Genomic DNA, 53983 nt, shown 5'->3' on the forward strand with positions numbered 1-53983 from the left:
CACCCTGCACGAACACACAGAACCCGCCCGCCCCGAGCTCTACCTCACCGCCTGACCACCACCCACCCACAGGGAACAACGGAATGACACCACGCCACGGGACTTGACCGCCCTTGCCGCGCGGGGTGATCGGCACGCCGTGTCGCACGGCGGCGCCGACGGTCGCAGCGATCTCCTCGGCCGTCGCGGGGTACGCGACGAGCTGGGCGCGCCCCAGCGGGAGCTGCTCGGCGATGACGGGGGACAGGTGCGAGCCGTCGACGGATGCCCGGTCCAGCGCGGCAGGCTCGTCGCTGACGGCATCCGGTCCGAGCAGTTCGCGCAACTCGGCGGCCAGCGCATCGATCGCGGCCTGGTCTGCGACCTCGTGTGACATGGTCGGGTTTCCTCTCAGAGAAGCTGGTGGGGGCGGAAGGGGCTAATGCATGACCATTCCGCCGGTCACGTTCAGCGCCTGCCCCGTGACGTAGGCGCCGTCGGTGGCGAGATAGGCGACCAGGCCGGCGACGTCTTCCGGCCGCCCGAGCCTGCCGAGGGGAGACTTGGCAGTCCACTGCGCGACCTGCTCGTCGGTGCGGGTGCCCGCGCCCATCTCGGTGAGCACATAGCCGGGGCAGATCGCATTGACCGTCACGCCGTACGGCCCCCATTCGATCGCGGCGGCCCGCGTGAGCGCGATGACCGCCGACTTGGATGCCGCGTAGTGCGCCTCCATCGCGCCGCCCGCCTTGGCTGCCATGCTCGCGATGTTCACGATGCGGCCCTGCCCCTGCGTCATCATGGCCGGCGCGACCGCCTGCATGGCCGTGAGCGTCCCGCGTGCGTTGATGTCCATGACGCGGTCCCACTCGGCGGCGTCGATGTCCAGCAGCGGTACGAGTCGGAACACACCCGCGCAGTTGACCAGCACATCCACTCCATCGCGTAGCGAGACAGCCTGGGCGACGACATCGCGGGTCTGAGCGGGGTCGGACAGATCCAGCGGCAGAAAGTGCGCGCCCAGCGCGGCGGCTCGTGCGTCGGCGCTGTCGGCGAGGAGGTCGAGGATCGTCACCTCGGCCCCCTCGTCGACGAGGCGGCGTACGATTGCCGCCCCGATCCCGCCGATCCCTCCGGTGACGATGGCCTTGATGCCGTGCAGGCGGGTGGGAGATGTCGTCATCGGAGGGACCTCGGATCTTTCAGCGTGCGGCGGGGATCAGAAGGTGATGGACGGGTCGAGGAACTGGTCGGTCCAGATGTCGTCCACCGTGACGCCGTCCTTCACCGGCAGACCCTGCTCGGTGTAGATCGGAGTGACCAGGTCGAACAGGTCGGTCATGCGGGTCGCGGCGACCGTGCCCATCGTGCCGTCCTCGTCGTTGCCCGCGATGCCGTCCTTCAGCATGGTGTCCACGGAGAACTCCGCCACGCCCTGGCTGTACACCCAGCCGGTGTCATAGGCGTCGACGAGCTCGAGAATCAGGTCGATCGTCGACTGCGGGTCGGCGTAGAAGTCGACGGTGGCCTGCTGCAGCACCGGCACGAGCGCGGTGAGGCATTCGCTGTACGCGTCGATGTTCTCCGGGATGACGCTCATGACGGCCGCGTACTTCGGGTAGCCGGCGTCGTTGATCAGCTGGTAGGCCACCGGCTTCCCCCACTGCGAGACCTCGTTCTCGTAGATGTAGGGCTCAGCGGAGGCGAAGCCCTGCTGCGCGATCGCGCCCCCCTCGGACACGAACACGGCCGGCGTGCCGTCGTACGTCGAGTCGATCTGATCTGCGGACAGGATGCCCTGGCCGACGAAGGCATCGATGTACGTGCCTCCGGGGAAGACGCGGATCGTGACCCCCTCGGCGCCGAGGTCGGCGATCCCGGTGACGTTCGGGTAGGTCTCCGGGTCCCACATGAGCATCTGCGGGTCCTTCTGCAGCGGCGCGAACACCCCGACGGTGGGAAGATCGCCCGAGTGGGCGATCGCCTCGTCGGTGCCGACGTAGGCGAGGAAGATCGACGGGTCGTTGTACATCTGCGCGTTCGGCTGCGTGAAGCCGGTCGCGGGACCGCCGGACAGGATGGTGACGTCGACGCCCGTGTACTCGCCGGATGCCATGAGCGGACCGGTCACGGACTTCTCATCGGAGTCGACCGTGTAGCCGGCGCCGACGAGCTGGTACAGGTGTCCGTGCTCGGACTCGGGGTTCCAGTCGGTCTGGATCCTGATGTCCGCGGGGCAGCCGGCGGCCGCGAGGTCGACCGCGCCGATCTCGAGGTCGCCGGACGGAGTGGATGCCGCGGGCTCGGGCGACGAGGACGCGCAGCCGGCGAGCGCCAGCGCGCTCACGACGACGAGGCCGGCTGCGGCGTATCCGCTCTTGCGTGCAAATCGCATGGTTCTCCTAGTGATGTGTAGATGGTGCGGGCTGGTGCGATGACGGACGAGATCGGCGGATCAGCCGAAGTCGTACCACTTGCCGACGGCTCGCCGGGCGAGCCAGCCGAAGAACAGGAAGATGACGACGCCGAACAGCGACGCGACGAGGATCGAGGCGAACAACTCGGGGCTCTGCAGGCGCGACTGGTACTTCGCGATGAGGGCTCCGATGCCGGGCGTGCCGCGTTGGAAGAAGAAGTCGCCGACGATCGCGCCGACGATCGACAGCCCGGCCGAGATCCGCATTCCGGCGAACATGGCGGGCAACGCCGTCGGCAGCTCGAGCTTGCGCAGGACGATCCACCGGGTCGCCTTCTGGAGCTGGAAGAGCTCGCGTGCTCCGCGATCCACCGACTGCAGGCCGAACAGCGTGTTGGACACGATCGGGAATAGTGCGATCAGCACGCACACGATCGTCCGGGCGATGAAGTCGTAGCCGAACCAGAAGCCGATGAGGGGGACGACGGCGAGGATGGGGATCGACTGCAGGATGACGGCGTAGGGGAACGTGGTGCGCTCCACCCATTTCGCGAGGTTCATCGCGATCGCCCACACGACACCGATGATGATCGCGATGATGAGGCCGACCAGGGCGACCTGTGCCGTGTTCCACAGAGCGGCGAAGATCTCCGGCCCCGTCTTCGGGTCGGTGTACACGGCGAAGATGACGTGCGGCTGCGGCATGAGGTAGCCGCGGGTTCCGAGCAGCGCGTTGACGAGGTACAGAATGCCGATGATGAGCCCGAGCAGCAGAACGGGCGGGACCCAGTATCCGGGTTTGGTCCACACCGGCTTTCTGCGACGTGGCACCGTCGCCTGCTCCTCGGCGATCTCACGCGGGTCGGCGACCGGGTCCGGCAGGGGTGTGAGGCTGTCGGTGTCGGACATCAGCGGTGCCCCTCTCTGAGCGCGTGTGAGACCTGGCCGACCAGTTCGGCGAATGCGCCGGTGTAGCGCACCTCGGGGTCGCGCGGCATGTCGAACGGCACCTCGAACGTGTCCACGATGTGTCCCGGGCGCCCCGACATGACGACGACCTTCGTGGAGAGGTAGACCGCTTCGGAGACCGAGTGCGTGATGAACAGCCCCGCGAAGCGCGTCGCGACGAACAGTCGCAGCAGCTCGTCGTTGAGGTGTTCCCGCGTGATCTCGTCGAGGGCGCCGAACGGCTCGTCGAAGAGGAACAGCTCCGGGTCGAGCGTCAGCGATCGGGCCAGCGAGGTGCGCATCCGCATGCCGCCGGACAGCTGTCGGGGCAGGTGCTTCTCGAACCCGGTCAACCCGACCAGATCGATCGTCTCGGCCGCCTTCTTCGACCGCACCGCCTTGGTCTGCCAGTTCAGCTCGGCGAGCAGCTCGACGTTGGCCTGGACGTCTCGCCACGGCAGCAGCGTCGCGTCCTGGAACACGTAGCCGATGCGCGACGTGTGCACCTCGGCGCTGCCGTGGCTGGCCGTCTCCAGCCCCGACGCGATGCGCAGCAGGGTGGACTTGCCGCAGCCCGACGGGCCGACGACGGTGACGAACTCGCCACGGTCGACCGAGAGATCGACGCCGCTCAGCGCCACGGTCCCGTCGGGGAAGGTCATCTCGACATCTCGGAAGTCGAGGAGGGTCTCCGTCACGCGGACACCTGCCTTTCGTTGATCCGTGACCAGGAGGCGGTGGTCACGGTGGCCGCGGTGGAGGACACGAGTCGTCCACGGTGGATGACGTGTCGGTTGGGATCGGCGGTCGCCGCGACGTCGGACACGCTCGTCCCCTTGACGGCGACGAACTCGGCGCGTGCGCCGGCGACGGCTCCGGCCGGGGCCAGGCGCATGACGGCGCGCGCGCCGTCGGAGACGAGCGCCACGGCCTCGTCGATCGTGACGTGCGCGGCGGCGACGAGCAGCGCGACCGTCTCGAGGGGGTCACATCGGCCGAGCGGGTTGAACGGGTCGCGCACGTTGTCGGCCCCGGCACCCAGCCGCACGCCGGCATCGAGCAGCGCGCGCACCGCGGTGATGCCGCGCGGCGTCGAGACCGGCGTATCCCATCCCTGCAGGTACAGATTGGTCATCGGCAGTGTGATGATGCCCAGGTCGGCCGCGAGGACCGCGTCCACGACCGGCGCGAGCTCGTGTTCGGCAAGAGTTCCCAGCCGCGAGCAATGACCGGCGGATGCCGCAGCGTGCGTCCACCGCGCGGTGCGCTCGGCCAGCTGCAGGATCGTGAGGGGCCCGTCGAGAGACTCGTCGGTGTGCATGTCGACGCCGCATCCGAGGCGCTCCGCGAGCGTCAGCAGGCGGTCGAGCTCAGCGGAGGGATCGTCGGCGAGGTGCGGGGCACCGCCGATGAGATCGACGCCGCGAGCGATCGCCTCTTCGTGGAGCGCGTCGCTCATGGTGTCGTCACCGAGCGTGCACAGCTGGATGTCCATGAGACCGCGCAGCTCCTCGCGCACCTGGAGCAGGGCGTCGACTCCGCGCAGGGGGTCGTCTCCAGAGAGGAAGTTCGCATGCGACCGCACGGCGGTCACCCCGTGTGCCAGCATGTCCAGTGCCGTCGTCCGAGCGCGCTCGGCGATCGAGTCGCGCGTCTCCGCGTCGGCGTAGGCGGCGTACTGCGCGACCGCGGAGGGCAGGTCGCCGAACGCCGGAGAGATTCGGTCCCACGTGCGGGACTTGTCGAGGTGCGCGTGCGGGTCAGCCGCGGCGGTCATCAGAACGTATCCGGTGAGGTCGAGATCGGCCGCGTCGCCCGGTGCCTCCGCCGTACCTGCCGCACAGATCCGCTCCACGACCTCGCCCGACAGCACGATGTCGGCGCGGTCGCCGCCGGGCAGGCCGGCGTTGCGCAGAACGCGCAGGGGGCGGGGAAGATGCACGGTACTCCTCGGTGGTGTCGCGTCCGGTCGGGTGTGCTGACGCGTCGAATGTTGATAACCTCAACATCGGCGACCGTACGGGGGCCGTGTTTCGAACGAATGACGCGATCGTGTCTCTCTGTTAATCACGGCCGGCGGAGGTTGCGCCCAGACGGGCGGGCATGGCACTTTTGCGTCGCCCGACAGACGCACTCGAGCAGTGCCATCACGAGAGGAGGAGGTGCACCGTGCCGATCGAGTCCCCCGCCGGTGTCGGCGTACTCGGCCCACGCGTGCGCGCCCTGCGCGCTCAGCGCGGCCTCACTCTCGTCCAGCTGGCGGCGCTGTCCGGGCTGTCGCATCCGTTCCTCAGCCAGCTCGAACGCGGTCTGGCGCGCCCGTCGATGGCGTCGCTCGACAAGATCGCGGCGGCCCTGGCCACGAGCGTCGTCGAGTTGCTCGCCGACGAGCACGCAGACGCGCAGGCAGCGGCGGTGAGCATCGTGCGCGCCGACGATGGCGTCGTCGGCGGGTTCGGAAGCGGTGTGGGCCGTGCTCTCGTCGACGGCGCCCGGCGGCCGTTCCTGCCCATCGAGTACACGGGCGAGGACGCGACGTGGGGCGAGGTCGTGACGCATGCGGAGGACGAGTTCCTGCACGTCGTCGACGGCGCCATCGAACTCGAACTGGATGGCGTCGTGCACGCGCTCGGACCGCGCGATTCCGCGTACACGCCGGGTGGCACAGGTCACCGCTGGCGCTCGGCCACGGCCCGCCCCTACCGCCTGATCGTCGTGAAGGAGTCCAACGCATGAGCGCACCCCAGGGGGAACTGGACCTCGAGGTCGTGACGGTGCGCGCTGCCGCTGCGGACGTCGTCGAACTGGAGCTCGCGGACCGTTCCGGCGGGGCGCTTCCGGCGTGGGAGCCCGGCGCGCACATCGACGTGATCCTGCCGACCGGTCTCGTGCGGCAGTACTCGCTGGCAGGCGACCCCGCCGCCGACACGTGGCGCATCGGCGTGCTGAGGGAGGCCTCCGGGCGGGGCGGGTCGCGGTGGATCGCCGATCGGCTGCGTCCGGGGTCCACGGTGCGCGCCGCAGGTCCCCGCAATCACTTCGCGCTGCCTCCCGGCGACGGCGAGGGCGCCGCCCCGCCGCTCGTGTTCGTCGCCGGCGGCATCGGGATCACGCCGATCGTGCCGTTAGCGGCCGCCGCGGCCGCGGTCGGGCGTGAGTACGAACTGCACTATTGCGGGCACGAACGGCGGATGCCTTTCATCGACGAGCTGAGACAAGCGCACGGCGACCGTCTCGCGGTCCACATCAGCGAACAGGACGAGCGGCTCGACATCGCGAGCGTCGTCTCCCGCGCGGCCCAGGCGAACGCCGACATCGTGGCCTGCGGGCCGTCACGGCTGCTCGATGCCCTCCAGGCGGACGCGGACGCGCGCGACGTCGCCGTGCACCTCGAGCGTTTCCAAGCCGAGCCGCTGTCGGCGCCGGTGTGGTCCGGGCCCTTCGAGATCGAGCTCGCCTTGACCGGTGTGACGGTCGAGGTGCCGCCGGATCGTTCGATCCTGCAGGTCGCGGAGGAGGCGGGAGCCCTCGTCCTCTCCAGCTGCACCGAGGGCACCTGCGGCACGTGCGAGACGCCGGTGCTGGAGGGTGTGGTCGATCATCGCGATGCGATCCTCACACCTGCGCAGCGGCAGCGCAACGACACGATGTTCGTCTGCGTCTCGCGCGCCGCCTGCCCGCGACTCGTGCTCGAACTGTGAGCGCAGCGGACAGAATCACAGTGTTGTCATTCCGGGGCGGCATCGGTCATAATGGGCGCATAACCGCATATCTCGCCGAAGTTTCACCATCAGGTCGTAGGGGAAGACGTACCTGAAGAAATGGAGAAACCGATGGCGTCTGTGGCGACCACACTGGCGCGCGGAGTGATCATGATCCACTCCGCGCCGCGAGCGCTGTGCCCCCACCTCGAGTGGGCCGTCGGCCGCGCCCTCGGCCGCGCGGTGAATTTCGACTGGGCCGATCAGCCCGTGCTGGCGGGGAGTCGCCGCGCGGAGTTCTACTGGGAGGGGCCTGTCGGAACGGGCGCTGCCCTCGCGACGGCGATCCGCGGCTGGGAGCACCTGCGTTTCGAAGTGAGTGAAGATCCGACGCCGCGTAGCGATGGTGGACGATGGATGCACACGCCCGACCTCGGCATCCACTTCGCCCAGACCGACACGGCGGGCAATGTCGTCATCGGCGAGGATCGCGTGCGCTACGCGATGGAGATCGCCGCGGGAGATGTCTTCGAGCTGCAGCGCGAACTTCAGGTGGCGTTGGGTGCCGCGTGGGATGAGGAACTCGAACCGTTCCGGCACGCGAGCGACGACGCACCCGTCGTGTGGCTGCACAAGGTGGGGTGAGAGCCCGACATCCCTCTCACCCGACTTCGGGCGGGTCGAGGCGCCCGTACCGGCTTCGGACGGCTTCCCGGAGACCGAGATCGCGCATCCCCGCCTGACACGGAAGCGGCCCCCGAGATCCTGCGATCACGGGGGCCGCTTCCGCGCGGTGGAAGGGTCACACTGAGGCGAAAGCCACGACGGCGTTGTGGCCGCCGAATCCGAAGGAGTTGCTGATCGCGAGCTGGTCGCCCGCGCCGAGCGGCGTCGGCTCGCCGGACAGGCGGAACGGCACCGCCGGGTCCTGCTCGGTGATGTTGATCGTCGGCGGAGCGACACGGTCGCGGAGGGCGAGGACCGTGAAGATCGCCTCGAGGGCGCCCGTGCCACCGAGGAGGTGACCCGTGGACGCCTTCGTCGCCGACACCGGAATCTCGTCGATACGGTCGCCGAAGACGCTCTTGAGCGCCACGTACTCGTTCGGGTCGCCGACCGGCGTCGACGTCGCGTGCGCGTTGATATGGGTGACGTCGTCCGCGGAAGCGCCGGCCATGTCGAGCGCGAGGCGCACGGCCCGCGCCGCTCCGGCGCCCTCGGGGTCGTTCGCCGTGATGTGGTAGGAGTCCGCCGTGACGCCGCCGCCGGCGACGACGCCGTAGATCTTCGCGCCGCGCGCCTTGGCGTGCTCCTCGGTCTCGAGAATGAGCACACCGGCGCCCTCGCCCATGACGAAGCCGTCACGGTCGATGCTGGCGGGCCGCGAGGCCGTCTCGGGGGAGTCGTTGCGCTTGGAGAGCGCCTGCATCGACGAGAACGACGCGATGGTGACCGGGTGGATGACCGACTCCGTCCCGCCCGCGATGACGACGTCGGCGAGGCCGTCGCGCAGATGCTCGACCGCGTTCACGAGCGCCTCGGTGCTGGAGGCGCACGCGCTGGCAACGGTGCGCGCGTAGGCGCGTGCACCGAAGTGGAGCGAGAGGTTCCCCGCTGCCGCGTTCGGCATGAGCATCGGTACCGTCATCGGGAGCACACGACGAGGTCCCTTCTCGCGCAGGGTGTCCCAGGCATCCAGCAGCGTCCAGAGGCCGCCGATCCCGGTGGCGAAGTCCACGCCGAGCCGCTCGGGCTCGACGTCGGGGCTCCCCGCGTCGGCCCACGCCTCCATTGCCGCGACGAGCGCGAACTGCGAAGACGGGTCCAGTCGCTTGGCGACGGGGCGTTCGAGCACGGTGTCGGGGCGCACCGCGGCCTGCGCCGCGAAGGTGACCGGCAGGTTGTATTGCTCGACCCAGTCGTACTCGAGAGTGCGGGCGCCGGAGGCGCCGCCCAGCAGCGCAGACCAGCTGTCGGGCGCCGTTCCGCCGATGGGGCTCGACGCGCCGATGCCGGTGACGACGATTCGGGGATTGCTCATGGTGTCCTCAGGCTGAAGCGGAGTGCTCCGGTGGGGGCGATGCCCCCACCGGGGTGTGCGGGTCGGTGAGGCCGGGTCAGGCCTGGTTCGAGGTGATGAAGGTGACGGCGTCACCGACGGTCTTGAGGTTCTTGACCTCTTCGTCGGGGATCGTGACGCCGAACTTCTCCTCGGCGTTGACGACGATCGTCATCATCGAGATGGAGTCGATGTCCAGGTCGTCGGTGAACGACTTCTCGAGCGCGACCTCGTCGGCCGAAATGCCGGTCTCGTCGGTGATGAGCTCGGCAAGCCCGGCGAGGACCTCGTCGTTGCTGAATGCCATGGGATTCTCCTTGTTTTCTCGTGGTTATCTCGGCCGGGGCGCGCCCGTCCGGGTCGGGATCAGTCTAGGTGGGAGGCTCGACGCCTCAGGGGAGGACGACGACCTGGGCGCCGAAGACGAGGCCCGCGCCGAACCCGATCTGCAGGGCGAGTCCGCCGCTGAGCTCCGGGTGCTCCTCGAGCAGGCGGTGCGTCGCGAGCGGAATGGATGCCGCAGACGTGTTGCCGGTCGTCTCGATGTCGCGCCCGATGACGACGGTGTCGGGCAGCTTCAGCTGCTTCGCGAACTCATCGATGATGCGCATGTTCGCCTGGTGCGGTACGAACGCGGCGAGGTCGGATGCTTCGACCCCGGCGGCCTCGAGGGCCTGTCGCGCGACCTTCACCATCTCCCACACCGCCCAACGGAAGACCGTCGGACCCTCCTGTCGGAGCGTCGGCCAGGGCGCGACGCCGTCGCGGAACTCCACGAGCGTGTGGTTCATGCCGACGGCATCCGACTTGGACCCGTCCGAACCCCACACCGTGGGGCCGATACCCGGGAAATCGCTCGGGCCGATGACCACGGCACCGGCGCCGTCGCCGAGGAGGAAGGAGATCGAGCGATCGGTGGGGTCGACGACGTCGCTGAGCTTCTCGGCGCCGATGACGAGGGCGTAGTGTGCGGCGCCGCCGCGGATGAGGGCGTCGGCCTGCGCGACGGCGTACGCGAACCCGGCACACGCCGCGTTGACGTCGTAGGCGGCGGCCGGGTTGGCGCCGACGCGGTCGGCGACGATCGCCGAGACCGACGGCGTCTGCTTCGGGTTCGAGATCGTTGCGACGATGACGGCGTCGATCTGCGCGGGGTCGACGCCCGAGCGCGAGATCGCCTCCGCCGCGGCATCCGCCGACAGCTCGATCGCCGTCGTCTCCGCGTTTGCGCGCGTGCGGGTGACGATGCCCGTGCGCTGCCTGATCCACTCGTCGCTCGAGTCGATGGGGCCGACGAGGTCGTCGTTGGGCACGGCGTTCTCGCCGCGCGCTGCGCCGTAGGCGTAGATGCGAGTGTGCGCCGGTCCCGTGGGCTGGGTGAGGGTGATGCTCACGCGTCTTCTCCTGTCAGCAGGGCGGCCGCGGCCGCCAGGTCGTCGGGGGTCTTCACCGCGACGCTCGGCACCCCGCGCAGGGAGCGCTTGGCGAGACCGACGAGCGTTCCGGCCGGCGAGAGCTCGATGATCCCCGTCACGTCGTGGTCGACGAACGACTCCATGCAGAGATCCCACCGCACCGGCGAGGCGACCTGGTTCACGAGCAGCTCGACGGCGGCGTCTCCTGTGTCGACGGTCGTGCCGTCGCGATTGGTCCACAGGGTGACGCGGGGGTCGGACGCTGCGACATCGGCGACGGCGGCGCGCAGCGTCTCGACGGCGGGGGCCATGTAGCGGGTGTGGAAGGCTCCGGCGACCTGCAACGGAATGACGCGGGTGCCGGCGACGGGAGACTCCGCGAGTGCGGCGAGCGAGGCGAGGGCACCGGCGGCGACGATCTGACCTCCGCCATTGTGGTTCGCGGGCGTGAGGTCGAGCTCCGCGAGACGCGCGAGCACGGCGTCGCGGTCGCCGCCGATGACGGCGCTCATGCCGGTCTGCTCCGCCGCGGCGGCCTGCGCCATGGCGCGGCCGCGGATGCCGACGAGGCGCATGCCGTCGGCGGGGGTGAGAACACCCGCGGCGACGAGCGCCGCCACCTCGCCGACCGAGTGTCCGGCGACGCCGCCGGGAGTCGTGTGCGCGGCATCCGTCAGCGCGGCGTAGGACAGGAGGCTCGCCGCCACGATGAGCGGCTGGGCGACCTGCGTGTCGCGGATGCGGTCGGCATCCCACTCGGTGCCCGCTGCGACGAGGTCGACGCCCGCGTCCGACGAGAACTGCTCCAGGCGCTCGCGCGCTCCGTCGAGCTCGAGCCACGGCGCGAGGAATCCAGGCGTCTGCGAGCCCTGACCGGGGAAGACGGTGATGATCACTGCTCTATCCTGCCAAGATCTGGGCGCGCGTGCTGGGGGTCTTGTCACAAGAAACGCCGGATGCCTTGTGCGCGCCCCACAAGATGCCCGGCGAGGGAGGTCAGCCGGGCCGACGCACCGCGCGGCGCCGCGTCACTTCGGTGCCGATCGAGCCGATGATGAGGGCCGTCTGCAGGATGAGCGCTTCGCGGGGGCCTGTGGCATCCCAGCCGATGACGTCCGACACGCGCTTGAGTCGATACCGCACCGTGTTGGGGTGCACGAACAGCTCGCGCGCGGTGGCCTCGAGTGAGCGTCCGTTGTCGAGGTAGCTCCAGAGGGTCGTCACGAGGTCGGACGAGTGCGCCTGAAGGGGCCGGTAGATGCGCTCGACGAGCGTCGCCTTCGCCGCGCTGTCGCCCGCCAGCGCGCGCTCGGGCAGCAAGTCGTCGGCCTCGACGGGGCGCGGCGCGCCACGCCAGGCTCCCGCAACCGCGAAGCCGGCGAGAGCCGCGCGGGCACTCTGCCCGGCGTCGACGAGCGCGGGAACGGTGGGCCCGAGGACGAGGTGACCGGCGCCGAAGCCGGGCTCCAGTCGTTTGGCGATCTCGGTGAAGGCGAGCTCGCCGTGCGGGTCGTCGCCGACGGGGGTCTCGGCGCGCCCGATGACGAGGACGAGACGCGAACCCTGCACGCCGATGAGCACGTCGACACCGAGTTTGCGGGCGATGCGGCGCAGCTGATCGACGTCCACCTGGGCGGGAGTGGTGCCGACGAGCACCGCGACCTCGCCGTGGCCGTGCCAGCCCAGCGCCGCGATGCGGCTCGGCAGCTCTTCGTCTGCCTCTCCCGTGAGGATGGAGTCGACGACGAGCGCTTCGAGCCGGGCATCCCACAGCCCCCGCGCCTCGGCGGCGCGAGCGTACACATCGGCCGAGGCGAAGGCGACCTCGCGCGAGAAGAGCAGGATGCTCTCGCGCAGATCCTCGGCGCGGCCTGCCACGCGCTCCTCCGTGACGGCGACCGTCACACGGATCAGCTGCAGGGTCTGCGTCAGGCTGACGCTGCGCAGCAGCTCACGCGGAGCCGCAGCGAAGATATCCGCCGCGATCCACGGCGTCGAACCGGGGTCGTCGTACCACTGGATGAACGAGGCGATCCCCGCCTGCGCGACGAGCCCCACCGCGGAACGCCGTGCCGGAGGCATGTCGGCGTACCACGGCAGGGACTCCTCGAGACGTTTGATCGTCGCCGTCGCCAGGTCGCCGGAGATCCGCCGCAGCCACGCGAGGGTCTCCGCCTTCTCCTGGGCAGTGGGGCGAGCGGGCATCGAGTCGGTCAGCTCTCGCCGCCGGCATTGCCCGTCGTTCCGGCGGTCACGTCGTGCAGGCGGTACTTCTCGATGGCCTGCGCCGAGAGCGCCCGATCGACGAGCCCCTCCTCGGCAAGAGCCTGCAGGGCGCGCACGACGATCGACGGGCCGTCGATCTTGAAGAACCGACGTGCGGCGGCGCGCGTGTCCGAGAACCCGAAGCCGTCGGCGCCCAGGCTCACGAAGCGGTTCGGCACCCACTCGCGGATCTGATCCTGCACGGCGCGCATGTAGTCGCTCACTGCGATGACCGGTCCGTCAGCACCCCGCAGCTTCTCCGTGAGGTACGCCGTCCGCGGTTCATCGGTCGGGTGCAGGAAGTTGTGCTCGTCGACGGCGAGACCGTCGCGACGAAGCTCGGTCCAACTCGTGACGGACCAGACGTCGGCGGCGATGCCCCAGTCGTCGCGCAGCAGCTGCTGTGCCTCGAGCACCCACGGCACACCGACACCCGAGCCCAGAAGCTGGACGCGATGACCCTCGCTCTGGCCCTCGTTGAGGGTGCCTTCGGAGATGCGATGGATGCCGCGGATGATGCCCTCGGCATCCACACCCTCCGGCTCCGCCGGCTGCACGATCGGCTCGTTGTAGAGCGTGATGTAGTACATGACGTTGGGGTCGGGGTGGTTGCCGCCATACATGCGGTCGAGGCCCGAGCGCACGATGTGCGCGATCTCGTAGCCATAGGCCGGGTCGTACGACACCGTCGCCGGGTTGGTGGATGCCAGCAGGTGCGAATGTCCGTCGGCGTGCTGCAGGCCCTCACCGGTGAGGGTCGTGCGACCCGCGGTCGCGCCCATGATGAAGCCGCGCGCCATCTGGTCGCCCGCCGCCCACTGGGCATCGCCCGTGCGCTGGAAGCCGAACATCGAGTAGAAGATGTACACCGGGATGAGCGGCTCGCCGTGCGTCGAGTAGGCGGTTCCCGTGCCCGTGAACGCGGCCAGTGCGCCGGCCTCGTTGATGCCGACGTGCATGATCTGACCCTGCGGGCTCTCCTTGTAGGCGAGGAGCAGTTCGCGGTCGACGGAGGTGTAGTTCTGGCCGTTCGGGTTGTAGATCTTCGCCGTCGGGAAGAAGGCGTCGAGGCCGAACGTGCGCGCCTCGTCGGGGATGATCGGAACGATGCGGTTGCCGAAGTCCTTCGAGCGCAGCAGGTCCTTGAGCAGGCGCACGAACGCCATCGTCGTCGCGATCTCCTGCGTGCCCGAACCCTTCTTCGGCAGTGCGTACGCGCTGTCGTCGGGGAGCGTGATCGGCACGTGGTGCGACCGACGCTCGGGCAGGAAGCCGCCGAGCGCACGGCGCTTCTCGACCATGTACTGGATGGTCTCGTCCTCGAGTCCCGGGTTGTAGTACGGCGGCTGGTACGGGTTCTCCTCGAGCTGCGCGTCGGTGATCGGGATGCGCATCGAGTCGCGGAAGTGCTTCAGGTCGTCGAGCGTCATCTTCTTCATCTGGTGGGTCGCGTTGCGGCCCTCGAAGTGGTGCCCGAGTCCGTAGCCCTTGATGGTCTTGGCGAGGATGACCGTCGGCTGGCCCTTGTGCTCGGTCGCCGCCTTGTAGGCCGCGTAGAGCTTCTGGTAGTCCAGGCCGCCGCGGCGCAGCTTGCCCCAGATGTCTTCATCGGACCAGTTCTTGACCATGGCAGCCGTGCGCTCGTCACGTCCGAAGAAGTGGTCGCGGATGAACTTGCCGTCCTCGGCGCGGTACGTCTGGAAGTCGCCGTCGGGAGTCGTGTTCATGAGGCGCACGAGTGCGCCGTCGGTGTCCACCTGCAGCAGCTCGTCCCAGCCGCGGCCCCAGACGACCTTGATGACGTTCCAGCCCGCGCCGCGGAAGAAGGCTTCGAGCTCCTGGATGATCTTGCCGTTGCCGCGCACGGGTCCGTCCAGGCGCTGCAGGTTGGCGTTGACGACGAACGTCAGGTTGTCCAGGCCCTCGTTGGCCGCCACCTGCAGCTGGCCGCGCGACTCGACCTCGTCCATCTCGCCGTCGCCGAGGAACGCCCACACGTGCGAGTTGGACAGGTCCTTGATGCCGCGGTTGGTGAGGTACTTGTTGGTCATCGCCTGGTAGATGGCGTTGATCGGGCCGAGGCCCATCGAGACCGTGGGGAACTGCCAGTAGTCCGGCATCAGGCGCGGGTGCGGGTACGAGGGGATGCCGAGGGGAGCCTTGGACTTCTCCTGGCGGAAGCCGTCGAGCTGGTCCTCGGACAGCCGCCCCTCGAGGAAGGAGCGCGCGTAGATGCCGGGGGAGGCGTGCCCCTGGATGAAGATCTGGTCGCCGCCGTTCGGGTCGTCGAGGCCCCGGAAGAAGTGGTTGAACCCGACCTCGTAGAGCGACGCCGACGAGGCGTACGTGGAGATGTGGCCGCCGACGCCGATGCCGGGGCGCTGTGCGCGGTGCACCGTGACGGCCGCGTTCCAACGGATCCAGCGGCGATACCGACGCTCGAGCTCTTCGTCGCCGGGGAACTCGGGCTCGTTCTCCGGCGCGATCGTGTTGATGTAGTCCGTGACGGGTACCTGCGGCACGTTGAGCTGCAGCTCGTGAGACTTGTGGAGGAGGCTCAGCATGATCTCGCGGCCACGGCCGGCACCCTTGGCCTCCACGAGCTGCTCGAGCGACTCCGCCCATTCGCTGGTCTCTTCGGGGTCGCTGTCCTGCGGGCCCTGCGAGTACGGATCCTGATCGTTGACAGTCACGGGAGACCTTTCGTCATCTGGCAGATCGTGCCAGGGATGGGGCTTCGGATGCGCGCGGTTTTGTGCAGCGTCGACAACGCACCGTGCATCAGCCTAGTCATATCGATGCAGGGTCGGCGCACGTCCGGGCGCTCAGGTGAGAGGTGGGCCCTGCCGGGATCGAACCGACGACATCCACGGTGCAAACACGGGAGGTTAAGGGCAACATCACCCACGCGGAGTTCGGCCGTCCGCACCGCGAAGACGTCGTGCCGCGCCCGCTTGCGGCCATCGGCGCCGTTCGATAACGATCCGGTCGAACCTTGTAATTCACGGCCTGCGGCGGGGCGGAGCGCGCATCGGTGCCGCATGGATATCGCCTGGGCGCGGCAAGGAGGTCGCGCCATTCCGCATCCCCCAGGAGACACCTTCACACTATGTGCCCCCAATTCACTCCCGCGCCGCGCCCGACCCGCCCCCGCACCATCGATGACGATGCGCTCGAGGACTTCGCCGACGAACAGCGCGGCCGCAGTCTCAGCCCCGCCACGATCCGTACCTACCGCAGCATCCTCGACTCGCTGCGAGCCGAGGTCGGTTCGCTCATCGACGCGACGCCGCGAGATCTCCGCCGCTTCCAAGGCCGCGAGGACGTCTCTGCGGGGACGCGGCGGGTGAGCCGTGCGGTGGCGATCGCGTTCTACCGGTTCGCGGTTCGTGAGGGATACCGCGAGGACAACCCGGCCGAACGCCTCGCTACAGTGAAGGTGCCGCGAGCGATCCCGCGCCCATTCACTCGTGCGCAGGTTGACGCGATGCTCACTAGTGGTGCGTACCGACGGACCAGAGCGATGATCCTCCTCGGTTACTACCAGGGGTTCCGGGTGTCGATGATCGCCCGCGTCCACGGCCGCGACATCGACCTCGAGGCCGGCACGTTTGCGACGGTCGGTAAGGGGAGCAAGGCGGCGGTGTTGCCTCTGCACCCGGTGATCGCCGAGCTCGCGCTCACGATGCCCCGCGATGGCTACTGGTTCCCCGCGCGCGGCGGCCGCGACGGGCATATCTCGGGGCACGCGGTCACCGACCTCGTCGGCGACGCGATCCGCCGCGCGGGGATTACCGATCCGCGCCTCACACCGCATTCGCTCCGCCACAGCTTCGGGACTGACCTCGTCGACGGTGGTGTCGATATCCGGGTCGTCCAGGAGCTGATGATGCATGAGCAACTCTCATCGACGCAGATCTACACGGGCGTCAGCGAGCGCCTCAAGCGGGCAGGCATCCTCACGCTCGAGCCGCGCGAGATCCCGACACGATCGGGCCGGCGGGCCGCGTAAGATCACTGGTGGCCGGTTGGCGCAGCGGTAGCGCAGCTCCTTTACACGGAGAAGGTCACCAGTTCGATCCTGGTACCGGCCACTCAATCACCCCGCGGCGCCCACGAGGGCGGCACGCAGCTGCTCAAGCTGGGCGGCGTCGTTCGGCGCGACCGCGAAGTTCCCGACGTGGAGCAGCTGATCCTCGGTGATGCCGAACCCGGCGACGCTTGCGACGAACGCTGTGTAGCCCGCATCGTCGGCGAACTCGTAGATCTTCACGACGCTGCCGTCGAGAGTGCCCTGCCCCCACGCGATCGCGGCAGGTGCCGCTGACGTCGACCGCGCGAAGTCGGCGATCCCAGCGGTCGACGCGACAGACTCGAGCGACACGGTCGACGGCTCTTCCGTTGGCTGCGGTGCGGGCTGGGTCTCGGTCGGTGTTGCCGCGGCCGTCGGCGCCTGCGTCGCCGGCGAGACCGCTCCAGTCGTCGACGAGCACCCGGCGAGGACGAGGGTCACGAGCAAGACGGCTACGGGTGCTGTGGTGCGCATGACGGGATCGTAGCGCCCGGGCACGACGAAAAGCGCCCCAGCGGCCCGTGTGGGCTCGCTGGGGCGCTTCTCGCGGCAGGGGTGGGTCAGAGCTTGGGCGTGTTCGGGTTGTCGACGCCGAGGCCGAAGCCGGCCCGGAGGTAGGCCCATCCGACAAGGGCGGGGGCGGTGATTGGCGTGAGGTCGAAAGCGCCGGATGTCGCGTCCACGACGATGACGGTTCCGAGGACCAGGCCGACGACGTCGAGCACCGTGCGAGCGATGCGGCGAGCGCGGGGGTTCTCGATGACGACGTTGGGGGTGGGGCTGGTGGGGGTGCTCACGGGGTCTCCTTGCTGGGGTTGCGGGTGTCTTCCAGTTCGGCGCGGATCTGGTCGTCCGCGTCGCTGAGGGCTGCGATCTTCCGTTCGACGGTGTCGACTCGGTCGTAGAGGCCTTTGACGCCGATCTCGATGCGGTCGGTGGCGTCCTTGATGGAGGATCCGTCGTTGTTGTGGGTCTCGTGGTAGATCGCGTCGACTTTGCCTTCGAGTCGGCCGTGGCGTTCGTCGGCGGCCGCGGCGCGTTGGTCGGCGCGTTCGATGTAGGCGGGGAGGCCTTGCACGGATGCGAGGATCTCGGCGGCGTTGATGATGCCGCGGGCGATCGCGACGACGGAGCGCCATCCCTTCTTGTAGACGAACACGGCCGCCGCGACGATCAGGCCGAGCCACAGCAGCGCGTCCCACAGGCTGATGCCGTCGAGGAAGTCGACGAGCCATTGTGGGGCGTCAGTGGTGGCGAGGCCTACGGGGATCACTTCTTTCCGAGCTGCTCGGTCAGCGCGTTGACGACGTCGCGTCCGACGCCGGCCGCGACGAGCTGCTTGGCGATCGCCGCGGCGTCGACCTTCACCGTCGCGTTGACGTCGAGGCCAGGGATCGGTGCGCCGTACTGGTAGCCGACGCGCTTGAGGAACCCTTCGAACGTGGGGTCGTCACACGCTGTGACCGGGAGCGCGGGGACCGCGCCGAGGAACACGGCTCGCTCGTAGGGGTCCTCGAGGTAGCGTGCACGGATCTGGCCCGCATCGACCGTGACGAGGACTTTCTGGTCGGGGTTCGATGCGTTGTGGATGATGAACATGTTGCCTCCCTCGGGCAGTGGTGTCTCGAACGGTCGCGCGCCCGAACCGGCGGTCGCGGCGGGTGTGATGTTGGCGGTGTTCTCCCCGTAGGTGAGCGACCACCCCAGGTAGGTGACGATCCCCTGGCGCCGTGCGGTCCAGGAGGCGACGTCAGTGATCCCGAGGCAGATGCCCCAGTCCCACTCGTCACGTTCGGGGTTCGTCATCATTGCCCGGCCACCGCCGTACATTTCGGTGGCGACGTGACCCCAGTCCTGATACACGCCACCGATGCTGGCGAGGTATGACCAGAAGTGAAACGCACCCGGAGGGGCGTCGCGGGACTCACCGGACACGATCACCGATGCGAGCCGCGCCGCGGTTGCAGACGGGTACGCGCGGTGCACCGTTCCCGACAGCCGGCAGGCGAGATATGCAGCGCCGGCGCAATCCTTATCCCAGTTCGCGCCCGGGTAGGCCGCGCTGAATCCGGCGCGGAGCTCGTCGGGGGTCATGATGTTTCCACAAGGCTGATCGAGAATCGCTGACCCTTGGTCGATGCGGCGATGTTCGCTGCGCCGCTGACGGCGAGCGCCCACAGCTGCACGACGTCGTTGGCGGCGAGCTTGATGCGGCCGATGCCGGCGGCTGCTGCGACACCTGAGACGAGGTTCGGGGTGGCGGGTGCCATGAGATCGGTGAACGAGGCGACGGATGCAGCGTTCACTTGGATGCCGGCGATGAAGGTCTGGTTGGTGATGAAGTGGAAGGCGACGTCGTACCAGCCCGGGGTGGAGATCACCCATCCGTTGTTGTAGGTGACGCCTTGCGCGGCGCCGTCGCCGGTATTGGTGACCCAGTACGTGTTCGCGTCGTATCGCGCGTAGGTGCCTGTCGCGATGGTGAGGGCCGTCGCGTTGCGGACGGCGAGACCGAAGGTACGTGTCGGGCGCCAGGTGGTGCCGGTGTAGGTGTGTTCGATGCCGCCGATCAGGGCGATGTCGTTCTGGCTGAGGAGCGCAGAGTTCGATGCCGCCCACGAGTTCGCTGTGGTCAGGTCGGGGAAGGTCATGGTGCCGGAGGCGGTTACGAACGCGGTCCCGTCGTACGTGTACTCGAGGCGGTGCAGCCCCGGTGCGTCACCGCGCATGAACAGGACGGGGCGTGTCGCGGTCGGGCCGACGCTGGCCGCGTTGAGCGCGCTCACGACCTGGGCGCGCTCAGTGGCGTTCGCGACGGGAATTGCGTCATTGGTGGAGAGGATCATCGCCGCGAGCTGCGCGCGAGACGGGGTTTCACCCGGCGCGGGCGATGTGTGCTTCTTGGCGTCGACGGCCACGGGCGCCTCCTAGGCGTTGCGGGTGTACTGGATGGAGAGGACGAAGCTGCCGGGTACGGTGGTACCGCCGAATCCGGCGTAGGCGGCGCCCACAGCGGTGAGGCCCTTCGTGCTCCCGGTGCGGAATGCTTCGCAGACGTCCGAGGGGAGATCTACGGCTGTGGCGGTCCCGGCGCCGACGGCGGGAGCTGTTGCGGTGGATCCGCTTGAGCTCGGTGCGCCGGCGGGGCGGGATCCGTGCGGGGCGCCCTGCACCGTCAGAGCCCCGCCGGAGCCTGATCCGTTGCGGACTGCGGTGAGCGTCATCTTCTGGATGCCGACGGCACCGAGGTTGACGACCTGGTCGCCGTAGCAGGCGAGCCCGATGAGGGGCCCCGACCCGTATCCCTCTCCCTGGTAGATGTCCGCGACTCCGCCGTGGATATCGTTGCCCCATGTGTCCCAGGAGCCGAAGCTGCTGCGGTAGGTGCCGGTGCTTTGCGGGCCGATGGTCGCGGTCGCGTTGACGACTGAGCCGCCCGCAGGTGGTGGTGGCAGGATCGCGCCGGGCGCGATTTCTGAAGAGGGGCCGATGACGATGAACGGGGCGCCCCAGTCGTCGGTCATCGCCCAGGCCGAAGCGCCCACCGTGTATGCGCCCATAGGTGCGGGGAGCGTGTACTGGGTGCCCTCGACGAGCACCGTGAGGTAGCCGCCGGTGGGACCGGAGATCACCTGCCCGAGGAGCGCGGGCGGCCGCACGTCGACGGGACCGGCAACGAGAATGGGACGTCCTGCGGTGGGGTCGAGGAGCACCCTTACCGGGGCGCCGATCTTGTAGCGGGCGGCGATGGCTGGCAGCCACGTCTCGCCGCCCCGGAGCGCGACGCGGGCGCGCCGCTTCACTGTGTCGATGTCGCGGACGACGCCGGTCGCGAACACTGCTGTGTCGTCGCCCTGGTCGGGCCCCTGCGGCACGGCACGGGCGAGCATGCCGACGTAGTCGAGGTCGAAGTCGTCGCTCACGAGGGGGTCCCGACGTCGATGCGCATGGCGCCGTCCTTCGCTGTGAGAGGCATCTCGTACCCAGTGACCCACCCCCACATCGGCGCGTCCTCACCGCGGAGAACGGCGACCGCATCGTCGAGCTGTATGCGCGGGTCGGGTGCGATCGTCACCGGCACCGACTGTGCGGGGCGGATGGAGTTCGCGAGCATCGTCGCGGCCGAGGCGTTCGCTTGCGACTGCGTCTCGAGGAGCGGTGAGGACCACTCCTTCACGACAGCGCCATACGGGCCGTTGATGCTCATGGGCCCGGCCGTGACCGCGGCGATGCCCTGCACGTCCGCGGCATCCGTCGACGAGCTCGTCGCGATGACGAGGTTGTACGCGTCGGCGCGGGAGTCGGCACGAGGTGCTGAGATGAGTGTGCCGCTTTCCCCGTCGCGGAGCGTGAGGACGGGGACCGGCACGGCAGGGAGCGGTGCGCGGAAGACGAGCTGTCCCCACTCATCGACGCGGATCAGCGCCGGCCACGCGGCCGCGATCTCGGTGAGGTTCTTCCACCGGTCGGTCGACCACGACATCGACTGTGGGACGGTGCGATCGACGAGCCTGGTGTCGAAGCTGACGCCCATCCCGGGCGGGAGTAGGCGGCGCACTTCCGACATGAACGTGCCAGACGGGGACGAGAGAGTGCGGAGCTTGTCGTCGCGGGGGCGGGCGATGAGCGACTCGCCCTTCACGGTGATGAGGCCGGCGTCGTCGTCGTCCCAGTCCTTGATCTGGTACCGGCCGATCCGGGTCTCCCACACCTGCCCCGTGATCACGGAGGTGAGGATGATCGACACGTCGAGGGTCTGCCCGAATCGTGCGAGTGGTGCGTCGGTCGACGTCGGCCGCCAGTCGACCACATCGCCGCCGGCCTCCGGCGCGGACATGCGCGCGACGGTGAGGGTGAGCTGCTCGAGCACGTCGTCGGTGGTCTTCGCAGTAACCTTCCCGCCGAGGATGGGGACCTGCGCGGCGAGGAGCCGGCCGCCGAGCCACGACGTGACCCGCGGCCGCCACAGGCATGCACCTGCGAGGACCTCCGCGGGGGCACCAGCACGCATCTGGCACCCCCGATCGGTTCAGAGAAGCGACCAGTCGGCCGCGTCGAATTGGTCCCACGTCGAGAACAGCTCGTCGAACGTCCCCTGTGGGACGGTGGCGCCACGGCTGATCGTCGGCGCCGAGTACTCGAGCAGGTTCCCGACCGCGACGCCGCTCGCCGCCATGCGGGCACCCATCGCGAGACCCGTCGTCCCAGCCGGGGCGGTCGCGGTGATCGGTGCCATCTGCCACGCCCCGGTCAGAGTGATGGGCGTGCCGAGAGAGACGGTGCCGCCGGACCACTTGATCGCGGCGGACGCTGTGCGCCCCGCTGTGCCCTTCAGTCGGCACGTGTGGGTGATGACGTCACCCGGTGCGATTGCGCCGCCGAGCGACGCGGCCGCGGCCGCGTACGCGGACTCAAGGATGTCGACAGCAGTGGATGCCGCGGTCGCCAACGCGCGCGCGTAGTTCGGCGTCGAGTACCCGCCCGACGTCTGCAGCGAGAGAGTGCCGTTCGTGGCCGCCCACCCGGTGAGGTTCGGGAACAGGCTGTGCCACGACCAGACCCGGTCGGCCATCGCCGCGTCGAAGTCGTCCCACGTGAAAGCGATCAGCGGCGTCGACGGCTGCGGGTCCGCGAGCTCACGCACCTGCAGCTTCCACGTCCGCCACGTGTCGAACCCGCTCGAGGAGAGCTCGTCGCTCCACGACGTCACGAGGCCGATCACGACGGGCTTCAGATCGCGCATGCCGGTGACTGTGCGCCGGACGATCGGCACCCCCGAGGCGAGGATCGCCTCCATCGTCGCCGAGTCGACGCCCTGCGTCTCGAGCTCCCACCCGTAGGTCGGCGACCCAGGGATGTCGAGGCGGGATGCCGGGTCCCGGCGCCCCGCGATCTCGAACGCGCTCGAGCGGGTCGGGAACGACCGTGGCTCGGTGAGGCCCTTGATCTCCACCGCGACGACGGTGAGGCCGTCGATCGTCTGCAGCACCGCGAGCGGGCCCGCGATCGTCACCGGCGCCGCCGCGATCGTTGACCCGTCGACGATCGCCGTGTACGTGACGACCGCGTTCAGCGCGGACCGGTTGTCGATGAGGAGGATCTGCGACCCCGCAGACACGCCCTTCCCACCCGGCACCGCCCACGACGAACCGTCCGCCGTCGTCCCGCGCACCTCGTACGCCTGACCCGCGGTCGTCCCGTTCAGGGTGATCTGCACCGGTCGCGGATCCGCGCCGGTCAGCTGGGTCGCCGTGAGCGTCGCCATGTCACCTCCTCAGAGCCGTCGTGATCGCTTGCTTCGACCCGAGCCGGATCGAATCGAGCAGGCCGCCCGAGAGCTTCTCGGCCAGATAGTCGAGGTCTTCCCGAGCGAGACGCATCGGACCCGACGGCGACGAACTCCCGGTTGCACTGGCACCGACTCCCGCAGCGCGCCGGATCTCGTCAACGTAGGAGTCGTAGGGTGCGACGACCTCGCGGCCGCCGGGATTGTCACCAACCATCGCGATCAGCGGCCCATTCGTCACGGTGCCGGCGGCGAGTCGCGGGATCTCCGGGATGCTGAGACCCCACGTCTGGCCACCGACGACCGGCACCCAGTCGGGGATCGTGACGCTCAGGGAGTTGAGTCCGCGGATCGCGGAATTCACCAGGGCGATGATCCCGTTGATAGGCCCACGCACAACGCTGAGCGCCGCGTTGAAGGCTGCACCGATGAAGTCGCCGATCCCTGAGAAGGCTGCACGGATGGTGCTGCCGACCCATGTCACGGCCGTGGAGATCGCGTCGAAGACCGGCTTGATGATCGAGTTGTAGACCCACTGCAGTCCGGCGCCGATCCCGTCGAGCGCAGGCTGCACGAAGGTGGTCCACAGCAGGCTGAACCCGAGGCCGAGGATCTGCAGCTGATCACCGATCCAGCCGACGACGGGAGCGATCACGCCTTCGTAGATAAAGCGGAACGCCGCGCCGATGACCTCGAAGACGGGCGACAGCACCGTTTCCCATAGCCACGTGGCGGCCGCGGCCCACAGGCCGATGTAGAGCATGATGCCGGTGACGACGGGGAGGATGATGTTGTCGTAGATCCAGCTGAAGGCGGCGCCGATCGCGGTGAAGACGGGCTCGAGGACGCTGCTCCAGAGCCATTCCCATGCGGCGCCGACGACGGCGGTCGCCCCGGCCCACAGGTCCTGGAAGAACGTCGTCTGCGTCGCGAGCCAGATGATGCCGGCGACGAGCGCCGCGATCGCCATGATGATGATGCCGATCGGGTTCGCGGTGAGCGCCGCATTCCATGCCCACTGTGCGACCGTGAGTCCGCCGGTGGTCGCTGCGGCCGCCGCCTGGTATGCCGTCTGCAGCTTGATCGCGGTGCTGAGGATGCCGTACGCGATCGCGGCTCCGCCGACGACCCCGCCGAGGGCGAGGACCGTGTCGCTGTTCTGCGACACCCAGTCCACCACGCCCGAGAACGCGGGGATCAGGTCGGTGATGAGGAAGGACTGGAAGCCGGTGATGACGGGGAGGAGCTTCTCGCCGATCGATTCCTGAAGGTCACCGAACGTGGCCTCGAGGATCTTCGCCTGGCCGGCGCCGGTCTTGCCGAGGGTCTCGGCGGTACCGCCGACGGTTGACGACAGGCCCGACATGATCTGATCGAAATTGCCGGCGGCCGAGCCTGTGTCGGTGAAGTCGACACCGACGGTCTTGAGCGCCCGCCCCTGACCGAGCACGGCCTTGCCCATCGCCTCCGCTGCGGTGGTGAGGTCGCTGCCGGTCTTCGCGGCGTAATCGAGCATGAGCGGGGTGAGTTTCGAGATCTGCTCACCGGTCAGCCCGAACTGGGCGAGGGTCGCCTGGCTTGCCGCGATCTGATCGTCGTCGTACCCCGTCTTCGACTGCAGCACGGTGTTGAGCTCGCGGAGCTTTGCGATGTTCACGTCGGCGAGCGCGGGGAACTTCGAATAGGCCTGCTCGAGCAGGGCCTGCGACTCCTCGGCCTCCTTGAAGGCGTCGACGCTCTGCTGGCCGAAGTCCATCACCTGCTGGGTGAGGTTCTCGATGCCGAGCGCCCCGAGTACGCCGCCGGCGGTGGCGGCCGCCGACTTGAACATCGAGCCCCAGCCCGAGGCGGATTTGCCGAGACCGTCGCCGAATTGGTCGACGACCTTTTTCGCGTTGGACGCGTCGCCGAGGATCTTGACGGTGAAGTCGGTGGACGAAGACATAGGGTCACCTCCGCCAGCGGGATCGCTGCTTCTTCGTCTCGTCGACGTACTGGTCGTGGGCGTGAGCGAGCTGCACCCACTGGGTGAGCTCCATCTCGTCGATGTCGCGGAGTGTGTGGTGGAAGACGTGGCCGATCACGGGGAACCGGCGCATCACCTGCTCGTCGAGCCAGGGCTCCGCGGCGTAGAGCGCGTCGGCTACGCCTGATCCGGTCGACTCGCCGCGTCCCCGTCGGCGGCCGGAGAGGAATCCGCGGGGAGCTGGTGAGGGTCCGGCGTCACCTCGCCTCGCTCGTCGACCGGTTCGGGAATCGGCTCGAAGGCGTCGGGGTCGCAGTCGAGTAGCTCTTCCCAGTCGGGATCGAACCCTGCGTTCGCGAGGGCGAAGAATGCGGCGAGCGGGACGCCGAGCACGTCGGCGGCCTTCACCTGCTCCTGGATCTCTTGCATCTTCAGGCCGGTCGCCTGCTGGAACCGGACGAACGAGCGCATGCTGCGCTTGACGACGAGCGTCTTGCCTTCGGCGGCTGGGGCGCATTCGAGGCGCGTGTTGATCTTGACCTTCATGATGTGCTTCCTGCCGCGTCTACGGCGGCGTCGATGGCTTGCTTGACCCGGTTCTGCATGCGGGTGCGGAGCTCGTCGGTGACGGGGCCGAAGAAGTACGGGTGCCCGAACTGGACGGCCCACCCTTCGCCGCCGAACACGGGGTGCCGGAATTGCTTGGACTGCCAGACGCGGGCCATGTTCGATCCGCCGATGCGGGGCCCGGTGGTCTTCACTTCGACGCCCTCACGCTTGGCGCCGGTGATGACGCGGGTGCGGAGGCCGTCGGAGATCTGCCGGCGGAGGTCGCTGTCGCCGCCCTGCCGGGTCTCGCCGGCGTGGTAGGTGACGCGGCGGGCGATGTAGGGCTTGCGGGTGCGGCCGTTCTTGTCGCGCCGTGGTGTGATGAGACGCCACGACTCGGAACCCCCGGCGACTTTCGGCGCTCGTTCGGTGAGCTCGGCGCGCTGCGCGGCGATGATGTCGTCGCCGGCGTCCCGAAGCTCGCGGCGGAGGTTCGTCGCGAGCTTCGGGTCGATGGACTTCAGCGCCTGCAGCACGGACCGCAGCGACGCCGTGTCGACGTCGAACGCGAGCCCGTCGCTCATCAGAGCGCGGTGTCGGCGGTGCGGACGGCGAGGTACATCGCGTGCGCGGCGACGAGCCCGTCGAACGCGGTGAAGTCCAGCGACTGTGTGGTGACGTCCGGGCCGGACACCTTCGGCAGCTCGGACTCGAACCGGATGTCGGGGAGCACGATCTGCACGGTCGGCTTGTTGCCGGCGGTGATGTCGGTGTTGGCCTGGAAGTCGGCGCGCAGCGCGAGCGGCGTCTGGTTGGCGACCGCGTCGCGGAGCGTGGTCGAGTCGTACTCGGCGGTGAGCTTGCCCTTCACCTCCGCGATCCCGACCGCGCCACGGCGCGATCGCTTGCCCTGCGTGCCCATGTTCCACCCGTTGTCGTCGAGCTTCTGATCCACCGAGATCGAGAAATCGCGGATGTTGCCGGCCGCAGTACCGCCCGTCGCGAGCGCGGTCGTCGTCGGCACCACCACCGAGCCGCCGATCACGAGCGACGCGCCGACGAACGAGAACAGTTCCTGCGATGCCGGGTAGCTGGGCGTCGCGTACACGACCGACGTGTCGACCTCACGGAGGTGCCACGACGACTTCAGCTTGAGCACGTCGGCGTTCGCCATCGAGATCTCGAACGACTTGTTCACACAGCCCTTGTACGTGTACGCGTCGACCGTCTCCGCACCGAGCCGGGGCACGCCCTCCTGGATCGTGAGCGAGGGGAGGTAGTCGGACTTCGTGAGCGTGAACAGCTGCTGGTACAGGGCGCCCGATACGAGCGCAGAACCCGCCGTGCCGAACAGTGCCTCGAGGAAGGTCCCGAGCCCTCGGCTCGGGACCTCGAGCTCGATGTCACCCGATCCGCCGTCCTTCGTCATCACGCGACGCCCGGAGCGGGCGAGGCGCGAACCGGGGCGGAGACCCTGGCCCTGGTAGAAGGTGCGCTCGAAGTCGAGCGACTCCGACGTGTACTCGAGGAACCGGTCGACCGTGACGGCAGTGCCGTAGGTCGGCTCCTTCTTGAAGCCGATGGAGCTGTCGCCCTGGATGGTCATGCCTGTGCCTCCTGCGTGCTGTCGGGGTTCGCGATCGCCGCGGCGATGTCGGCCTTCGTCTTCAGACCGGTGATGTCGACGTCGACCGCGTCGGCGAGCGCTTTGAGCCCGGCGAGGGTGGTGGGCATCTCCGCGACCTGGAAGACGTCGGACTGGCGGAGGAGGGATCGGGCGATGTCGTCGGGGACCTCGAACGGCACTCCGGGGTCGACCTCGCCGAGGACCTCCGGGATGAGCAACGCGCCGAGCGGGCTGTGGTGGATGAGCTGCATTGGTCGGCTCCTAACCGGTGATGCGGATGCGTGCGGTGAAGGTCGCTTCGATCTCGAGGAGGCGTCCCTGCGCGAGGTCTTGGGTGGGGGTATAGCCGTACGTGTCGTACGACGTGAGGAAGCACCACATGCAGGTGCCGTCGAGGGTGGTGTTTGTCTTCCGCACGTACTGCTCGAGCTGGCGGAGCAGGCCGAACGCGGTGTCGTGGACGGGCTTGTCGTCGACGTCGCCGGCGGATGCCACGCTGATCACGACGGTGAGGTCGAGGTCTTCGTTGCGTGACCGGTTCGACGCGGATAGGGGGCCGGCCTCCTGGCGGGATCGGATGTCGAGGAACGCGATCGCCTGATTGCGGTCGCGGTTCTCGACCGAGATCCCGAACATGACGTTCACGACGGTGAGATCGAAGAGGGTCTTCGCGTTCTCGTAGAACCGGGTCTTGACGGCGAGGCCGGCGGTGGCGGTGTCGGTCACGCGAACCCGCTTCCCGCGCCCGGTGCGCACAGCTGGTAGACGCGGCGGGGGATCGCGTACGCGTCGTCGGATGCCGGCTCTCCGCCGCCGGGGAGGTTGAGTACTCCAGCGGCCGGCGACTGCTTGCCGTTCTGCACCCACCAGCGGACGAGCTCGCGCGCGGCGAGCTGCAGGTTCTGGGGGACGGCGGCGTAGCCGACGGTCACGTCGATCTCGACGTTCGCGACGCCGGCGGTGAACGCGCGTCCGGCGCCGGCGTAGACGATGCCGTCATCGGGATCGATGACGTGCCCTGTCCATGCGGCGCCGTCGACGCGTACCGCGGTCACGGCGGCGGCGTTCGCGATGCGCCCGGTGAGGAGCACCGCGGACTTACCGCCGTTCGCGCGGATCGTCTTCGTCGTCTGCAGCACGGGGCCGTGGATGCGCTCGATGATCGGCGTCGCGGCGACGATGTACGCCTTGACGTCGTCGTCGCGGGTGGCGATCGTTCCCGAGTACTGCAGCCCCGCGAGCGCGTACTCGAGGGTGATCAGTCCACCCGCGACGTCGGTCACTGCTCGTCGCCCGATCGGGTGGTGTCGGCGCCGGCCGGGGCCGCGTCGACGGGGGTCAGGTCTTCGCCGTGCGCGGCCGCGCGCTGACGCGCCCACCCGGCGAGCTCGTGCTCGCCCGCGTCGGCGGAGCGCTCGGCGAGCTTCGTGTAGGAGAGGTTGCGGTTCGGATCCGCGACGAGCTCGTCGTAGTTCTCGGCGAGCCAGCCGGGGATCTCGTACACGCGCTCCGCTTCGGGCGTCGGCTCCTCGGCCGGCGCGAAGACGGGGATGTCGTCGGCGGGAGGCGTCGACTCGGCGTCGACGGGAGGCGTCGACTCGGCGTCGGCGGGTGCCGACTCGGCGTCGACGGGAGGCGTCGACTCGGCGTCGACGGGAGGCGTCGACTCGGCGGCGGCGGGCTTGCGAGGTGCCATGAGAGGTTCCTTTGGTCGGGATGGTGGAGGTGGTGCGTCCCGCCCGCCCGCGTGTGCAGGGCGGGCGGGACGCGGTCACGTTCAGAACGTGGGTGCGACCAGACCGAAGCCGGCGGTGCCGGCGTTGCCGCCGATGACCGCGGTGGCCTTGGGGAACCGGGCCGCGGTGAACGCGATGTAGCCGTAGGCCACGAGCTTCACCGTGAGGTTGGCGCCGAGCGTCTGCTCGAAGCGGAGCTGCGCGGGGTGCGCGCTGTCCTCCCAGAGCAGGTGGTCCGAGAACCGGGCAATGATGACCTGGTCTTCCGGGCCGGTACCGACCGAGATCGGGATCGACGCGTCCGTGATGACGGGCAGCGCCTGCAGCACGCCCGACGAGTCGATCGTCGCGACAGCGGGGATCTCGCCCTCCGCCGCGGCGACGACGTTCACGGGGCCGTTCGCCGTCGGCAGCACCAACGGGCGCCCCGACGAGTCGAGCTGCGACGTGAGCCACGCCCACCGGCGGGGTTGCATGACGATCGCCTCGGGCGGCAGGAACCGGCCCGTCTGGACGTCGTTGATCGCGCCCGACACCTTGGAGTAGAACGTCGCGATCGTCGCGGCCGCGGTGAACGCCGGCTCCTGCGTGATGCCGGCGGTGGCGAGGATGCCGAGCGCACGGCCACCGGTGCCGGTGCCGGAGAGCACTTCCACGTTGACCGCGACCGCGTACGCCGCGGCGAGGTCGGCGTAGATGATCTCGTCGACGCCGATGCCGCGCTCGATCGACTGACGCGAGACATCCTGCTGGCCCGCGACGGTGACGACCGGGACGGTCACGTCGGCGAACGTGGCATCCGTCGACGACACCGCGGTGTTCTGCGTCGCCTGCACCGCGGCGCTCACGCCGGTCGCGCCACGCGGGACGACGATCGACATGCCCGACTCGGGCAGCGGCAGGTTGCGGACGATGTTGGCCGTGGGGCGACCCGCTCGAGCGACCGCCGCGTACTGGTCGACCAGGTACTGCGGGGGCACGAGGCCGCCGAGCCCGGTCGTCGCGATCGAGCGCTCCGAGAGCTGCCCGTCGCGAACGCGCTGCTCGGCCTCCTGCTCGTGAGCGAGGAGACGCTCCTGGACCGCACGGGACGGCGAGCCGTTCTGCGCAGCGAGCATGTCGCGGAAGAACGACACGCCCTCGCGCGACTTGGCCCGCGAGTACACCGAGTCGCGCGGGTTGGTGCGCGCGGCGCGGGTGCCGTCGGCGGGGAGTTCGGCGCCGGGGTGACGCTCCTGCGCCGCGCGGGTCGCCTCGGCGTCTGCGTCGCGCTCGGCCTCGACTTCGGCGATCTGCTGGTCCAGCGCCGTGAGCTGCGAGCGCAGCTGGGTGCGCTCGGTGACGATGGCGAGGGAGCGGGTCTGCTCCTCCGCGGTGAGGTTGCGCTGGCTGTCCGTCGCGGCCGCGGTGAGGATGCTCTGACCCTCGGCCTCGAGCGCGCGGAACTGCGCCTGGAGGGTTGCTCGCTGGGCGTTGAGCTGTGCGAGCAGCTGTGCGAAGTTCACGGAGGAACTCCTTTCTCGGGCGTCCGCCCGGGGTTGGGGGTGCGCGTTGCGGCTCGCTTCATGTGGCGGCCGACCTCGTTCATGTGCGCGGTCGGATGCGTGCGCGAAGACCTCGACGTCGGTTGACGGCGAGGAGACTTGATGGTCGGGTTCAGCCGAGCTCGTTGCGGAGCAGTGCCTCGGCGTACGTCATCGAGCGGACGTCCGGCATCTGCACGGGCGCCGGCTCATCGATGATGGTGGTGTCCGCGGTGTTGTCCACGACTCCCATGAGGCGGGCCTCGCTGCGCTGCGCGAGCTCGCGCAGCACCGCCACAGGGAGGTCACCGTCGAGCGCTGCGAGCGCTTGCTTCGATCGAGCGGCGATGGATGTGTTCGGGTTGGCACCGAAGTTCACCGCGGACACGTCGCCGCGGTCGAGGTCGACCTCGAGGATGCGGTACTCCGTGTAGTCCGGAGACCATGCGCCGCGGACGATGCGGAACGCGAAGCTCATCTGGTCGATGTCGCCGTCTTCGATCGCCATCGCCATGTCGCGCACGTCGGCGCGATCGGCGTTGCAGTACGCGTCGACGATGAGGCCCTCGTCGGAGATGCTGAGCTCGAGTGTGCCGGACTTCGTACGCGCCATCGACAGCCCGCGATGGTTGAGGAGGAACGCCACGTCCGGGGATGCCGCGAGCGTGGTCGCGAAGGCGTCCCGGTCGATGATCTCCGTGTAGGGGCCCCAGAAGTCGTACATCTCGTACGGCTGTTCGACAGTGGATGCGCACCCGTGGAAGTGGAACGCATCGCGGCCGTCGCGCTTCACCGTCGCGACGCGCAGCTCGGCACCGTGCACGACCTCCTCGAATCGCCGCTCGGTGGAGGGGATCTCGGCCGGCGCCTGCCGGCATGCGGCCGCGCGGCCGACGAGGTCAGCGGTCATGGTCATGTCAGGCTCCGTTCGTGCTGGTGACGGTGACGGCGGGTGCGGGTGTGCCGGCGCCGATGATGCCGAGCTGCTTGAACTCTTCGAGCTGCTCGGGGGTGAAGGGTGCCCGGTTCATGAGCGCGCGCGCCTCGGAGGGGGCGGTGATCATGCCCTGCACCTCGTTGATGAGGATGCGGCTGGTGGTCTCGGGGTCCATCCGCAGCAGCGCTGCGGTGTTGAGCTTCACGAACCGGGGAGCGGCGAGCAGCGACGAGAGGGCGTCTTCGCGGCGGCCGACAGCGGGACCCATCTTCGTGATGAGGAACTGCAGGTTCCGCTGCGTGATGTTCGCGTAGGTGATCGACTGGCCCTTGGTGGCGACGTCGATCATGTCGCCGGGCACGCCGTAGAACCGTGCGGCCGCAGCGTCGCTGTACCCCTGCTGCTCGAGGAACTTCGCCTCGGCCGTCGCGGCGGAGGCCGTGGAGAACTCCCAGTCCTTGCCGGTGACGAAGATGTCGCCGCCCTCGGTGGCGATCTTGTAACGGGCCTTCACCTTGTCGGCTTCACCGTCGCCGAGGGTTTTCGCCGTGTTGCGGAGGTGGCCGGACGGGATGCTCCCGTGGTTCGTGAACCAGTCGGCAGCGAACTCCGCGGCCGACGCCCAGAGCCCGAGGGACCATGCAGCGTAGGCGGTGGGGGAGAGGCCCATGGCGAGGCCGGGGAGCGTGTACTGCTTCTCGTGCCAGATCTCGCCGGCGTCGTACTTGGTGCCCTTGATGCGGTAGGAGACGACGCCCTTCTTCACGACGACGGTGACGGTGTCATGTGCGACGAGCTCGATCGCTCGCGGCTTGCCGAGCGCGTCCTTCGCGGTGATGATGCCGTAGCAGTTGCCGACGCGGTCGAGGTCGACCTGCGAGGAGTACATCCACTCGCGCATCGTCATCTGCGCGCCGTCCGGGTTGATCAGGATCGGCGGCTTCGCGACCTCGAGCTGGATGCCGGCGGCCTTCCGGAACACGTCGATCGGGAACGACGACATGAGATCGGCGCGGAGCGTGATCGCCGCCCACACCGCCGACTGGCGGAACGCTTGCTCGGTGGTGACGGTCTTGCCTTTCGCGCCGGCGGCGCGAGCGGGGAGCAGCTGACCCCAGGTGACGTCGGAGCGCTTGACGAGGAAGCTCACTTACCGATCCCCCCTCGAGCGATGATCACACCGGCTCCGACTGCGCCGAGGCCGAGAACGAGGAGAGCGAGCGCGATCCCCGTCCAGATCCATGCGGCCGCGGCGACCAGGAGGAGGCCGAGGACGATAAGGATCTCGGCGAGCGTGTCTGCACGCATGTGCCCTCCTAGGTGTTCTATGTCATGACGTTGGTTACATCCCGCGGGTGTACCGCTTGAGGTAATCCACGATCACGTCGGTGAGTGTGCCACCAGCGACGACTACCTCTTCTGACGTGTGAACAACGTCATGAGATACAACACCTAGGCGACGGACGACTCGACGTCGTAATCGGCGTCGTCCTCTCGGGCGCTCTCGAGGCGCCATCCCCACAGGGCGACGGTCGATGCGACGAGCGGACTGATATCGGTGGTGGAGCGGTCACGGTTCCACGTGCGCGCGTCGCCGCGGGACCATGTCGCACCCGACACAGCGACGTCTAGATCGAGCTGCCCGGTCAGCCGATGCACGAGAGTGCGATCAAGGATGCCGTCGTGGAACTCAGCGCAACCGGCGGAGTACTCGGCGCGCTTGATGATCACGACCTCGATGTCGGCGTCAGCGAGGAGCTGCTCCATGGCGGCTGCTTGTCCGCCCGGCGCGACGTACACGCGTCGCGGTGCGCGCGGGTTCCGCTCAAAGAGGCGGAGCAGGTAGGGCAGCACCCAGTGGGTGTTGCGCTCATGCTTCATGACCTCGAGGTGCAGCTTCCCTTCGCCGTTCGGGCCGACGGCGCTGACGGCCGCAGCGGTGCGGTGGTTGTCGACGTCGAGGGCGAAGGCGCGCGCTGCGGCGATCGAGGATGCGTCAGATGCCGAGCCGCGCCAGTCCTCGGGAGAGAACACGGGATCGGCGCGCGATACGCCGTAGTCCGTCTGGTTTAGGTACGCGCGGCGGAAGCCTCGCTCGCCCTCGCGAGGGTCGGCGAGCATCGCGTCGAGGTCAGCGCGAATTGTCGCCGGCGCGATCGTGCGGCCGAGCGCCGGCATGCAACGCCACCAGGTGTCCTCGTCGAAAGGATCATCTTCGGGTGACGCGGACCATTCGAAGTACGCCGTTGACGATGGGGCGAGCGGGTCGGCCATCAAGCGTTCCCGGTTCGCCTCGAGCTTCGCGTTCAGGAAGATGCTCGACGCGTCACCGGCGGTCGACAGGATGATCAGTTGCGCGTCGCGACGCGTCAACATCGCGGGGCGCATCGCCTGCTCGGTTCGGAAGTCGACCTGCGCGAACGCCTCGTCGATGATGCCCTGGTCGAGGGTCTTCCCGTGCCCAGAGCGCTTGGTCGTCGCGGTCGGCGTGTAGCGAGAGCCGTTGGACCAGATAAGCGCCCGCTGCCCGTTCACGTCGTCGGTGCGGAACACCTTGCGGAACTGCGTGCGCTCGAGCAGCTCGACGTGCTCTTTCCACTTGCTGATCGCGTCGTCGCCGGTCTGTGCGGCGTAGCGCGTCAGCTGAGGGCGCCCGAACGCCCATGCACGGTGCACCATCTCGGAGAGGATCAGGGTCGTCTTGCCCGACTGCCGAGGCACGAAGATGACGACCTCGCGGTAGACGGGCAGTCCGGTCTTCGGGTCGATCTCGCCGGCGACATCGGCGACCAGCTGCTGCCAGGGCATCAGCGGCGTGCCGAGGAACCGGGCGATCTTCGCGACCTGAGCGCCGCGGGTGGGGTTGTCAGGGTTCCGTCTTGTCGCGAGACGCGGTGCCGGGGACTGGGTCGGAGAGACTGGAGAGGAGGTCTTCGAGCGATTCGCCACCGCTGTCCTCCTTGCCTCGGATGGCCCTGATCGTGTCGACGAGCGTCTTGACGATCGGTCCCTTCGAGCCTCGGAAGTCGATGTCGTCGATCTGTCGGGCGAGCGCGAGTGCGCCCTGGACGAGCGCTGCACGACCGAAGTCGGCGGAGGGCTCGAGCTCGTCGATGTCGGCGCGCAGCGCCTTCTCCGTGGGGCCGTACGCCGGCACGTGGTGATAGCCGCTCGTGCCGCCGGACGGTACGTCGCCTGCTGGGGGCGGCGTGTCGCCGTCGACGATGCTCAGCAGTGGACGGGATCCTGCTTGCTTCCGACGTTCACGCGTGCGCCGTTTCGCTGCGGTGTTCGCTGCGGTGCAGGGCGCGCAGCGGCACCCCTTGCGGTAGGCGGTCGTCGTGCCTGAGCGGCCGAGCGTTGACCGATGCCGAGCTTTCGTCGAGGTCATCGCGTGTACCTCCGGCGTCAGCGCGCGGGGAGAGAGAAAAAATGAACATGGCGCGGTCCTGCACACCCTGAGGCATCCAAATAAACGAACGCAGTCAGGCGGCGCGAGTCCACTTCGGTGCAGCGAGCGGGATGCCGACCCGCGCGCGGTACTTCTCGCGCTGCGCCAAGCCCCAGCACTCATCCGAGCACCACTTCAGGCGACGCGTGACCTCACCACACCTCGAGCAGTGAGCGGCCGGGCGAGGGGGACGCGAGGATTCGCGCGCTGCGACCCCACACGTCGACGAGCAGTACATGCTGTTCCATGCTGTGCTCTCATACGGTCCCGAGCAATACCTGCACACCTTGACCGGGGGCGGCTGGTGTCGTGCTGTGGACCACATCGCTGGCAGGCGTAGACCGCTGCGCCACTCGATGACGGTGTACCCGCTCTTGCTGCTGTTGCATCGCTTGCAGCAGGGTGCGAGGTTGCCCTCGAAGTGGTTGCCACCTCGCACCAACGGCACGACATGGTCGATGGTCGTGGCTTGACGGACGAGACAGTAGCTGCATTGCCGTCGCTGCCGTTTCCATCGCCGGAGGAGGCGCGTACGCTGGGCGAGCGTCAGCCCGGGCGCCGCTGCATCCCGTGCGGCGCGGCGCGTGTGTGGGTCGTCGCCGAAGCGAATGCGGCGAGCCTCGCCGGCCCAACGCGCTGAGCATCGCCTCGAGCAGAATCGAGACCGAGCTGTGTGCGGTGCATAGCTCGTGCCGCATGCATCGCATGTTCTGTCGGCGCGGCGTCGCGAGTTCGCTTGCGGCTCGACTGCCCGGCATGGACGGCATCGCGCTTCGCCCTCGGGGAGTGCGCCAGTGCCACGCCACATGAGCGCGCCGCAGCGGTTGCAGGCCAGATCCGGACGACGGGGCATTGCAGCCTCCGTCCAGATCAGGTCCAGTCGGGTGAGGTGATGAGCTCGGTCCGGCGCATGCCGCGGCGTTTCGCGTTCGTGATGTGCGCGCCACCAGCGGCGTTGCAGGGCTCGCACTGTGGACCGTAGTTCGACGGCACGTACGCGAGCTCGGGGGCCGCGTCGACGTCGATGACATGGCCGAGGGTCATGTGCCCTCGGCAACCGCGCTTCACGGTCGCGTCGAGATTCACGTGGCATCCCGCGGTCATGCCGGCCGTGATGCACCGCTGGTAGCGGCCGCGGGCCTTCATCTCGCGGATGCACGCCTGGTACTGGCGCGTGTGGTGAAGTCGCGACATTGCGTCCACCACCTTCCCGGGGCTCGCTGGTCCATGGTCCACAGCCAGTTCACGATGCGTCGCGCAGGGCGGGAGCGGTCGTACCAGCGGGTGAGGAGAATGCCGGCGAGGATGCCGAGGACGAGCCTCACCGCCCGACCAGGTGGCGCAGGTCCACGATCTTGGCTCCGAGCTCGGTGAGGCGGTGCAGGTACTCGGTGCCGTGGTGGGCGCAGTACGCGAGCGATCCTGTGCGCAGCTCGGCGTAGAGGAACGCGCGGTGACCGCACCTGTCGCAGGTGTCAGCCGCCACCTCGACGACGAGGGGACGGTCGCGGTCGACGATGTCGACGGGCGCGTCATCCATCGCCGTCCCCGCTCACGGGCGGGGTTCGACGTCGGGCATGCATTCGCATTCGGCGGCCATCCATGCGGAGGGCCACACGTGCCCGTGGATGCAGGCGCACATGTTGTCGTTGCCGGCCATGATCGCTCCTCGACGGCGAGAGGGCAGCGGGCGAAGGGCGCGGGATCTCGGCGGACCGCCCGCTCACCGAGATCCCGCGACGCGCTCCGGTGCCCGACCATCGCGCGGTCGACCAGAGGGGTCGACGCCGGGAAACACGAACGCCCCGGGCCTCAGAAGGCCACGGGGCGTGTGTCTGGCGGTAGATACACTTCTACCGCATGCCGAGAATGTAGCACGCTCAGACGGACTCCTGCGGATTCGGCGAGCGCTTGATGTCGTCGGCGTGTCGTGCGCAATAGGGTCGGGCTATGGATGTGCATCTGGGGAATCCCGCCGGGCGGTTGTTCTTGTTCTTGGATTGGACGGTTCATTATCCGGAGCCTCAGTCTTCGCTGTGCTTGCACCGTCTCATGACAGATCACCCGATTCCTGAGTGGCGAAGATGTCGAGCGCCGCGGTGCAGTAATCGCGATGCCACGACACGAGCCGCCGTGCGGCCCCGGCGTCCGAACTGCTACCCAGGCGCTGACCACACTCGGGGCAGTGGACCTCTTGCGCCGTATCAGGGCGAGGCGCCTTCGGCGGCAAATGCGACTTCCACCACTGATCGATCGGGCTACCCGCGGGCATGGTCCGAACCTTCCGATCTCTGAGCGGGGTGGTAGCCGACGCCGTGACACTCGGGGCAGTCTTCCCAGTGGTGAGGCATGGTCCAATCTCGATCGGCAGTCCAGTTCGGTGGCTGCCCGTCGACCTTGACCATGCCGCCGGCGCATGAGCTGCTGCACGGCCGCGCCCTCGGATGGTGCTCTGGGCAGAGCGTGCGTCCGTCCTCGTAGAACCAGAAGACCTCGGCCTCGCGCACCTGGTGCGGTTCCCGCAGATACTCCTCCACGGATGAGAGCGGCCAGTGAGAGACCTCGTGGTCGTCGGGGTCCGGGATCGTGCGACCGCAGCGTTCGTGCTCGCACTCCGCCTGGTAGAACGTTTCACTCGTGATGCTCATCGGTTCTCCTGCCGTTCTGTTGGTTCTGAATGTGTTCGAGGTGCGCGGCCAGAGCAGCGACACAGGTCGGCTCGTGTCCGATGATCCGGCGACAGTGGACGCACGCGGGCGGATTGCCAGGGATCGCGAAGGGCGCGCTCACTCCGAACCTCCCGAGCCAACCTCGAGGTCGAACAGCGCCGGGTCGCGGTCCTGCATGTAGGCCTCGTGAAACGCGAGCGTCTTCGCGTCTTCGCGGCACCGTTGCGTGTCGTAGTCCTGCCACCCGGCATCCACGCGGCACCGTGCGCACAATCGGCGCGGGTCGCCGCCATGCCCGAACTGGACACCCGCGGACAGGATGAGGAGGTTCGAGCGCTGACCGAACCGGTTACGCGACTCGCCGACCGCGACGCGTCCGCAGCCATCGCATTGGATAACCCAGTGCGGGTCCGCCTGGACGATGCCGTGGACATAACCCGGCGCGTCCGGGAGAAGGCCAGGCGCGTAGGTGATCTCCGGGGACGGCTCGTGAGGCGGTTTGCCGTCGGGCCATGAGTCCACTACACGGCGGGTAGCGGCGTCGCGCGCTTCGGCGCGCTTCGCCGCCTGCTTGCGGTGAGCGAAAGACGGGTACCGGGTGGGGCTCATGACGGATCACCCGAACCGGGCGCCTCCGCGGGATCGACGTCTGTGTGTCGAATGATCGCGGGGCGTTCGCAGCGGAGGCGTGAGGCGTCGTCGCGGGGTCGGCATTGTTCGCTCATCGGGGGTCTCCGGTCGTGAGGGGGCCGTGGCAGTCGCATTCGCAGCGGGCGGGCCGGTCGAGGTCGATGTCCCAGGCGTCGTCGTTGCAGGCGTGGTGCTTGCCGACGGCGCAGTCGGGGTTGATCGGCCGGCGGAGCTCGTTCTCGAGGGGTGCGAAGTGGCCGGGCGCGGGCGAGACGCAGCCGTCACCGTCGTGGTGCCCGGGCATGTTCTCGCGGTGCTGGTCGGTGAGTTGCAGCTCGGGGGTGTTGAGGAGCTCGCCGAGTGCCGCGACGGCCTCGACGCCGGTCCAGGTGGCGTTGCAGCTGCGGCATGTGACGGAGATCTCGGAGCGCCAGGGGCGGACTTGCCGGAGGAGGGCGGCACCGTGCGGGGTGCGGGACCATCCGCATTCGGGGCAGCGGCCGGTGATTTCGACGGGGCTGGGGGATTCGAGGAGGTCTCGGATGCGGGTGGTGATGTCGTCGAGGCGTGCGTGGAGGGTGTCGATTTGGGCGGGGGTGAGGGGGTCGAGGGTGTTGTCGGTGGTGAGGGTGGTCCACCAGTCGAGGAGGAGTTCGTCGGCGGCGCCGGTTGCGTAGATGCCCGTGGCTTGGAGGTAGAGCTCGGCCGCGGCGCGGTCGACGTCGGTGTAGAGGTCGAGGGCGGCGGCGTTGATGACGGATCGTTCGGCGGCGGATTTGGAGCGGCCGGTGCCTCCGGGGTCGGGGGTGACGGCATCGCGGAGCTGCTGCAGGAGGGCGGGGCGGACGTGGCGGGTGCCGGCGGGACGGGTCGCGGTGATGAGCTGGCGAATGAGGGTCTGCAGCGTGTCGATCGTGACGGGGACGTCGGCGGTCATCGTGTGTGCTTCTTCCACGGGAGGATGCTGCGTCGGGCGGGTGTGAGGGGCGCGCCGGGGATGGCGCCATCTGGCCGCCGGGCGGGAGCCGCGATGCGTGCGTCGTCGAGGGCGGTCTGGAGATTGGTCGCTCGGAGCTGCCACCCCGCTGCGGCGCGGGCGAGGCGGGTTCGGAGGATGCGGAAATCTCGGAGTTCGGCTTCTTGGGCGGCGAGGCGTCTGAAGAGGAACTTGCCCGCTCGGCGCGCCGCGGCGAGTTCGGTGGTTGCGGTGTCCCAGCGGGTGAGGGTGAGTTCGAGTGCAGCTTCGGCGATCCGGGCGCGTTCTTCGGTCGCGTCGAGCTGCTCCCACAGGCGGGCGGCGAGGGAGCGTGCTTGGTCGCGTTGCTCGAGCGCGGCGTCTCGGTCGGCGAGCGCTGCGGTGACTTCGTTGCTGGTGGTGACTTCGGCCCATTCGGGTCTGGGCCCGGGGGCGTCGGTGAGGGTGCGTCCGGCGGGTGGGATGGTGGGGGCGGGGGTCTGGATGCCGGCGGCGGCGCGTGCTTCGCTGACCGGGGCTGGCGGTGCGGGCTTGGGCATGTCGATGCGGTCGCGGATCTGGTCGATGAGTTCTTCGGTGGCTTCGGCGTGCTGGGGGTGCCCCATGTCCTCACCCTCTGCAGTCGTGCTCTTGGCCGGTGCAGCTGCGGCGTCGGCGGCGGGTGCCGGGGTGTTGCCGCGGGGGTCGTGGGACTGCTCGGCAAGGGGCTGTGCGGGGTCGGTGGCGCCGGGGTGCTCGAGGAGGTAGGCGTAGAGGCCGCTCGGTGGGACGATGCCGCGGTCGCTGAGGCCGGGGTAGCCGTGGGTGCGGAGCCAGGCGCGGATCTGGCGGCCGCGTTCGCGGGTCGCGGATTGGCTGAGCCCGCGGGTGAAGTCGGCCATCGTCAGCGTCGTCGTCGGCGTCGCCGGTGCGGTGGCGGGCGTGTCCTGGGTGGAGGTGTCGGATGCCAGCTCGCGGCTGTGCGCGAGGTCGTACGCGATCGCGACGGGCTTGGGGATGGGGCCGCGGACGGGGACGGCGATGCCGGCGGTCTTCGCCCAGTCGCGGATCTGACCGGTCGACGGGCCCGCCGGCTCTTCAGGGGCGGGTGCCTGCTCGGCGTCGTCGATGACGGGATCGGTCGCTTGTTCGTCGGCGGTGGGCTCGATGGGTTCGGGCATGGGTGCGGTCCTCTCGCGGGGCGGGACGGGCTTGCGGATGCGAGACGGCAACGTGGCGTCGGCTTCGAAGACGGCGGCGAGCGCTGCGGCGCGGGGGGTGGGTTTGAAGCCGAGGGTGCGGGCGATCTCGCGGGGTTCGGGGTTGCGGGCTTTGGCTTTGTAGTACCGGTCTGGGGTGGTGGTGGAGCGGACGTAGGCGTAGGTGCAGGACATGCCGTGCTCGAGCAGAGCGGGGCACTCGGTGCGTTCGCCTTTGCATCCCGCGAGGTGCCCTTCGGGCGTGCCGTGGCGCACGCCCGAAGGGAGTTCGACGGTGCTCATCAGCGGAGGACGTCGAGGGCGGTGACGCGGCCGCCGACGTATCCGAGCTCGTGGCCGGCGAGGATCACGGCGATGCCGCCGTCACGGTCGACCTCGTAGCCGGCGAGGGTGCCGACTGCGATGTAGCCGTCGGAGAACCTGAGTCGCACTGGCTCGCCGAGGACGCTGTCGAGGGCGGAGGGTGTGATCGGTTCGGTGGTGATCTCTGCGGGTGTCATGGTCGGCGGCCTTCCTGGTTGCGGCGGATGCGTCGGAGCTGGCCGAGGCTGTTGAGGATGCCGGCGCTGATGCCTTCGGCGCCGGGGACCTCGAGGAGGATGCGGACGGTGCGGGTGGGTGGGATGGTGCCGTCCTCGGGGAAGGGCAGCTGGTGGGCGTCCCATCCGGTGAGCTCGAGGAGCACGGTCGGGGCCGCTGGGGTGCCGTCCTGACCACCGACGAACGCGGGTTGCACGTTGTACGCGTCGGGGACGAACACGTCGGCGAGGTTGAGCTCGGCGCCGACGGGGTGCTCGTGCGGGGTGGGGCGGTGGTTCACTGTTCGACTCCCTCCGTCACGCGGGCGGTGAGGATCTCGACCATCCACTTGTCGAGGACGTCGTCGTCGACGTCCGTGTAGCCGGCGTCGACCGCGGTCTCGAGCTTGGAGATGAGATCCCTCAGCTCGCGGCTGGTGAGAGAGTCGATCGTGTTGGCGCGGATCTGGGCGCGAGCGGTGAGGGTCACTGGTCGGCGTCCTCGTCGTCGATGCCGTCGGCTTCCCACTCGGCCTGAGCGGCGGTCGCGGCGGTGAGGTGCTCCCGGTCGGTGTCGGTGAGGGTGTAGCCGAGGGTCTGGAGCAGCGCGAAGTACTTCACCGCGAACCGGGTGGTGAGGGCGTCTTCGAGGGCAGCGAACGCGTGGCCGATGATGACCCGGGCTGACGGGATGGCCGGGTCGGTCGCGAGGAGGACGAGGTGGTCTTCGTTGTCGCTGGTCTGCCAGTTCCGCTGGTGGGGTTCCCCGGTGATGAGGGTCAGGGCGACGTGCACGGGCGGCCAGTCGGATGCTTCGGTCGACGCGGCGAGCGCGAGGGCTTGGAGGTCGTAGTGGGCGACGACAGGGCGGAGTCGGCCGGTGGTGAGGTGCTGGTGGATCCAGGTCTGTCGGGCGGCGGTGTTCGCGGTGATGAGTTCCTGCTTCGCCTTCCATTCCTCGGCGGCCGCGGCGCGGGCTCGGTCGCGTTCGTCGCGTTCCGCCTGCTCCTCCGGGGTGAGGGTGGAGCCGGCGGCTGGAGCGAGCTCGTGACCGTTGCGGCCTTCCCAGCTCGTGCAGACGTACATCAGCCAGTCGGAGGGGTCGTCTTTCAGGTAGTACGACTGCGCCTTGTGGATGACGGCGGCGTGGCCGGGGCATTCGAGATGCTCCTCGGGGCGGATGTTGAGCTTGTCGAGCGACTTCCCCTTGTCGTCGTTGCCGCGCCAGTAGTAGTGGTCGTAGTTGTAGACGCCGGCGAGGACGACGTCGTCGGCGTCGAGCTGCTCCTTGAGTTTCGCGACTCGCGCGTCGACCTCGCGTTGGGTGCGGGCGTTCGCGAGGTCGCGGTCGAAGTTCTGCGGGGCGAGCGTGGCGGCCTCGATGAGCTTCTGCTGGAGCTTCGGGTGCTCGTCGAAGTCGGCGATCAGCGCGGCGCGTTCGAGGTCGATCGTCGGGTCGGTGGCGACGAGCTCCGCGGTGCGTTCGGACTTATGGATGCGGAGGCCGGCGCGGACTCGTGCGGTGGTCTCGCCGAGCTGCGCTGCGATGTCCTCGGGGCGGAGGCCGAAGAGGGTGAGGCGCTGGTACCCGTTCGCGAGGTCCTTGGCGGTGAGCTGCTTGCGGCGTTCGTTCTCCACGATCTGCTGCTCGAGTGTGAGCGCGCCCTCGTCTCCGGCGAGCGCGGGGCGGACGATGACGGTGATTTCGGTGAGGCCGGCGGCGATCGCGGCGCCGACGCGTCGGTGGCCGGTGACGATGACCCATTCGCCGTCGCCGGTGACCTCGACGACGGGGGGCTGGATGATTCCGTGGGTGCGGATGGAGGCGATGAGGTCGTCGTCGGGGGTGGCGTCTTCGCGGGCCTGGTCGCGGATGGTGAGGTTCGCGGGGTCGATGGTCTCGAGGCGGAGCTCGGCGATCGGGGTGGGCGTGGTCATGGGCGGTGGTCCTTTCAGTGGGCGGTGCCGAGGCGGCGTGCCAGCTCGGCTTGTGCTTCGTCGCGGGTGCGGCGGAGGCGGTGGGTGAGCATGGGGTCGATGTCGAGGGCTTGCTGCGTGTCGATGAGGCGGCGGAGGAGCTGGTGGTAGCGGGCGGGGGTGAGGCCGAGCTCACGGCGGATGCCCTCTTCGGCGCGAGCGAGGTTCGGGTGCGCGGCCGCGAACGCGAGTAGCTGCCGCGCCCGGTCGTCGGGGAGGCCGAAGTCGTCGTCGGGCGTGATCACCAGTCGTCTCCGAAGTCGATCTCCTGGACGGTGTATCTCTCGCGCCTCCCGATGATGCGCGTCCTCTCACGGAGCGCTTCGGCGAGATCCTCAGCGTCGGACTCGTTCCAGTGCAGCTCGCCGGCGCCGGCGATGCTCGGCTGCGAGGAAGCCTGGTTCCACTCGATGACGACCCAGCGGATCATGCGGGCGTCTCCTCGAGGTGGGTGATGGTGAGGGTGAAACTGGGTTCGGTGACGAGGCCGGCGGACTGGTCGAGGTGGCGGATGATGGCGCGGGGCTTGTCCATGAGCTCGGGGCGGTCGTCGGTGACGAGGCCGGCGTCGACGAGGCCGTCGAAGATCGGCTTCTCGAGTTGGGCGAGGTTGTCGGGGTCGCGGGTGTGGTTGGTCGCGACCCACCAGGTGAGCTGCGCACGGATGCGGCCGAGGGGCGGGATGCCGGCGGCGCGGGCACGGAACGTCGACGTCGTGCGGACCCAGCGGGCCTTGCGGGAGGTGGCGAGGCGGTGTCCGCGTGAGCCGTTCATGGGCAGCGGGTTCTTGGGCCACAGGAAGTGCAGGATCCACGTGTCGGGGGTGAGGTGTGCCCAGCCGGAGATCTCGAGTTCGGTGCGCATCAGCCGGCCGCCCGTCGGTCGGCGCGGGCGACGTGGATCTCGGCGGCGATGACCCAGGCTCGGGCGATCCACTCGGGTCGGGTGAGGTCGTTGCGGATCGCGCGGACGACGTACGCGGTCGGGTTCACGACCCGGGTCGGCGCGACGGCGAGGATCTCCGCGGCGAGCCGGTCGAGGCCTTCGTCGTCGATGTGGGTCTGGGCGAGGTAGTCGCCGACCGACGCGAAGATCTCCGGCGTCGAGACGCCGTGGCCGCGCAGGGCGGCGAGGTTCTTCGGCGACGCCTGGACGGGGGATGATTCCCGTCCGTCGCTGCCGGCGGAGACGGCAGCTTCGTTTTCCACAGGGCCACCGTGGTGACGTTCCTGACGGACTTGATCTAGGTCTCTTCCGGTTCTTTCCGGTTTGTATATACCGGCAGCAGCTTGCCGGTTACCCCCCTCAGATTTGCCGGTAACCCTTCCGGCAGAATCTGCCGGAAACCCTGAGTTATCCACAGGCGGACGGCAGGCGAGCCGGTACGCGTCGGGGCGTCGCCCACCCCTCGAGGACCCCTGCGCGGTGCGCGTGATGAGGTCTCTCGCGGCGAGGCTCTTCAGCATGTCGCGGACGGTCCGCTCGCTCAGCGACGACAGCTCGGCGAGGTGCGCCTGGGAGGGGTCGCAGCGCAGCGTCTCACCGTTCTCGCAGTCGGCGAGCGCGAGGAGGACGATCTTCTCGCTGGGTGGGAGGTTCTGTTCGAAGGCCCAGGAGAGGGCGTAGAGGCTCATCGGCTGACCTTGAGGGGGCAAGTGTCGGCGGTGCAGCGGTCGGAGTGGAATCGGCGTGCGTAGGAGCAGAGCGCCATGAAGACGAGAAGGGCGTGTTCGGCGTGTGCGCGGGCCTCATCGGCGGGGGCGTTCTCGACGTGGTCGACGAGGCTGACGATGAACGCCGCGGCCGCGGCGTGGTCGTTGTTGGCTGCGGTAGCGATCGCGCGCAGGGCGTCTCGATGGGCCGGGTCGGTGGCGGCGGCGAGGTTAGGCACGATGATGCCGTCGTGCACGGTGAGGATGTGGTGGTTCTCGACCTGGATTGTTGCTGCTGAGATGGAGCAGAACCAGGAGCACGCGACCATGAAGTGCTGGGGCGACTCGGCGAGGGAGCGTTCCAGGGCCGCTCCGGTGACAGCGGCTTGCAGGAGGGTCCCGTGGACCATCGCGAAGGTGTTCTCGCGGAGGAATGCGTTGTACTGCTCGATGGTGGTCATCGGTGCTCCGGGGTGTAGTGGCGGCGCATCTCTTCGCGGGCGTAGCGCAGCGCGATGCTGAGGTTTGGGAACGGGACGGGTTCGCCGTGGACGAGGAGGGTGCCGTCGTCGCGTCGGCTGAGGTACGGGGTGACGACCCAGTCGAAGTCGTACTGGTCGCCGAACTTCGTCGGGCGGGGCTCCTTGCGGACGAGCCACCGTTGTTCGATGAGCTTCATGCGGCGGCCTGCTGGGTGATCTTGTTGCGGATGCGGAGGATCTGCCGGTCGCTGTAGCCGGTGATGCGGCAGATGTGTGCGTCGGGGCGGCCGTCGCGGATGAGGGCTTCGGCGACGATGCGTCGCTCGGCGTCGGTGAGGATCGCGTCGAGGCCTTGTGTGGCGAGGGTGATGGCGACGGGGTCGACTTCGCGGCGGTGGATCGTGACGATCGTGACGGGGTGGGCGTCGGTGTCGATGTCGTCCCAGGCGAGGGGCGGCATCCACCCTTGGCGGGCTGCGTGGCGGAGCGTCTTCGTGACGGAGACGCGCTCGGCGGGGGTGGTGGGGTTGGGTTTTGTGGCGGAGAGCTGCTCGTACAGTTCGGCGATGCGGTCGACGGTCGATTGCCGCATGGTCTCCGCGAGGCTCCATCGGGGCACCATCGACTTGTCGGCGCCGAGGTGGTGTGCGAGTACCACCCCGGAGTGCCCGAGCGCTTGGAGGGCCTGCAGGCGGCGTCTCGCGCCCGTCGCGTCGACGATGAGGTCGAGGAGGTCGACGCGGCCGGCGGCGATCATGTGGTGGCGCCAGTACGAGTACTCCGTCGATGCCTCCCGGCACGGGGTGCATCGACAGGCGTGCGACGTGTAGCAGGTCGCGGTGTCGGCGTGCGCGTGGTCCGGCGGGCAGACGTGGACGCTCACCAGGTCACCGCCGCGAGGATGGCGACGGCGGTCGCGATGATCCCGGTGATCGTCGCGGCGATGAACCAGCGGCGGTCGGGGTCTGGGGAGTACTCGAGGCGCGGGTCGCTCATCGGATCCATCCCGTCGCGGCGTCGACGAGCAGGGGCACGCCGAAGGTCAGGGCGGTGAGGAGGACGGTCACGGTGACCCAGTCGCGTAGGCGGGGCTGGTCGGGGTGGCGGGTGGTCATGGTGGGCTCCATGGGGCGGTGGCGGCGGGTCTGGGCGGGGTCAGTCGAAGAGCGTCGGCTGGGCGGGCGGCGGGTCCGGGCGACCGACGCCGGCGAGAGTGCGGTGCAGTTCGGCCAGGCCCTTGGTGGTGATGTGGATCTGCAGGTAGCGGCGCTGCCCGTGGCGGGTAGTCGGGCCGACGTTCACGGCGCGGAGGGTGAGCCAGTCGCGGTCGTGGGGGAGTCTGGTGATCACCCATTCCGCGTCGGGCGTGAGGTTCCGTTCGATCCAGCCGAGCTCGGCCATGTGGTCGAACAGGCGATCGCGGCCGATCGTGATCGTCGGGTCCTGGTCGAGGATCCGCGCGGCCGCGGCTACCGTGTACGCCTCGATGAACGGAGCGACCCGGTGTGCCTGCTCGAGTACTTCGTCGGTCGTGTACGCGGGGAGCTCGTCGCGCAGCCAGTCGAGGAACCGGCGAGCGCGGGCGGGTGCCTGGGTGTCTTCGAGGGCGCGGGTCATGGCCCATTCGAGGGGGTAGTACTCGGCGCCGTTGATGTCGTGCACCTGGTCGTCGTCGAGGAGGAGGGTTTCGCCGGTGGCCCACGGGGGGATGACGGCGATGCGTTCGACGTCGTCGCGGCGGAGGTAGACGTACGGGTGGTCGACGAGGATGTGGAGGTCGTGGCCGTCGACGCGGGGGATCACGGTTCGGGGCTGCTGCAGCTCCACCATGGCGACACTCACCGCTCGTCCTGGCCGGGGGTGCAGAGGGTGCAGACCTCGGCGGTCGTGCAGTCGCAGTAGTACCCGCGGCGGACCCGCCGCTGGCGGTGGAGTTCGGCGAGCGCTGCGCGGTGCCGGCGCATCCGCTGCGCGTCGTTGATGGTGATGACGATGAAGATCAGGACGACGCCGAGGGCGAGGACGATCGCGGTCATGTCCGGTCCTCGAGCCACGTCTGCGGGGGGAAGAGGTCATCGATGGAGACGCCGAGGAAGCGAGCGACGACGACGATCTCGGGCGCCATCCAGGTGGTGCGCCCGTTGACGAGGCGAGAAGTGCCGGAAGGCGTCATGCCGAGGATGGGTGCGAGGGTCTTCCGCGGGATGCGGCGGGCAGCGAGGATGCTCCGAACCCGGGATGCCACGTAAGCACTTACGGGATGCTGTGCCTTCGAGGTCGAGGGGCCGGTGGTGGTGGCCGGCCCCTCGACGCTCGCCCCGTCACCGGAAAGGAGGACGGTGTCGGGGGTGCCTGCCAGGATCGTGGCGGGAACATCCGAAGCGCCAACTTCGGATTCCGCTACCTGGAAGGAACTCTCATGGCTGTTGTGCACATCGGCGCCGCGAAGATCGAGATCTCGACATTGCAGGCGCACCGTCTCCGTCAGGCGGTCGACAGCGCCGACCAGCGCGGCGACGTACGCGTCTTCCTTCGGGGGGAACGAACGGACTTGGACGCCTGGATCCCGGCCGGGACGCCCGTCGTGATCCTCACTGCGGCCGGCGACCTCCCCGACCTTCCCGATTACGACATCGCCGACACCATCGGCTGATCGGGACCGGCTCTGGTCGATGCCGTCGTCGCCCTGGACGCCCGCCTCGATCTCCTGGACCCGATCGCGGACTGACCGACCATCGTTGCTCTGCGCGTCTTCGAGGTGGGCGGGGAGCATGCGCAGGGCATCGCGGATTTCCGCGAGCTGACGGAACCAGCCGAACGGGCTCATGACGCACGCTCCGTGAGGGTGGAGGGGCCGGTCGAGTCGGCGACCGGCCCCTCCGGTGTGGTGGGGAGAGTCTGGGGTTCCACCCCAACCACGCCTGATGCGCCGGAATCGGCCGCGAGTGCCCGAACATCTCCAAGGCGAAACCGTCGATGCCCACCTGGCGTTCGGAGTGAGGTGATGGCTCCCTGACGCTCGTACTGCCGGAGCGTCTGAGGGTGCACGCCCAACAGAGCGGCAGCGGCGCTCGTCGAGATGCGCTCATCCTCGCTAATCTGAACATGCTTAGCTATCACGCCTTGACCTAAGCATGCTCACTCAAACTTTGTCAATACGCGTTCACGCAGGCTTGCGCAGTTTTGCTAAGGTGTGCGATGCTCGGAGCATGTCTCAGGCAGCAGCAGTGGACCCCTACATCGCGGATCCGATCGTTATCCCGGGATGGTCTTTCGGTGACCGTCTTCGGAAAGCGCGTGTCATGCGCGGGCTCGATCAGCGCGCTCTCGCACGGATCCTCGACGTGAGCCCGGGCGCCATTGGTCAGTGGGAGACGGATCTCACGCGTCCCCGCAACATCGCGGAAATCGCGCGAAAGGTTCAGGAGGCATGCCGGGTGCCGGCTTGGTGGCTCCTTGATATCGAGCCGATCAACGTCGAGTCCACCGCCGATGAGCTGGCCGCAGCACGCGGCCGCCGACGTGAACCGTCGCCCCTAACGGTGTAAACGTGGCGCTCTACCAGCTGAGCTAAAGGCCCTGATGCGACCAGTCTACGAGTCCCGGCCGACCACTTTCGGCTCGGCGGGGTTGAGATACGTGTCGGCATCCTTCCCGAGGCGGGAGTTGCGGTGGGAGTAGGCGAAGTAGATCACGAAGCCGATGACGAGCCAGATGAGGAAGCGCAGCCACGTCTCGACCGTGAGGTTGAGCATGAGGTAGACGCAGACGAGCGCAGACAGGATCGGCAGCACGGGGCTCCACGGCACCCGGAAGCCTCGCTTCAGATCCGGGCGTGTCCGGCGCAGGACGACGACACCGACCGAGACGAGCACGAACGCCGACAGCGTCCCGATGTTCACCATCTCCTCGAGGACGCCGACGGGGGTGAGGCCGGCGACGAGCGCGACGATGACCGTCACGATGATCGAGATGAGCCACGGCGTCCGCCGCGTCGGGTGCACCTTCGCGAGCCCCGCGGGCAGCAAGTGGTCCCGCGACATCGCGAAGATGATGCGGGTCGCGCCGATGAGCAAGGTGAGGACGACCGTCGTGAGACCCGCTACCGCTCCCGCGGAGATGATAGTGGCCATCCAGGCCTGTCCGTGATGCGCGAAGGCGTTCGCGAGAGCGGCCGCCGGGTCGAGCTGGTCGTACGAGACCATCCCCGTCACCACGAACGCGACAGCGCAGTAGAGCAGGGTGCAGATCGCCAGCGACGCGATGATGCCGATCGGCATGTCGCGCTGGGGGTTCTTGGTCTCCTCCGCCGTCGTCGCGACGACGTCGAAGCCGATGTACGCGAAGAAGACGAGGGCGGCGCCGGCGAAGATCCCGCCGACACCGAAGGCCATCGGCTCGGTGCCGGAGAGGAACTGCAGCAGAGGCTGAGTGAGGCCCGTCGCGGCTTCGCGGGGAGCGGCGTCCGGGACGAACGGCGAGTAGTTCGCCGGGTTGATGAACATGATCCCGGCGACGATGACGAACAGGACGATGAAGAGCTTGACGGCGACGAGCACGAGGTTGACGCGCATCGACTCGCGGATGCCGAGGGTCATCAGCACTCCGAGGACGAGGACCAGCAGAATCGCCATGACGTCGACGGTGCCTCCGTAACCGATGACGGCCGGGATGGGCGCGCCGAGCTGTTCCAGGAGGACGCCGAGGTACGCGCTCCACCCCTGCGCGACGACGGACGCGCCGAGAAACATCTCGAGGATCAGGTCCCACCCGATGATCCAGGCGAAGAGCTCACCGAGCGAGGCGTAGGAGAACGTGTAGGCGGACCCCGACACGGGCACCGTGGAGGCGAACTCCGCGTAGCACATGGCCGCGAGCGCGCACGCGATCGCGGCGACGACGAAACTCACGACGATGGCGGGGCCGGCGACCTCGTGGGCGGCACGGCCGGTGAGCGTGAAGATGCCGGCGCCGATCACCACCCCGACGCCGAAGATCGTGAGATCCAGCGCCGACAGCGACTTGCGCAGCTGGAACTCCGGCTCTTCTGTATCGGCGACCGACCGTTCGACCGACTTCGTCCGCATCACGCTCATGTCCGCTCCTCTTCGCGACAGGGCCATTCGGGGCGCCAGGGTCCACATGCTAGTGCTCGTGGGCCACGGCCGGGAGGGGCTTTCGTCGGTGCTGCGCGATAGGTTGGAGACGTGAAAGCACGCCTTCTCGACCAGCAGCTCCTGATCGACCTCGCTCGCCTCGACGGCGTGATCCGCACCGCTGACGCCGCGCGTCGCAACCCCGCTCAGAGCGCCCGCGTGAGCGAACTGCTGAACGAGCGCCACGCGCAGTCGGCCGTGCTCACCGGTCTTCTCGGCGACCGGGACGACGCGCGTGCCGAACTCGACCGCCTCGAATCCGACGTCGCGCTCGTCGATGCGCGCACGGCGCGCGATACCGAGCGGCTCGCCGCGACGAGCAACGCCAAGGAGGCGCAGGGGCTGGAGCACGAGCTCGTATCGCTCGCGAAGCGCAAGAGCGACCTGGAAGACGCGGAGCTCGTGATCATGGAGAGGCTCGAGACCGCGGAGGCCGCCGTCGCGCAGCAGGAGGCTGCCATCGCCGAGATCAACGCCGAGGGTGCGCGCCTCAGCGCGGAGGGCAAGGCGGCCGTCGCCGCCGCCACGGCGTCGTGGGAGTCCGCCACGCGCGATCGCGAAGCACTCGCCGCTCGCGTGCCCGCGGATCTGCTCGGGCTCTACGACCGGCTCGCCGCTCGCGGCGTCGGCGCGGGGGAGCTCCGTCAGCGCACATGCGGCGCGTGCCACATGGTCCTCTCGGGCACCGATCTGCAGGCCCTGCGACAGGCGGATGACGACGAGGTCGTGATGTGCCCCGAGTGCGGCGCCATCCTCGTCCGCACCCCCGAGTCCGGGCTGTGATCCGACGGCGGCGATGACGTCTCCGCCACCGCGGTGGCGCGTCGTTGGAGCGGACGGGTCCGGCGTCGTCGTCGTCGACCTCGACGAGCAGTTGCGCGAGTCCGGGCGATTCCGCGGTGACCCGGCGGATGTGGTGGTCGCGGCATCCACTGCCCCGGCGACGACACGCTGGGTGTGGAGCGACACGACGCGGTGGTACCCGCAGCTCCTTGCGCACGGAGTGACCGTGGCGCGCTGCCACGACCTGCGGCTGTGCCATGCCATCCTGCGCGACAGCGCGTGGACGCCGGGCGCCGGCGACCTGCGCGCGGCGGCGGCGTGGGATGCCGCGCCGTCAGATACCTCGCCCGGCGCTCCCGCGCTGTTCGATCTCGAGGACGGTGAGGTCGGCGGCACGGGCGTTCCCCACAACGCGGATGCCGCAGTCGAGGAGCTCCGGCGGCAACGCGAAGCGCTCGCGGGGGCGAGCGACCCGGCGCGGCTCGAGCTCCTGCTCGCGGCGGAGTCCGCGGGCGCGCTCGTCGCGGCCGAGATGCATGCTGCCGGGGTCCCCTGGGACCGTGCGGTGCACGAGGGAATCCTCGAGGCATCCCTCGGCACGCGCCCCGCCCCGGGGGAGGTGGCCCCGCGCGTCCGCGAACTCGGCGACGTCGTCCGCGCGGCGCTCGGAGACCCTGCCGCAAGCCTCGATTCTCAGCCGAAGCTCCTGCGCAGCCTCCACCGCGTCGGCGTGCTCGCGGAGTCGACCAGTCGGTGGGAGCTGGCGCGGTTCGACCACCCCGCGATCGCGCCGCTTCTGGAGTACAAGAAGCTCACGCGCCTCGTGAGCGCGAACGGCTGGGCCTGGCTCGACGAGTGGGCTCCGGCGGGGCGCTTCCGTCCCGTGTACGTCCCGGGTGGCGTCGTGACCGGACGATGGGCGTCGTCGGGCGGCGGGGCGCTGCAACTGCCGCGTCAGCTGCGGCCCGCGGTGCGTGCCGACCCGGGATGGACCCTCGTCGTCGCCGACGTCGCCCAGCTCGAGCCTCGCGTGCTCGCCGCGATGTCGGGGGATCGTGCTCTCGCGGATGCCGCGCGCGGACGCGATCTCTACGACGGTCTCCTCGAGCGGGGCATCGTGGAAAGCCGCCAGGAGGCGAAGATCGCGATGCTCGGAGCGATGTACGGCGCCACGACGGGTGACAGCGGGCGACTCGTCCCGGCGTTGCGGCGTGCCTATCCGCGGGCGATGGGACTCGTCGACGAGGCGGCGCGCGTCGGTGGTGTCGGCGGCGTCGTGACGACGTGGCTCGGGCGCTCGAGCCCGGCGACCTCGGAGGCCTGGCGCACCGCCCAGGGCCGTGCGGGTGACCCGGATGCCACGGAAGCGGACCGTGCGCGGGCGCGGCGCGCCGCGGGCGATCGCGGGAGATTCACCCGCAACTTCGTCGTGCAGGGCACCGCTGCGGAGTGGGCGCTCGCGTGGCTGGGGAGCCTGCGCACCGAGCTCGCGCTGCTGCCGTCGGTCGACCCGGCGGGCGGGGGAGAGGCGCCGGCATCCGGTCCGGTGTTCTCACGGCGCGCCCACCTGTGCTTCTTCCTGCACGACGAGATCATCGTCCATGCCCCGCTCGCGCAGGCGGACCGCGTCGCCGTTGCGGTGCGCCGATCGGCGGCGCGCGCGACGCAGATCCTCTTCGGCACGTTCCCGCTCGATTTCCCCTTGGATCTGCGCATCGCTCCGGATGCCGCGAAGAGCTGACGCCGCACGGACATCCGGATGCGGCGCGACTAGGATCGACGGAGCGAATGGGTCGGCTGGACGGTCGCGTGGCGGGGAGACCCGCACCGAGGAACGTCCGGGCTCCACAGGGCAGGGCGGTGGGTAACACCCACCCGGAGTGATCCGCGAGACAGTGCCACAGAGAGCAGACCGCCTCGGTTCCGACCGGGGTAAGGGTGAAAGGGTGGTGTAAGAGACCACCGGGGTCGTGGTGACACGACCCGCACGGTAAACCTCGCCCGGAGCAAGGTCAGACAGGGGATGTGGACGCGGCCCGCCGAGTCCCCGGGTAGACCGCTGGAGCGGCACGGCAACGTGTCGCCGAGAGAGATGACCGTCCACGGAGCAGGCCCCGCGCGTGCTCCCGGACAGAACCCGGCGTACAGGCCGGCCCATTCGCCTTCTCGCGCGGCGGCGCAGCCGCCCGTCTGCCGGGCGCCTCAGCGCTCGTCGTCGAGCGCGAGCGCCGCCGCGCCGATGATCCCCGCGTTGTTGCGGTGGACGGCCGGCACGATGGGCGTCTTGAGGTCGAGCAGCGGCAGGAACTCGTCGGCGTGCTTGGAGACTCCGCCGCCGACGATGAACAGGTCCGGGCTCAGGAGGAACTCGAGGTACGAGTAGTAGCGCTGCAGCCGCCGCGCCCACCTCTTCCAGCTCAGCTGCTCGCGCTCGACGGCGGAGTACGCCGCCCAGGCCTCGAAGTCCTTCTTGTGGTTCGCGCGCTGCAAGTGCCCCAGTTCGGCGTTGGGGATCAGATGACCGTTGTAGAGCACCGCGGTGCCGATGCCGGTGCCGAGCGTCGTGAGGATCGTGAGTCCCGCGGAATCCCGCGCGGCGCCGTATCGCGCCTCGGCGACTCCGGCAACGTCGGCGTCGTTCGCGAAGTGGATGTCGCGGCCGAGGCCGTCCTCGAAGAACTTCTCCGCTTCGAACCCCACCCAGGTATCGGCGACGTTCGCTGCCGACAGCGTGCGACCGTTCTTGACGATCGCGGGGAAGGCGACGCCCAGCGGGATGTCGGCGTCGGAGACGCCGAGAGCTCCGAGGACGTGCAGAACGGCATCCAGGACGTCGGCGGGCTCCGCGCCCGCCGGGGTCGCGACCTTCACGCGGTCGCTCAGCAGTTCGCCGCGCGCGAGGTCGACAAGCGCTCCCTTGATGCCGGTGCCGCCGATGTCCACCCCGACCGCGCTGGTCGCCTTCGTCGTCATAGCGTCCACCATATCCACGCCGCGGGGATCCGCTCGTT

Annotated in this window: 66 protein-coding genes, 1 tRNA gene, 1 other RNA gene and 3 pseudogenes; 10 read left to right on the forward strand and 61 right to left on the reverse strand. The window is 69.1% G+C overall.

Annotated elements, in window-relative coordinates:
• From WFI52_RS12235 to WFI52_RS12260, 6 genes and pseudogenes are all read right to left on the reverse strand, one after another.
• Nucleotides 1–376, reverse strand: a pseudogene (locus tag WFI52_RS12235) (hypothetical protein); the annotation flags it as partial.
• Between the two features lie 42 nt (nt 377–418).
• Entirely contained in the window at nt 419–1162 is a 744-nt protein-coding gene (locus WFI52_RS12240) for an SDR family NAD(P)-dependent oxidoreductase (protein ID WP_336627395.1), read from the reverse strand.
• Between the two features lie 36 nt (nt 1163–1198).
• Nucleotides 1199–2374 (reverse strand): ABC transporter substrate-binding protein, encoded by a 1176-nt coding sequence (locus WFI52_RS12245; protein ID WP_336627394.1) that lies wholly within the window; start codon nt 2372–2374, stop codon nt 1199–1201.
• A 60-nt stretch (nt 2375–2434) separates the two neighbouring features.
• Nucleotides 2435–3304: an ABC transporter permease gene (locus WFI52_RS12250; protein WP_336627393.1), complete on the reverse strand. Its 870-nt coding sequence runs from the start codon at nt 3302–3304 to the stop codon at nt 2435–2437.
• On the reverse strand, nt 3304–4041 hold the full coding sequence (locus WFI52_RS12255; RefSeq protein WP_336627392.1) for an ABC transporter ATP-binding protein: 738 nt from the start codon (nt 4039–4041) through the stop codon (nt 3304–3306). The genes WFI52_RS12250 and WFI52_RS12255 overlap by 1 nt, the downstream gene beginning before the upstream one ends.
• The gene (locus WFI52_RS12260; protein WP_336627391.1) at nt 4038–5285 is read right to left on the reverse strand and encodes an amidohydrolase family protein; all 1248 of its coding nucleotides are present in this window, start codon (nt 5283–5285) and stop codon (nt 4038–4040) included. The genes WFI52_RS12255 and WFI52_RS12260 overlap by 4 nt, the downstream gene beginning before the upstream one ends.
• Before the next feature lie 227 nt (nt 5286–5512).
• On the opposite strand from WFI52_RS12260, the gene WFI52_RS12265 reads away from it, so the two are divergent.
• The 3 genes from WFI52_RS12265 (at nt 5513) to WFI52_RS12275 (ending at nt 7689) form a co-directional block, all read left to right on the forward strand.
• Nucleotides 5513–6079: a helix-turn-helix domain-containing protein gene (locus tag WFI52_RS12265; protein WP_336627390.1), complete on the forward strand. Its 567-nt coding sequence runs from the start codon at nt 5513–5515 to the stop codon at nt 6077–6079.
• A complete protein-coding gene (locus WFI52_RS12270) occupies nt 6076–7044 on the forward strand; it encodes a PDR/VanB family oxidoreductase (protein ID WP_336627389.1) in 969 nt (322 codons plus the stop codon). Before WFI52_RS12265 ends, WFI52_RS12270 begins: the two co-directional genes overlap by 4 nt.
• A gap of 132 nt (nt 7045–7176) precedes the next feature.
• The gene (locus tag WFI52_RS12275) at nt 7177–7689 is read left to right on the forward strand and encodes a DUF3145 domain-containing protein (protein ID WP_336627388.1); all 513 of its coding nucleotides are present in this window, start codon (nt 7177–7179) and stop codon (nt 7687–7689) included.
• A gap of 157 nt (nt 7690–7846) precedes the next feature.
• On the opposite strand, the gene WFI52_RS12280 is transcribed toward WFI52_RS12275, so the two are convergent.
• The 6 genes from WFI52_RS12280 to aceE form a co-directional block, all read right to left on the reverse strand.
• Nucleotides 7847–9085, reverse strand: a complete 1239-nt coding sequence (locus WFI52_RS12280) for a beta-ketoacyl-[acyl-carrier-protein] synthase family protein (RefSeq protein WP_336627387.1) — start codon at nt 9083–9085, stop codon at nt 7847–7849.
• A 76-nt stretch (nt 9086–9161) separates the two neighbouring features.
• Nucleotides 9162–9410: an acyl carrier protein gene (locus WFI52_RS12285; RefSeq protein WP_121058750.1), complete on the reverse strand. Its 249-nt coding sequence runs from the start codon at nt 9408–9410 to the stop codon at nt 9162–9164.
• An 85-nt stretch (nt 9411–9495) separates the two neighbouring features.
• Nucleotides 9496–10497: a beta-ketoacyl-ACP synthase III gene (locus WFI52_RS12290; RefSeq protein WP_336627386.1), complete on the reverse strand. Its 1002-nt coding sequence runs from the start codon at nt 10495–10497 to the stop codon at nt 9496–9498.
• Entirely contained in the window at nt 10494–11414 is a 921-nt protein-coding gene (locus WFI52_RS12295) for an ACP S-malonyltransferase (RefSeq protein ID WP_336627385.1), read from the reverse strand. Before WFI52_RS12295 ends, WFI52_RS12290 begins: the two co-directional genes overlap by 4 nt.
• A gap of 100 nt (nt 11415–11514) precedes the next feature.
• On the reverse strand, nt 11515–12723 hold the full coding sequence (locus WFI52_RS12300) for a PucR family transcriptional regulator (protein ID WP_336627384.1): 1209 nt from the start codon (nt 12721–12723) through the stop codon (nt 11515–11517).
• 8 nt (nt 12724–12731) lie between these two features.
• Nucleotides 12732–15476: a pyruvate dehydrogenase (acetyl-transferring), homodimeric type gene (aceE, locus tag WFI52_RS12305; RefSeq protein ID WP_336627383.1), complete on the reverse strand. Its 2745-nt coding sequence runs from the start codon at nt 15474–15476 to the stop codon at nt 12732–12734.
• Nucleotides 15477–15892: 416 nt separating this feature from the next.
• Between aceE and WFI52_RS12310 the strand changes: the two genes are divergently transcribed.
• A complete protein-coding gene (locus WFI52_RS12310) occupies nt 15893–16795 on the forward strand; it encodes a tyrosine-type recombinase/integrase (RefSeq protein ID WP_336627382.1) in 903 nt (300 codons plus the stop codon).
• Nucleotides 16796–16805: 10 nt separating this feature from the next.
• Nucleotides 16806–16877, forward strand: a tRNA-Val gene (locus WFI52_RS12315).
• 5 nt (nt 16878–16882) lie between these two features.
• Here WFI52_RS12315 and WFI52_RS12320 read toward each other — a convergent pair.
• The 46 genes and pseudogenes from WFI52_RS12320 to WFI52_RS12535 all read right to left on the reverse strand — a co-directional run bounded on the left by WFI52_RS12320 (nt 16883) and on the right by WFI52_RS12535 (nt 47278).
• Nucleotides 16883–17329, reverse strand: coding sequence for a hypothetical protein (locus WFI52_RS12320; RefSeq protein ID WP_336627381.1), 447 nt, complete (start codon nt 17327–17329; stop codon nt 16883–16885).
• 86 nt (nt 17330–17415) lie between these two features.
• On the reverse strand, nt 17416–17652 hold the full coding sequence (locus tag WFI52_RS12325) for a hypothetical protein (RefSeq protein ID WP_336627380.1): 237 nt from the start codon (nt 17650–17652) through the stop codon (nt 17416–17418).
• Nucleotides 17649–18128 (reverse strand): hypothetical protein, encoded by a 480-nt coding sequence (locus WFI52_RS12330; RefSeq protein WP_336627379.1) that lies wholly within the window; start codon nt 18126–18128, stop codon nt 17649–17651. Before WFI52_RS12330 ends, WFI52_RS12325 begins: the two co-directional genes overlap by 4 nt.
• A complete protein-coding gene (locus tag WFI52_RS12335; protein ID WP_336627378.1) occupies nt 18125–18949 on the reverse strand; it encodes a hypothetical protein in 825 nt (274 codons plus the stop codon). The genes WFI52_RS12330 and WFI52_RS12335 overlap by 4 nt, the downstream gene beginning before the upstream one ends.
• Nucleotides 18946–19773, reverse strand: a complete 828-nt coding sequence (locus WFI52_RS12340; RefSeq protein ID WP_336627377.1) for a hypothetical protein — start codon at nt 19771–19773, stop codon at nt 18946–18948. The genes WFI52_RS12335 and WFI52_RS12340 overlap by 4 nt, the downstream gene beginning before the upstream one ends.
• Nucleotides 19774–19782: 9 nt before the next feature.
• Nucleotides 19783–20778: a hypothetical protein gene (locus WFI52_RS12345; RefSeq protein WP_336627376.1), complete on the reverse strand. Its 996-nt coding sequence runs from the start codon at nt 20776–20778 to the stop codon at nt 19783–19785.
• Complete coding sequence (locus WFI52_RS12350) at nt 20775–21866, reverse strand: hypothetical protein (RefSeq protein ID WP_336627375.1); 1092 nt, start codon at nt 21864–21866, stop codon at nt 20775–20777. The genes WFI52_RS12345 and WFI52_RS12350 overlap by 4 nt, the downstream gene beginning before the upstream one ends.
• 18 nt (nt 21867–21884) lie before the next feature.
• On the reverse strand, nt 21885–23120 hold the full coding sequence (locus WFI52_RS12355) for a hypothetical protein (RefSeq protein WP_336627374.1): 1236 nt from the start codon (nt 23118–23120) through the stop codon (nt 21885–21887).
• A gap of 1 nt (nt 23121) precedes the next feature.
• Nucleotides 23122–25086 carry a phage tail protein gene (locus WFI52_RS12360; protein WP_336627373.1) on the reverse strand — a complete coding sequence of 655 codons (1965 nt, stop codon included), beginning with the start codon at nt 25084–25086 and terminating at the stop codon, nt 23122–23124.
• 4 nt (nt 25087–25090) lie between these two features.
• Complete coding sequence (locus WFI52_RS12365) at nt 25091–25240, reverse strand: hypothetical protein (RefSeq protein WP_336627372.1); 150 nt, start codon at nt 25238–25240, stop codon at nt 25091–25093.
• A 44-nt stretch (nt 25241–25284) separates the two neighbouring features.
• A complete protein-coding gene (locus WFI52_RS12370) occupies nt 25285–25653 on the reverse strand; it encodes a hypothetical protein (protein WP_336627371.1) in 369 nt (122 codons plus the stop codon).
• Complete coding sequence (locus WFI52_RS12375; protein ID WP_336627370.1) at nt 25650–26240, reverse strand: hypothetical protein; 591 nt, start codon at nt 26238–26240, stop codon at nt 25650–25652. The genes WFI52_RS12370 and WFI52_RS12375 overlap by 4 nt, the downstream gene beginning before the upstream one ends.
• Nucleotides 26240–27262 (reverse strand): phage tail tube protein, encoded by a 1023-nt coding sequence (locus tag WFI52_RS12380; RefSeq protein ID WP_336627369.1) that lies wholly within the window; start codon nt 27260–27262, stop codon nt 26240–26242. The genes WFI52_RS12375 and WFI52_RS12380 overlap by 1 nt, the downstream gene beginning before the upstream one ends.
• Complete coding sequence (locus WFI52_RS12385) at nt 27259–27534, reverse strand: hypothetical protein (protein ID WP_336627368.1); 276 nt, start codon at nt 27532–27534, stop codon at nt 27259–27261. The genes WFI52_RS12380 and WFI52_RS12385 overlap by 4 nt, the downstream gene beginning before the upstream one ends.
• 10 nt (nt 27535–27544) lie before the next feature.
• Nucleotides 27545–28009 carry a hypothetical protein gene (locus tag WFI52_RS12390; protein WP_336627367.1) on the reverse strand — a complete coding sequence of 155 codons (465 nt, stop codon included), beginning with the start codon at nt 28007–28009 and terminating at the stop codon, nt 27545–27547.
• Nucleotides 28006–28566 (reverse strand): hypothetical protein, encoded by a 561-nt coding sequence (locus tag WFI52_RS12395; protein ID WP_336627366.1) that lies wholly within the window; start codon nt 28564–28566, stop codon nt 28006–28008. Before WFI52_RS12395 ends, WFI52_RS12390 begins: the two co-directional genes overlap by 4 nt.
• On the reverse strand, nt 28563–28979 hold the full coding sequence (locus WFI52_RS12400) for a hypothetical protein (protein WP_336627365.1): 417 nt from the start codon (nt 28977–28979) through the stop codon (nt 28563–28565). The genes WFI52_RS12395 and WFI52_RS12400 overlap by 4 nt, the downstream gene beginning before the upstream one ends.
• 81 nt (nt 28980–29060) lie before the next feature.
• Nucleotides 29061–30524: a phage major capsid protein gene (locus tag WFI52_RS12405; protein ID WP_336627364.1), complete on the reverse strand. Its 1464-nt coding sequence runs from the start codon at nt 30522–30524 to the stop codon at nt 29061–29063.
• A gap of 151 nt (nt 30525–30675) precedes the next feature.
• The gene (locus WFI52_RS12410; protein ID WP_336627363.1) at nt 30676–31458 is read right to left on the reverse strand and encodes an HK97 family phage prohead protease; all 783 of its coding nucleotides are present in this window, start codon (nt 31456–31458) and stop codon (nt 30676–30678) included.
• A gap of 1 nt (nt 31459) precedes the next feature.
• Nucleotides 31460–32629 (reverse strand): phage portal protein, encoded by a 1170-nt coding sequence (locus WFI52_RS12415; protein ID WP_336627362.1) that lies wholly within the window; start codon nt 32627–32629, stop codon nt 31460–31462.
• Nucleotides 32626–32787 carry a hypothetical protein gene (locus WFI52_RS12420; protein ID WP_336627361.1) on the reverse strand — a complete coding sequence of 54 codons (162 nt, stop codon included), beginning with the start codon at nt 32785–32787 and terminating at the stop codon, nt 32626–32628. Before WFI52_RS12420 ends, WFI52_RS12415 begins: the two co-directional genes overlap by 4 nt.
• A 144-nt stretch (nt 32788–32931) precedes the next feature.
• Nucleotides 32932–34287, reverse strand: coding sequence for a terminase large subunit domain-containing protein (locus tag WFI52_RS12425; protein ID WP_336627360.1), 1356 nt, complete (start codon nt 34285–34287; stop codon nt 32932–32934).
• A 58-nt stretch (nt 34288–34345) separates the two neighbouring features.
• Entirely contained in the window at nt 34346–34870 is a 525-nt protein-coding gene (locus tag WFI52_RS12430) for a hypothetical protein (protein WP_336627359.1), read from the reverse strand.
• 442 nt (nt 34871–35312) lie between these two features.
• Nucleotides 35313–35783: pseudogene (locus tag WFI52_RS14220) on the reverse strand (HNH endonuclease); the annotation flags it as partial.
• A gap of 17 nt (nt 35784–35800) precedes the next feature.
• Entirely contained in the window at nt 35801–36124 is a 324-nt protein-coding gene (locus tag WFI52_RS12435; RefSeq protein ID WP_336627358.1) for a hypothetical protein, read from the reverse strand.
• 127 nt (nt 36125–36251) lie between these two features.
• Entirely contained in the window at nt 36252–36470 is a 219-nt protein-coding gene (locus tag WFI52_RS12440) for a DUF7455 domain-containing protein (protein ID WP_336627357.1), read from the reverse strand.
• Between the two features lie 718 nt (nt 36471–37188).
• Nucleotides 37189–37578 carry a hypothetical protein gene (locus WFI52_RS12445; protein WP_336627356.1) on the reverse strand — a complete coding sequence of 130 codons (390 nt, stop codon included), beginning with the start codon at nt 37576–37578 and terminating at the stop codon, nt 37189–37191.
• A 138-nt stretch (nt 37579–37716) separates the two neighbouring features.
• Nucleotides 37717–38208: a hypothetical protein gene (locus tag WFI52_RS12450; protein ID WP_336627355.1), complete on the reverse strand. Its 492-nt coding sequence runs from the start codon at nt 38206–38208 to the stop codon at nt 37717–37719.
• A 112-nt stretch (nt 38209–38320) separates the two neighbouring features.
• Complete coding sequence (locus tag WFI52_RS12455) at nt 38321–39184, reverse strand: DUF7341 domain-containing protein (protein WP_336627354.1); 864 nt, start codon at nt 39182–39184, stop codon at nt 38321–38323.
• Complete coding sequence (locus WFI52_RS12460) at nt 39163–40686, reverse strand: Lsr2 family DNA-binding protein (RefSeq protein WP_336627353.1); 1524 nt, start codon at nt 40684–40686, stop codon at nt 39163–39165. The genes WFI52_RS12455 and WFI52_RS12460 overlap by 22 nt, the downstream gene beginning before the upstream one ends.
• The gene (locus WFI52_RS12465; protein ID WP_336627352.1) at nt 40686–40904 is read right to left on the reverse strand and encodes a hypothetical protein; all 219 of its coding nucleotides are present in this window, start codon (nt 40902–40904) and stop codon (nt 40686–40688) included. Before WFI52_RS12465 ends, WFI52_RS12460 begins: the two co-directional genes overlap by 1 nt.
• Nucleotides 40901–41224: a hypothetical protein gene (locus tag WFI52_RS12470; RefSeq protein ID WP_336627351.1), complete on the reverse strand. Its 324-nt coding sequence runs from the start codon at nt 41222–41224 to the stop codon at nt 40901–40903. Before WFI52_RS12470 ends, WFI52_RS12465 begins: the two co-directional genes overlap by 4 nt.
• A complete protein-coding gene (locus tag WFI52_RS12475; RefSeq protein WP_336627350.1) occupies nt 41221–41412 on the reverse strand; it encodes a hypothetical protein in 192 nt (63 codons plus the stop codon). The genes WFI52_RS12470 and WFI52_RS12475 overlap by 4 nt, the downstream gene beginning before the upstream one ends.
• Nucleotides 41409–42860: a ParB/RepB/Spo0J family partition protein gene (locus WFI52_RS12480; protein WP_336627349.1), complete on the reverse strand. Its 1452-nt coding sequence runs from the start codon at nt 42858–42860 to the stop codon at nt 41409–41411. Before WFI52_RS12480 ends, WFI52_RS12475 begins: the two co-directional genes overlap by 4 nt.
• Nucleotides 42861–42874: 14 nt before the next feature.
• On the reverse strand, nt 42875–43144 hold the full coding sequence (locus WFI52_RS12485) for a DUF3263 domain-containing protein (RefSeq protein ID WP_336627348.1): 270 nt from the start codon (nt 43142–43144) through the stop codon (nt 42875–42877).
• Entirely contained in the window at nt 43141–43329 is a 189-nt protein-coding gene (locus WFI52_RS12490; protein WP_336627347.1) for a hypothetical protein, read from the reverse strand. Before WFI52_RS12490 ends, WFI52_RS12485 begins: the two co-directional genes overlap by 4 nt.
• Nucleotides 43326–43763 (reverse strand): hypothetical protein, encoded by a 438-nt coding sequence (locus WFI52_RS12495; protein ID WP_336627346.1) that lies wholly within the window; start codon nt 43761–43763, stop codon nt 43326–43328. Before WFI52_RS12495 ends, WFI52_RS12490 begins: the two co-directional genes overlap by 4 nt.
• Nucleotides 43763–44107, reverse strand: a complete 345-nt coding sequence (locus WFI52_RS12500) for a hypothetical protein (RefSeq protein ID WP_336627345.1) — start codon at nt 44105–44107, stop codon at nt 43763–43765. Before WFI52_RS12500 ends, WFI52_RS12495 begins: the two co-directional genes overlap by 1 nt.
• A gap of 237 nt (nt 44108–44344) precedes the next feature.
• Nucleotides 44345–44533: pseudogene (locus tag WFI52_RS14225) on the reverse strand (helix-turn-helix domain-containing protein); the annotation flags it as partial.
• Entirely contained in the window at nt 44530–45012 is a 483-nt protein-coding gene (locus WFI52_RS12505) for a hypothetical protein (RefSeq protein ID WP_336627344.1), read from the reverse strand. The gene WFI52_RS12505 and the pseudogene WFI52_RS14225, both read right to left, overlap by 4 nt.
• Nucleotides 45009–45230, reverse strand: a complete 222-nt coding sequence (locus WFI52_RS12510; protein ID WP_336627343.1) for a hypothetical protein — start codon at nt 45228–45230, stop codon at nt 45009–45011. The genes WFI52_RS12505 and WFI52_RS12510 overlap by 4 nt, the downstream gene beginning before the upstream one ends.
• Nucleotides 45227–45916: a hypothetical protein gene (locus WFI52_RS12515; protein WP_336627342.1), complete on the reverse strand. Its 690-nt coding sequence runs from the start codon at nt 45914–45916 to the stop codon at nt 45227–45229. Before WFI52_RS12515 ends, WFI52_RS12510 begins: the two co-directional genes overlap by 4 nt.
• Nucleotides 45917–46025: 109 nt before the next feature.
• Entirely contained in the window at nt 46026–46148 is a 123-nt protein-coding gene (locus tag WFI52_RS12520; RefSeq protein WP_336627341.1) for a hypothetical protein, read from the reverse strand.
• 40 nt (nt 46149–46188) lie between these two features.
• Nucleotides 46189–46875, reverse strand: coding sequence for a phage antirepressor KilAC domain-containing protein (locus tag WFI52_RS12525; protein WP_336627340.1), 687 nt, complete (start codon nt 46873–46875; stop codon nt 46189–46191).
• Nucleotides 46872–47069, reverse strand: a complete 198-nt coding sequence (locus tag WFI52_RS12530; protein WP_336627339.1) for a hypothetical protein — start codon at nt 47067–47069, stop codon at nt 46872–46874. The genes WFI52_RS12525 and WFI52_RS12530 overlap by 4 nt, the downstream gene beginning before the upstream one ends.
• Entirely contained in the window at nt 47066–47278 is a 213-nt protein-coding gene (locus WFI52_RS12535; RefSeq protein ID WP_336627338.1) for a helix-turn-helix domain-containing protein, read from the reverse strand. The genes WFI52_RS12530 and WFI52_RS12535 overlap by 4 nt, the downstream gene beginning before the upstream one ends.
• Nucleotides 47279–47452: 174 nt before the next feature.
• Between WFI52_RS12535 and WFI52_RS12540 the strand changes: the two genes are divergently transcribed.
• The gene (locus WFI52_RS12540; protein WP_336627337.1) at nt 47453–47686 is read left to right on the forward strand and encodes a hypothetical protein; all 234 of its coding nucleotides are present in this window, start codon (nt 47453–47455) and stop codon (nt 47684–47686) included.
• 170 nt (nt 47687–47856) lie between these two features.
• Here the strand turns inward: WFI52_RS12540 and WFI52_RS14230 are convergent, their stop codons facing one another.
• A complete protein-coding gene (locus WFI52_RS14230; protein WP_442927768.1) occupies nt 47857–48153 on the reverse strand; it encodes a MerR family DNA-binding transcriptional regulator in 297 nt (98 codons plus the stop codon).
• Between the two features lie 89 nt (nt 48154–48242).
• On the opposite strand from WFI52_RS14230, the gene WFI52_RS12545 reads away from it, so the two are divergent.
• Complete coding sequence (locus tag WFI52_RS12545) at nt 48243–48581, forward strand: helix-turn-helix domain-containing protein (RefSeq protein WP_336627336.1); 339 nt, start codon at nt 48243–48245, stop codon at nt 48579–48581.
• 45 nt (nt 48582–48626) lie between these two features.
• Here WFI52_RS12545 and WFI52_RS12550 read toward each other — a convergent pair whose 3' ends face one another.
• Nucleotides 48627–50129: an amino acid permease gene (locus tag WFI52_RS12550; RefSeq protein ID WP_336627335.1), complete on the reverse strand. Its 1503-nt coding sequence runs from the start codon at nt 50127–50129 to the stop codon at nt 48627–48629.
• A 111-nt stretch (nt 50130–50240) separates the two neighbouring features.
• Between WFI52_RS12550 and WFI52_RS12555 the strand changes: the two genes are divergently transcribed.
• The 3 genes from WFI52_RS12555 (at nt 50241) to rnpB (ending at nt 53133) form a co-directional block, all read left to right on the forward strand.
• Complete coding sequence (locus WFI52_RS12555) at nt 50241–50972, forward strand: zinc ribbon domain-containing protein (RefSeq protein WP_336627334.1); 732 nt, start codon at nt 50241–50243, stop codon at nt 50970–50972.
• Between the two features lie 13 nt (nt 50973–50985).
• Nucleotides 50986–52713: a bifunctional 3'-5' exonuclease/DNA polymerase gene (locus WFI52_RS12560; RefSeq protein ID WP_336627333.1), complete on the forward strand. Its 1728-nt coding sequence runs from the start codon at nt 50986–50988 to the stop codon at nt 52711–52713.
• 48 nt (nt 52714–52761) lie between these two features.
• An RNA gene (gene rnpB / locus WFI52_RS12565) (RNase P RNA component class A) lies at nt 52762–53133 on the forward strand.
• 41 nt (nt 53134–53174) lie between these two features.
• On the opposite strand, the gene ppgK is transcribed toward rnpB, so the two are convergent.
• Nucleotides 53175–53945, reverse strand: a complete 771-nt coding sequence (gene ppgK, locus WFI52_RS12570) for a polyphosphate--glucose phosphotransferase (protein ID WP_336627332.1) — start codon at nt 53943–53945, stop codon at nt 53175–53177.
• Nucleotides 53946–53983 lie beyond the last annotated feature (38 nt).

The organism is Microbacterium sp. MMO-20 (assembly GCF_037147735.1).
Classification (GTDB): domain Bacteria; phylum Actinomycetota; class Actinomycetes; order Actinomycetales; family Microbacteriaceae; genus Microbacterium.

Bases quoted from the DNA above. Each gene is read 5' to 3' on its own strand.
- WFI52_RS12240 (WP_336627395.1), bottom strand. From the start codon at position 1,162: ATGACGACATCTCCCACCCGCCTGCACGGCATCAAGGCCATCGTCACC.
- WFI52_RS12245 (WP_336627394.1), bottom strand. From the start codon at position 2,374: ATGCGATTTGCACGCAAGAGCGGATACGCCGCAGCCGGCCTCGTCGTC.
- WFI52_RS12250 (WP_336627393.1), bottom strand. From the start codon at position 3,304: ATGTCCGACACCGACAGCCTCACACCCCTGCCGGACCCGGTCGCCGAC.
- WFI52_RS12270 (WP_336627389.1), top strand. From the start codon at position 6,076: ATGAGCGCACCCCAGGGGGAACTGGACCTCGAGGTCGTGACGGTGCGC.
- WFI52_RS12275 (WP_336627388.1), top strand. From the start codon at position 7,177: ATGGCGTCTGTGGCGACCACACTGGCGCGCGGAGTGATCATGATCCAC.
- WFI52_RS12280 (WP_336627387.1), bottom strand. From the start codon at position 9,085: ATGAGCAATCCCCGAATCGTCGTCACCGGCATCGGCGCGTCGAGCCCC.
- WFI52_RS12285 (WP_121058750.1), bottom strand. From the start codon at position 9,410: ATGGCATTCAGCAACGACGAGGTCCTCGCCGGGCTTGCCGAGCTCATC.
- WFI52_RS12300 (WP_336627384.1), bottom strand. From the start codon at position 12,723: ATGCCCGCTCGCCCCACTGCCCAGGAGAAGGCGGAGACCCTCGCGTGG.
- WFI52_RS12310 (WP_336627382.1), top strand. From the start codon at position 15,893: ATGTGCCCCCAATTCACTCCCGCGCCGCGCCCGACCCGCCCCCGCACC.
- WFI52_RS12320 (WP_336627381.1), bottom strand. From the start codon at position 17,329: ATGCGCACCACAGCACCCGTAGCCGTCTTGCTCGTGACCCTCGTCCTC.
- WFI52_RS12335 (WP_336627378.1), bottom strand. From the start codon at position 18,949: ATGACCCCCGACGAGCTCCGCGCCGGATTCAGCGCGGCCTACCCGGGC.
- WFI52_RS12350 (WP_336627375.1), bottom strand. From the start codon at position 21,866: ATGCGTGCTGGTGCCCCCGCGGAGGTCCTCGCAGGTGCATGCCTGTGG.
- WFI52_RS12355 (WP_336627374.1), bottom strand. From the start codon at position 23,120: ATGGCGACGCTCACGGCGACCCAGCTGACCGGCGCGGATCCGCGACCG.
- WFI52_RS12360 (WP_336627373.1), bottom strand. From the start codon at position 25,086: ATGTCTTCGTCCACCGACTTCACCGTCAAGATCCTCGGCGACGCGTCC.
- WFI52_RS12365 (WP_336627372.1), bottom strand. From the start codon at position 25,240: ATGCGCCGGTTCCCCGTGATCGGCCACGTCTTCCACCACACACTCCGC.
- WFI52_RS12370 (WP_336627371.1), bottom strand. From the start codon at position 25,653: ATGAAGGTCAAGATCAACACGCGCCTCGAATGCGCCCCAGCCGCCGAA.
- WFI52_RS12375 (WP_336627370.1), bottom strand. From the start codon at position 26,240: ATGAGCGACGGGCTCGCGTTCGACGTCGACACGGCGTCGCTGCGGTCC.
- WFI52_RS12380 (WP_336627369.1), bottom strand. From the start codon at position 27,262: ATGACCATCCAGGGCGACAGCTCCATCGGCTTCAAGAAGGAGCCGACC.
- WFI52_RS12385 (WP_336627368.1), bottom strand. From the start codon at position 27,534: ATGCAGCTCATCCACCACAGCCCGCTCGGCGCGTTGCTCATCCCGGAG.
- WFI52_RS12400 (WP_336627365.1), bottom strand. From the start codon at position 28,979: ATGGCACCTCGCAAGCCCGCCGCCGCCGAGTCGACGCCTCCCGTCGAC.
- WFI52_RS12410 (WP_336627363.1), bottom strand. From the start codon at position 31,458: ATGACCATGACCGCTGACCTCGTCGGCCGCGCGGCCGCATGCCGGCAG.
- WFI52_RS12420 (WP_336627361.1), bottom strand. From the start codon at position 32,787: ATGCGTGCAGACACGCTCGCCGAGATCCTTATCGTCCTCGGCCTCCTC.
- WFI52_RS12425 (WP_336627360.1), bottom strand. From the start codon at position 34,287: ATGCCCTGGCAGCAGCTGGTCGCCGATGTCGCCGGCGAGATCGACCCG.
- WFI52_RS12430 (WP_336627359.1), bottom strand. From the start codon at position 34,870: ATGACCTCGACGAAAGCTCGGCATCGGTCAACGCTCGGCCGCTCAGGC.
- WFI52_RS12435 (WP_336627358.1), bottom strand. From the start codon at position 36,124: ATGTCGCGACTTCACCACACGCGCCAGTACCAGGCGTGCATCCGCGAG.
- WFI52_RS12440 (WP_336627357.1), bottom strand. From the start codon at position 36,470: ATGGATGACGCGCCCGTCGACATCGTCGACCGCGACCGTCCCCTCGTC.
- WFI52_RS12445 (WP_336627356.1), bottom strand. From the start codon at position 37,578: ATGAGCATCACGAGTGAAACGTTCTACCAGGCGGAGTGCGAGCACGAA.
- WFI52_RS12450 (WP_336627355.1), bottom strand. From the start codon at position 38,208: ATGAGCCCCACCCGGTACCCGTCTTTCGCTCACCGCAAGCAGGCGGCG.
- WFI52_RS12460 (WP_336627353.1), bottom strand. From the start codon at position 40,686: ATGAGCACCGTCGAACTCCCTTCGGGCGTGCGCCACGGCACGCCCGAA.
- WFI52_RS12465 (WP_336627352.1), bottom strand. From the start codon at position 40,904: ATGACACCCGCAGAGATCACCACCGAACCGATCACACCCTCCGCCCTC.
- WFI52_RS12480 (WP_336627349.1), bottom strand. From the start codon at position 42,860: ATGACCACGCCCACCCCGATCGCCGAGCTCCGCCTCGAGACCATCGAC.
- WFI52_RS12490 (WP_336627347.1), bottom strand. From the start codon at position 43,329: ATGATCCGCTGGGTCGTCATCGAGTGGAACCAGGCTTCCTCGCAGCCG.
- WFI52_RS12495 (WP_336627346.1), bottom strand. From the start codon at position 43,763: ATGCGCACCGAACTCGAGATCTCCGGCTGGGCACACCTCACCCCCGAC.
- WFI52_RS12505 (WP_336627344.1), bottom strand. From the start codon at position 45,012: ATGACCACCATCGAGCAGTACAACGCATTCCTCCGCGAGAACACCTTC.
- WFI52_RS12510 (WP_336627343.1), bottom strand. From the start codon at position 45,230: ATGAAGCTCATCGAACAACGGTGGCTCGTCCGCAAGGAGCCCCGCCCG.
- WFI52_RS12520 (WP_336627341.1), bottom strand. From the start codon at position 46,148: ATGACCACCCGCCACCCCGACCAGCCCCGCCTACGCGACTGGGTCACC.
- WFI52_RS12530 (WP_336627339.1), bottom strand. From the start codon at position 47,069: ATGACCGCGATCGTCCTCGCCCTCGGCGTCGTCCTGATCTTCATCGTC.
- WFI52_RS12540 (WP_336627337.1), top strand. From the start codon at position 47,453: ATGGCTGTTGTGCACATCGGCGCCGCGAAGATCGAGATCTCGACATTG.
- WFI52_RS12545 (WP_336627336.1), top strand. From the start codon at position 48,243: ATGTCTCAGGCAGCAGCAGTGGACCCCTACATCGCGGATCCGATCGTT.
- WFI52_RS12550 (WP_336627335.1), bottom strand. From the start codon at position 50,129: ATGAGCGTGATGCGGACGAAGTCGGTCGAACGGTCGGTCGCCGATACA.
- WFI52_RS12560 (WP_336627333.1), top strand. From the start codon at position 50,986: ATGACGTCTCCGCCACCGCGGTGGCGCGTCGTTGGAGCGGACGGGTCC.
- ppgK (WP_336627332.1), bottom strand. From the start codon at position 53,945: ATGACGACGAAGGCGACCAGCGCGGTCGGGGTGGACATCGGCGGCACC.